This is a genomic window from Streptoalloteichus tenebrarius (assembly GCF_024171885.1).
GTDB lineage: Bacteria > Actinomycetota > Actinomycetes > Mycobacteriales > Pseudonocardiaceae > Streptoalloteichus > Streptoalloteichus tenebrarius.
Window position 1 is genome coordinate 260,965 of the sequence record NZ_JAMTCP010000003.1, and the last position, 57,671, is coordinate 318,635.

Annotated in this window: 48 protein-coding genes and 2 pseudogenes (2 of these 50 only partly in view); 36 read left to right on the forward strand and 14 right to left on the reverse strand. The window is 73.3% G+C overall.

The genetic code is table 11. The features are described 5' to 3' along the window. Together LX15_RS04860 and LX15_RS04865 are read right to left on the reverse strand one after the other, a co-directional pair. A protein-coding gene (locus tag LX15_RS04860) for an MFS transporter (RefSeq protein ID WP_253668256.1) crosses the window boundary here: on the reverse strand, positions 1-424 show its 5' portion. It extends 773 nt beyond the left edge of the window; 424 of the gene's 1,197 nt are visible here — the first part of the coding sequence; the start codon lies at positions 422-424; the stop codon falls past the left edge of the window. Further along, positions 421-1,341 (reverse strand): PAC2 family protein, encoded by a 921-nt coding sequence (locus tag LX15_RS04865; RefSeq protein WP_308213409.1) that lies wholly within the window; start codon positions 1,339-1,341, stop codon positions 421-423. The genes LX15_RS04860 and LX15_RS04865 overlap by 4 nt, the downstream gene beginning before the upstream one ends. A 125-nt stretch (positions 1,342-1,466) precedes the next feature. On the opposite strand from LX15_RS04865, the gene metH reads away from it, so the two are divergent. The 3 genes from metH (at position 1,467) to LX15_RS04880 (ending at position 6,867) form a co-directional block, all read left to right on the forward strand. Continuing rightward, positions 1,467-5,030, forward strand: coding sequence for a methionine synthase (gene metH, locus LX15_RS04870; RefSeq protein ID WP_253668257.1), 3,564 nt, complete (start codon positions 1,467-1,469; stop codon positions 5,028-5,030). A 74-nt stretch (positions 5,031-5,104) separates the two neighbouring features. After that, a complete protein-coding gene (locus tag LX15_RS04875; RefSeq protein WP_301304053.1) occupies positions 5,105-5,785 on the forward strand; it encodes an HAD family hydrolase in 681 nt (226 codons plus the stop codon). A 248-nt stretch (positions 5,786-6,033) separates the two neighbouring features. Next, positions 6,034-6,867, forward strand: a complete 834-nt coding sequence (locus tag LX15_RS04880) for a pentapeptide repeat-containing protein (RefSeq protein ID WP_253668258.1) — start codon at positions 6,034-6,036, stop codon at positions 6,865-6,867. A gap of 149 nt (positions 6,868-7,016) precedes the next feature. Here LX15_RS04880 and LX15_RS04885 read toward each other — a convergent pair whose 3' ends face one another. Then, complete coding sequence (locus LX15_RS04885) at positions 7,017-8,021, reverse strand: methyltransferase (RefSeq protein WP_253668259.1); 1,005 nt, start codon at positions 8,019-8,021, stop codon at positions 7,017-7,019. Positions 8,022-8,287: 266 nt separating this feature from the next. Between LX15_RS04885 and LX15_RS04890 the strand changes: the two genes are divergently transcribed. The 3 genes from LX15_RS04890 to LX15_RS32970 all read left to right on the forward strand — a co-directional run bounded on the left by LX15_RS04890 (position 8,288) and on the right by LX15_RS32970 (position 10,774). Further along, positions 8,288-8,551, forward strand: a complete 264-nt coding sequence (locus LX15_RS04890; RefSeq protein ID WP_253668260.1) for a phosphoribosyl-ATP diphosphatase — start codon at positions 8,288-8,290, stop codon at positions 8,549-8,551. A 61-nt stretch (positions 8,552-8,612) separates the two neighbouring features. Next, the gene (gene hisG, locus LX15_RS04895) at positions 8,613-9,458 is read left to right on the forward strand and encodes an ATP phosphoribosyltransferase (protein ID WP_253668261.1); all 846 of its coding nucleotides are present in this window, start codon (positions 8,613-8,615) and stop codon (positions 9,456-9,458) included. 308 nt (positions 9,459-9,766) lie between these two features. After that, on the forward strand, positions 9,767-10,774 hold the full coding sequence (locus tag LX15_RS32970; RefSeq protein ID WP_253668262.1) for a CPBP family intramembrane glutamic endopeptidase: 1,008 nt from the start codon (positions 9,767-9,769) through the stop codon (positions 10,772-10,774). Between the two features lie 98 nt (positions 10,775-10,872). On the opposite strand, the gene LX15_RS04905 is transcribed toward LX15_RS32970, so the two are convergent. Then, positions 10,873-11,796: a RecB family exonuclease gene (locus LX15_RS04905; RefSeq protein ID WP_253668263.1), complete on the reverse strand. Its 924-nt coding sequence runs from the start codon at positions 11,794-11,796 to the stop codon at positions 10,873-10,875. A gap of 449 nt (positions 11,797-12,245) precedes the next feature. On the opposite strand from LX15_RS04905, the gene LX15_RS04910 reads away from it, so the two are divergent. Both LX15_RS04910 and LX15_RS04915 read left to right on the forward strand, forming a co-directional pair. Then, on the forward strand, positions 12,246-13,379 hold the full coding sequence (locus tag LX15_RS04910) for a site-2 protease family protein (protein WP_253668264.1): 1,134 nt from the start codon (positions 12,246-12,248) through the stop codon (positions 13,377-13,379). A gap of 89 nt (positions 13,380-13,468) precedes the next feature. Further along, positions 13,469-14,296, forward strand: coding sequence for a tRNA (adenine-N1)-methyltransferase (locus LX15_RS04915; protein WP_253668265.1), 828 nt, complete (start codon positions 13,469-13,471; stop codon positions 14,294-14,296). A 94-nt stretch (positions 14,297-14,390) separates the two neighbouring features. Here the strand turns inward: LX15_RS04915 and LX15_RS04920 are convergent, their stop codons facing one another. The 3 genes from LX15_RS04920 to LX15_RS04930 form a co-directional block, all read right to left on the reverse strand. After that, positions 14,391-15,341, reverse strand: a complete 951-nt coding sequence (locus LX15_RS04920; protein WP_253668266.1) for a hypothetical protein — start codon at positions 15,339-15,341, stop codon at positions 14,391-14,393. Between the two features lie 212 nt (positions 15,342-15,553). After that, complete coding sequence (locus LX15_RS04925) at positions 15,554-16,207, reverse strand: Rv0361 family membrane protein (RefSeq protein ID WP_253668267.1); 654 nt, start codon at positions 16,205-16,207, stop codon at positions 15,554-15,556. A gap of 125 nt (positions 16,208-16,332) precedes the next feature. Beyond that, entirely contained in the window at positions 16,333-17,187 is an 855-nt protein-coding gene (locus tag LX15_RS04930) for an Rv0361 family membrane protein (RefSeq protein WP_253668268.1), read from the reverse strand. A gap of 241 nt (positions 17,188-17,428) precedes the next feature. Here LX15_RS04930 and arc point away from each other — a divergent pair, with 241 nt between their 5' ends. Together arc and LX15_RS04940 are read left to right on the forward strand one after the other, a co-directional pair. Then, positions 17,429-19,225, forward strand: a complete 1,797-nt coding sequence (arc, locus tag LX15_RS04935) for a proteasome ATPase (protein ID WP_253668269.1) — start codon at positions 17,429-17,431, stop codon at positions 19,223-19,225. 181 nt (positions 19,226-19,406) lie between these two features. Further along, on the forward strand, positions 19,407-20,099 hold the full coding sequence (locus LX15_RS04940) for a hypothetical protein (RefSeq protein ID WP_253668270.1): 693 nt from the start codon (positions 19,407-19,409) through the stop codon (positions 20,097-20,099). Between the two features lie 683 nt (positions 20,100-20,782). Here the strand turns inward: LX15_RS04940 and LX15_RS04945 are convergent. Next, entirely contained in the window at positions 20,783-21,307 is a 525-nt protein-coding gene (locus LX15_RS04945) for an NUDIX hydrolase (protein ID WP_253668271.1), read from the reverse strand. 247 nt (positions 21,308-21,554) lie between these two features. Between LX15_RS04945 and LX15_RS04950 the strand changes: the two genes are divergently transcribed. The 11 genes from LX15_RS04950 to LX15_RS05000 all read left to right on the forward strand — a co-directional run bounded on the left by LX15_RS04950 (position 21,555) and on the right by LX15_RS05000 (position 36,048). Beyond that, on the forward strand, positions 21,555-22,253 hold the full coding sequence (locus LX15_RS04950) for an ABC transporter ATP-binding protein (protein ID WP_372502318.1): 699 nt from the start codon (positions 21,555-21,557) through the stop codon (positions 22,251-22,253). A gap of 4 nt (positions 22,254-22,257) precedes the next feature. Further along, positions 22,258-24,795: an FtsX-like permease family protein gene (locus LX15_RS04955; protein WP_253668272.1), complete on the forward strand. Its 2,538-nt coding sequence runs from the start codon at positions 22,258-22,260 to the stop codon at positions 24,793-24,795. Positions 24,796-24,908: 113 nt separating this feature from the next. Continuing rightward, positions 24,909-27,446, forward strand: a complete 2,538-nt coding sequence (locus LX15_RS04960) for an FtsX-like permease family protein (RefSeq protein ID WP_253668273.1) — start codon at positions 24,909-24,911, stop codon at positions 27,444-27,446. A 115-nt stretch (positions 27,447-27,561) separates the two neighbouring features. Next, positions 27,562-30,093 (forward strand): FtsX-like permease family protein, encoded by a 2,532-nt coding sequence (locus tag LX15_RS04965; RefSeq protein WP_253668274.1) that lies wholly within the window; start codon positions 27,562-27,564, stop codon positions 30,091-30,093. A 158-nt stretch (positions 30,094-30,251) separates the two neighbouring features. Next, on the forward strand, positions 30,252-30,470 hold the full coding sequence (locus tag LX15_RS04970; protein WP_253668275.1) for a hypothetical protein: 219 nt from the start codon (positions 30,252-30,254) through the stop codon (positions 30,468-30,470). Between the two features lie 181 nt (positions 30,471-30,651). After that, positions 30,652-32,151 carry a depupylase/deamidase Dop gene (gene dop / locus LX15_RS04975; protein ID WP_253668276.1) on the forward strand — a complete coding sequence of 500 codons (1,500 nt, stop codon included), beginning with the start codon at positions 30,652-30,654 and terminating at the stop codon, positions 32,149-32,151. 111 nt (positions 32,152-32,262) lie between these two features. Continuing rightward, the gene (locus LX15_RS04980) at positions 32,263-32,457 is read left to right on the forward strand and encodes a ubiquitin-like protein Pup (RefSeq protein WP_073480617.1); all 195 of its coding nucleotides are present in this window, start codon (positions 32,263-32,265) and stop codon (positions 32,455-32,457) included. Between the two features lie 191 nt (positions 32,458-32,648). Further along, a complete protein-coding gene (prcB, locus tag LX15_RS04985; protein ID WP_253668277.1) occupies positions 32,649-33,497 on the forward strand; it encodes a proteasome subunit beta in 849 nt (282 codons plus the stop codon). 56 nt (positions 33,498-33,553) lie between these two features. Next, positions 33,554-34,432, forward strand: a complete 879-nt coding sequence (gene prcA, locus LX15_RS04990) for a proteasome subunit alpha (RefSeq protein WP_253668278.1) — start codon at positions 33,554-33,556, stop codon at positions 34,430-34,432. A 446-nt stretch (positions 34,433-34,878) separates the two neighbouring features. Further along, a complete protein-coding gene (locus LX15_RS04995) occupies positions 34,879-35,742 on the forward strand; it encodes an isocitrate lyase/PEP mutase family protein (RefSeq protein ID WP_253668279.1) in 864 nt (287 codons plus the stop codon). Between the two features lie 57 nt (positions 35,743-35,799). Then, on the forward strand, positions 35,800-36,048 hold the full coding sequence (locus LX15_RS05000) for a hypothetical protein (RefSeq protein ID WP_253668280.1): 249 nt from the start codon (positions 35,800-35,802) through the stop codon (positions 36,046-36,048). A gap of 121 nt (positions 36,049-36,169) precedes the next feature. On the opposite strand, the gene LX15_RS05005 is transcribed toward LX15_RS05000, so the two are convergent. After that, complete coding sequence (locus LX15_RS05005) at positions 36,170-37,663, reverse strand: bifunctional phosphatase PAP2/diacylglycerol kinase family protein (protein WP_253668281.1); 1,494 nt, start codon at positions 37,661-37,663, stop codon at positions 36,170-36,172. Between the two features lie 90 nt (positions 37,664-37,753). Between LX15_RS05005 and pafA the strand changes: the two genes are divergently transcribed. Then, on the forward strand, positions 37,754-39,112 hold the full coding sequence (gene pafA, locus LX15_RS05010) for a Pup--protein ligase (protein WP_253668282.1): 1,359 nt from the start codon (positions 37,754-37,756) through the stop codon (positions 39,110-39,112). 54 nt (positions 39,113-39,166) lie between these two features. Here the strand turns inward: pafA and LX15_RS05015 are convergent, their stop codons facing one another. After that, positions 39,167-40,030 (reverse strand): UbiA prenyltransferase family protein, encoded by an 864-nt coding sequence (locus LX15_RS05015; protein WP_253668283.1) that lies wholly within the window; start codon positions 40,028-40,030, stop codon positions 39,167-39,169. Continuing rightward, on the reverse strand, positions 40,015-40,539 hold the full coding sequence (locus LX15_RS05020; RefSeq protein ID WP_253668284.1) for an isoprenylcysteine carboxyl methyltransferase family protein: 525 nt from the start codon (positions 40,537-40,539) through the stop codon (positions 40,015-40,017). Before LX15_RS05020 ends, LX15_RS05015 begins: the two co-directional genes overlap by 16 nt. A gap of 392 nt (positions 40,540-40,931) precedes the next feature. On the opposite strand from LX15_RS05020, the gene LX15_RS05025 reads away from it, so the two are divergent. From LX15_RS05025 to LX15_RS05090, 14 genes and pseudogenes are all read left to right on the forward strand, one after another. Beyond that, entirely contained in the window at positions 40,932-41,933 is a 1,002-nt protein-coding gene (locus LX15_RS05025) for a helix-turn-helix transcriptional regulator (RefSeq protein ID WP_253668285.1), read from the forward strand. Continuing rightward, positions 41,930-42,904 carry a helix-turn-helix transcriptional regulator gene (locus LX15_RS05030; protein WP_253668286.1) on the forward strand — a complete coding sequence of 325 codons (975 nt, stop codon included), beginning with the start codon at positions 41,930-41,932 and terminating at the stop codon, positions 42,902-42,904. Before LX15_RS05025 ends, LX15_RS05030 begins: the two co-directional genes overlap by 4 nt. 368 nt (positions 42,905-43,272) lie before the next feature. After that, complete coding sequence (locus LX15_RS05035; protein ID WP_253668287.1) at positions 43,273-44,196, forward strand: alpha/beta fold hydrolase; 924 nt, start codon at positions 43,273-43,275, stop codon at positions 44,194-44,196. Between the two features lie 55 nt (positions 44,197-44,251). Continuing rightward, the gene (locus LX15_RS05040; RefSeq protein WP_253668288.1) at positions 44,252-44,485 is read left to right on the forward strand and encodes a bacteriophage holin; all 234 of its coding nucleotides are present in this window, start codon (positions 44,252-44,254) and stop codon (positions 44,483-44,485) included. 26 nt (positions 44,486-44,511) lie between these two features. Continuing rightward, entirely contained in the window at positions 44,512-44,793 is a 282-nt protein-coding gene (gene tatA, locus LX15_RS05045) for a Sec-independent protein translocase subunit TatA (RefSeq protein ID WP_253668289.1), read from the forward strand. Positions 44,794-44,894: 101 nt separating this feature from the next. Beyond that, positions 44,895-45,860, forward strand: coding sequence for a twin-arginine translocase subunit TatC (gene tatC, locus LX15_RS05050; protein WP_253668290.1), 966 nt, complete (start codon positions 44,895-44,897; stop codon positions 45,858-45,860). A 62-nt stretch (positions 45,861-45,922) separates the two neighbouring features. Then, the gene (locus LX15_RS05055; RefSeq protein ID WP_253668291.1) at positions 45,923-46,804 is read left to right on the forward strand and encodes a diacylglycerol/lipid kinase family protein; all 882 of its coding nucleotides are present in this window, start codon (positions 45,923-45,925) and stop codon (positions 46,802-46,804) included. Between the two features lie 61 nt (positions 46,805-46,865). Next, a complete protein-coding gene (locus LX15_RS05060) occupies positions 46,866-49,652 on the forward strand; it encodes a DEAD/DEAH box helicase (RefSeq protein WP_372502297.1) in 2,787 nt (928 codons plus the stop codon). Positions 49,653-49,794: 142 nt separating this feature from the next. Continuing rightward, on the forward strand, positions 49,795-50,565 hold the full coding sequence (locus tag LX15_RS05065; RefSeq protein ID WP_253668293.1) for a DUF4333 domain-containing protein: 771 nt from the start codon (positions 49,795-49,797) through the stop codon (positions 50,563-50,565). A 118-nt stretch (positions 50,566-50,683) separates the two neighbouring features. Beyond that, a complete protein-coding gene (locus LX15_RS05070; protein ID WP_253668294.1) occupies positions 50,684-51,889 on the forward strand; it encodes a GNAT family N-acetyltransferase in 1,206 nt (401 codons plus the stop codon). A gap of 127 nt (positions 51,890-52,016) precedes the next feature. Next, positions 52,017-52,690: pseudogene (locus tag LX15_RS05075) on the forward strand (transposase); the annotation flags it as partial. A gap of 169 nt (positions 52,691-52,859) precedes the next feature. Further along, entirely contained in the window at positions 52,860-54,425 is a 1,566-nt protein-coding gene (locus LX15_RS05080) for a flavin-containing monooxygenase (RefSeq protein ID WP_253668295.1), read from the forward strand. A 164-nt stretch (positions 54,426-54,589) separates the two neighbouring features. Continuing rightward, the gene (locus LX15_RS05085) at positions 54,590-55,006 is read left to right on the forward strand and encodes an organic hydroperoxide resistance protein (RefSeq protein ID WP_253668296.1); all 417 of its coding nucleotides are present in this window, start codon (positions 54,590-54,592) and stop codon (positions 55,004-55,006) included. A 30-nt stretch (positions 55,007-55,036) separates the two neighbouring features. Continuing rightward, on the forward strand, positions 55,037-55,642 hold the full coding sequence (locus LX15_RS05090) for a cysteine hydrolase family protein (protein WP_253668297.1): 606 nt from the start codon (positions 55,037-55,039) through the stop codon (positions 55,640-55,642). 168 nt (positions 55,643-55,810) lie between these two features. Here the strand turns inward: LX15_RS05090 and LX15_RS05095 are convergent, their stop codons facing one another. The 3 genes and pseudogenes from LX15_RS05095 to LX15_RS05105 form a co-directional block, all read right to left on the reverse strand. After that, a complete protein-coding gene (locus LX15_RS05095; RefSeq protein ID WP_253668298.1) occupies positions 55,811-57,067 on the reverse strand; it encodes a glycosyltransferase 87 family protein in 1,257 nt (418 codons plus the stop codon). A 199-nt stretch (positions 57,068-57,266) separates the two neighbouring features. Then, positions 57,267-57,431, reverse strand: a pseudogene (locus LX15_RS05100) (LuxR C-terminal-related transcriptional regulator); the annotation flags it as partial. Between the two features lie 24 nt (positions 57,432-57,455). Further along, positions 57,456-57,671, reverse strand: partial view of an NUDIX hydrolase gene (locus LX15_RS05105; protein ID WP_253668299.1) — the 3' portion only. 282 nt of this gene lie beyond the right edge of the window; the window shows 216 of its 498 coding nt (coding positions 283-498); its start codon lies off the right edge, out of view — the gene reads right to left on this strand; its stop codon occupies positions 57,456-57,458.

The window sequence follows — 57,671 nt, forward strand, 5'->3', positions numbered from 1 at the left end:
GGCCCAGCCGCTCGCGCGGGGTGATGCCGGCGAGGGCGGCCAGCAGCAGCGGCGTGGTGAACGCGTTGGCCGCGCCCTGCACCGCCCTGCCGGCCAGGAAGACGGTCGACGTCGTGGCCAGGGCGCACAGGAGCGAGGCCAGGACGTACACCACGTACGCCACGCGCACGGTGCGCCGCGCTCCCCAGCGCTCGCCGAGGGTGCCCGAGAAGAGCATGAGCACGGCGAACGGCACCATGTAGCTGGTCAGCGACAACGACGCCGTGCCGGGTGAGACGGAGAAGGCGGTCCCCAGCTCGGGCAGCATGGACGCGACCACGCCGCCGCCGAACGGCCCCAGGAAGCCCCCGGCGTACAGGCCGAGGACGGCCAGCCGGGCGCGCGTCGTGGTCGAGCCGTCCGCCACCGTCGGTGGCCGGGTCACCGCTGGGTGGGGCCGGCCGTCGGACCGGGGCCGCCGGGTCCCCGGCCGCCCCGCCGGCGCAGGTACCGCTCGAACTCGGCCGCGATCGCGTCGCCGCTGGCCTCGGTGAGGCGGATCTCGGCGTCCCCGCGCTCCTCCAACGCGCGCACGTAGTTGCGCACGTCCTCGTCCTCCTCGGCCATCTCGCTGACCGTGTGCTCCCACTCCTCGGCCTGCTCGGGCAGCGCGCCGAGCGGGACCTCCAGGTCGAGGACCTCCTCGACCCGGTGCAGCAGGGCCAGCGTGGCCTTGGGGGAGGGCGGGCTGGAGACGTAGTGCGGGACGGCGGCCCAGAACGAGATGGCCGGGACGCCGGCCTGCACGCAGGCGTCCTGGAAGACGCCCACGATGCCGGTCGGCCCCTCGTAGCGGGAGTGCTCCAGCCCGAACCGGGCTGCCGCGTCCGCGTCGAAGGCGGCGCCGGTGACCGGCACCGGGCGGGTGTGCGGCGTGTCGGCCAGCAACGCGCCGAGCACGACGACGGTGCTGACACCCAGTCGCTCGACGTGCTCCAGCAGCTCGCCGCAGAACTTCCGCCAGCGCATGTTCGGTTCGATACCGTGCACCAGCACGACGTCGAAGGCCGCGCCCGGCGGGCGGCAGACCGTCAGGCGCGTCGTGGGCCATTCCACGCGCCGGGTGACGCCGTCCACCATGCGGACGGTCGGTCGGGTGACCTGGAAGTCGTAGTAGTCGTCGGGGTCGATCTCCGCCAGCGGAGTGGCGTCCCAGGTGAGCTGGAGGTGCTCGACGGCGGTGCTGGCGGCGTCGCCGGCGTCGTTCCAACCCTCGAACGCCGCCACCATGACCGGGTTGGTGAGCCTCGGCTGGTCCGCCGGGGGGTCATCGGGTCCGGGGCGCAGGTCGGGATCGGTCACCGCGCAAGCCTACGACCCGCCGGCCGGGTCTGGCGCCCCACCGGCCGTTCGTGCGTCGTCCCATTGTCTGGACGGCGATCTTTCACCGGCGCGGCGCGTCCGGGGGATGCCCCTACTCTGGGTCCATGTCCGAGTGTCCCGGGTCGCCGCTGCTGGAAGCCCTCGCCGAACGCGTGGTCGTCGCTGACGGCGCGATGGGCACCATGTTGCAGTCCTGGCCGCTCACGCTGGACGACTTCGGCGGGCTGGAGGGCTGCAACGAGATCCTCAACGTCACCCGGCCCGACGTGGTGCGCGCGGTGCACCGCGGCTACCTGGAGGCCGGGGCGGACGCCGTCGAGACCAACACCTTCGGCGCCAACCTGGCGAACCTGGCCGAGTACGACATCGCCGACCGCATCCACGAGCTGGCCGAGGCCGGGGCGCGGCTGGCCAGGGAGGTCGTCGACGAGTTCAGCGAGCCCGGCCGCCGCCGGTTCGTGCTCGGCTCGGTCGGCCCCGGCACCAAGCTGCCCACGCTGGGCCACGTCCCCTTCGCCCGGTTGCGCGACGCCTACGTCGAACAGGTCAGGGGCCTGCTGGCCGGCGGGGTCGACGCGGTCATCATCGAGACCTGCCAGGACGTGCTCCAGGCCAAGGCCGCCGTCATCGCCGCGCACCGCGCCATGGCGGCCGAGGGCCGTCGGGTGCCGATCATCGCCCAGGTCACCGTCGAGACCACCGGCACGATGCTGCTCGGCACCGAGATCGGGGCCGCCCTGACCGCCCTGGAGCCGCTGGGCGTCGACCTGGTCGGCCTCAACTGCGCCACCGGCCCCGCCGAGATGAGCGAGCACCTGCGCCACCTGGCCAGGCACTCCCGGGTCCCGATCTCGGTGATGCCCAACGCCGGCCTGCCCGAGCTGGGCCCGGACGGCGCGGTGTACCCGCTCGGCCCCGAGGCGCTGGCCGAGGCGCTCGCCGGGTTCGTCACCGAGTTCGGCGCCCGGCTGGTCGGCGGCTGCTGCGGCACCACCGCCGAGCACGTGCGCCAGCTCGCCGCGGCCGTGCGCGAGCTGCCCGCGACCCCGCGCCAGCCCCACCCCGAGCCCGGCGTGTCCTCCCTCTACCAGGCGGTGCCGTTCCACCAGGACGCCAGCGTGCTGATGATCGGGGAGCGGACCAACGCCAACGGCTCGAAGGCGTTCCGCGAGGCCATGCTCGCCGGCCGGTTCGACGACTGCGTCGAGATCGCCCGCCAGCAGACCAGGGACGGCGCGCACGTCATCGACCTGTGCGTGGACTACGTCGGCCGGGACGGCGCCGCCGACATGGCCGAGCTGGCGGGGCGGCTGGCCACCGCCTCGACCCTGCCGATCATGCTCGACTCCACCGAGCCCGAGGTGCTGCGCGCCGGCCTGGAGCGGCTCGGCGGCCGCTGCGCCGTGAACTCGGTGAACTACGAGGACGGCGACGGCCCCGGCTCCCGCTTCCGCCGCACCATGGAGCTGGTCCGCGAGCACGGCGCCTCGGTCGTCGGCATGTGCATCGACGAGGAGGGCCAGGCCAGGACCGCCGAGTGGAAGGTCAGGGTCGCCACCCGGCTCATCGAGGACATCACGACCAACTGGGGCCTGCGGACCAGCGACATCATCATCGACTGCCTGACCTTCCCCATCTCCACCGGCCAGGAGGAGGTGCGCCGCGACGGCGTCGAGACGATCGAGGCGATCCGGGAGCTCAAGCGGCGCTTCCCCGAGGTGCACACCACCCTCGGCGTCTCCAACATCTCCTTCGGCCTGAACGCCGCCGCCCGGCAGGTGCTCAACTCCGTGTTCCTGCACGAGTGCGTCCGCGCCGGGCTGGACACGGCCATCGTGCACGCCAGCAAGATCCTGCCGATGGCCCGCATCCCCGACGAGCAGCGCGAGGTCGCGCTGGACCTGGTCTACGACCGGCGGCGCGAGGGCTACGACCCGCTCCAGCGGTTCATGCAGCTCTTCGAGGGCGTCACCGCCAAGGCGTCGAAGGCCTCGCGGGCCGAGGAGCTGGCCGCGCTGCCGCTGTTCGAGCGGCTGGAGCGGCGCATCGTCGACGGCGAGCGCAACGGCCTGGAGGCCGACCTCGACGCGGCGCTGGCCGAGCGGCCGGCGTTGGAGATCATCAACGACACGCTGCTCGGCGGCATGAAGACCGTCGGCGACCTGTTCGGCTCCGGCCAGATGCAGCTCCCGTTCGTGCTCCAGTCGGCGGAGGTGATGAAGGCGGCCGTCGCCTACCTGGAGCCGCACATGGACAAGGCGGACTCCGCCGGCAAGGGCCGGATCGTGCTCGCCACCGTCAAGGGCGACGTGCACGACATCGGCAAGAACCTGGTGGACATCATCCTGTCCAACAACGGCTACGAGGTCGTGAACCTGGGGATCAAGCAGCCGATCAGCGCGATCCTGGACGCCGCCGGCGAGCACGACGCCGACGCGATCGGCATGTCCGGCCTGCTGGTGAAGTCCACGGTCATCATGAAGGAGAACCTTGAGGAGATGAACTCCCGAGGGGTCGCCGACCGCTGGCCGGTGCTGCTCGGCGGGGCCGCCCTGACCCGCTCCTACGTGGAGAACGACCTCTCGGAGATCTACCAGGGCGACGTCCGCTACGCCAGGGACGCCTTCGAGGGCCTGCGCCTGATGGACGCGATCATGACCAGGAAGCGCGGCGGCTCGGTCGAGCTGGACGAGCGCGAGCTGGCCAAGATCGCCGAGCGCAAGGCGCGCCGGGAGCGCTCGCTGCGCATCGCCGAGGCCCGCAGGGCGCGGGGCGAGGAGGAGAGCCCGGCCGAGCCGGTCCCCGCCCGGTCCGACGTGGCCACGGACGTGCCCATCCCGCACCCGCCGTTCTGGGGGACGCGGGTGGTCAAGGGCATCCCGGTCGCCGACTACTCCACGCTGCTGGACGAGCGCGCGACGTTCATGGGCCAGTGGGGGCTGCGGGGTGCCAGGGGCGGCTCCGGCCCGACCTACGAGGAGCTGGTCGAGACCGAGGGCCGGCCCCGCCTGCGGTACTGGCTGGACCGGCTGGCGACCGAGGGCGTGCTCGCGCACGCCGCCGTGGTCTACGGGTACTTCCCGTGCGTGGCCGAGGGTGACTCGCTGGTGGTCCTCGACGCGCCCCGGCCGGACGCGGCGGAGCGGTGCCGGTTCACCTTCCCCCGGCAGCGGCGCGACCGCCGGCTGTGCCTGGCCGACTTCTTCCGGCCGCGTGATCTCGCTCTCGCCTCGGGCGAGGTCGACGTCGTCGCCTTCCACCTGGTCACCATGGGCCAGCCCATCGCCGACTTCGCCAACGAGCTGTTCGCCAGCGACGCCTACCGCGACTACCTGGAGGTTCACGGTCTGGGCGTGCAGCTCACCGAGGCGTTGGCCGAGTACTGGCACAAGCGGGTCAGGGAGGAGCTGCACTGGTCCTCCGGCCGCGCGGTGGCCGAGGAGGACCCCGAGGACGTCGAGGAGTTCTTCAAGCTCGGTTACCGTGGGGCCCGGTACTCGTTGGGCTACGGCGCCTGCCCGGACCTGGAGGACCGGGCGAAGGTCGTGGACCTGCTCCAGCCGGAGCGGATCGGGGTGAAGCTCTCCGAGGAGTTCCAGCTCCACCCCGAGCAGTCGACGGACGCGCTGATCGCCCACCACCCCGAGGCCAAGTACTTCAACACGTGATCGTGCCCGCCGGTGGCGGGCGCGCCGACGCCCCGCCACCGGGCAGGACACGAGGGGAGAACGCGGTGCCTGGACTGTCCACATCGGACGGACGCAGGCCGCCGGCCGCCGTGCTGTGGGACATGGACGGCACGCTGGTCGACTCCGAGAAGCTGTGGGACGTGCCGCTCTTCGAGTTGGCCGAGCGGCTGGGCGGCACGCTGTCGCAGGCCACCCGGGACGCGATGGTCGGCTCCAACATGACCGCCACCCTGGCCATGCTGTTCGCCGAGGTGGGGCGGGAACCCGACCAGGAGGCCATGGCCGAGGCGGCCGAGTGGATCACCTCGCGCACCGCCGAGCTGTTCCGGGCCGGCCTGCCGTGGCGGCCGGGCGCCTTCGAGGCGCTGCGCGCGGTGCGGTCCAGCGGGGTGCCGATGGCGTTGGTGACCTCCACGGAGCGCCGGCTGACCGAGGTGGCGTTGGACACCATCGGCCGCGAGTTCTTCGACGTCACCGTGTGCGGCGACGAGGTGGACGGCCGCAACAAGCCGTTGCCCGAGCCCTACCTGAAGGCCGCCCGCCTGCTCGGTGTGTCCCCGGTGGACTGTGTCGCGGTGGAGGACTCGCCGACCGGCACGGCGGCCGCCGTCGCCGCCGGGTGCACGGTGCTGGTGGTGCCGTGCGAGGTCCCGGTGGAGCCGGGTGAGCGGCGGGTGCTGCGGGACTCGCTCGTGGGTGTCGACCTCGACGAGCTGGCCGCCCTGCTGTCCTGAGCTGGTCGTTGCGGTTCCCGCCGGGGCACGTGATTCGTTCGTCCACTGAGTACGAGTCCACTGAGTACGAACGGTGGCGACGCGGTCGCCGTGTGCGTTGGGGTTGGGGTCGGCCAGCGTCTGGGCGTGAGCGAGGACACCGCGCACGCCTTGTCCACTCTGGACGCTGTCCCGACGTCGGGGAGAATGGGCGGTCTCGGAACGCCCGTGCCCAGGCGGCGTTCCCCTCAGCGAGGAGATCCCAGGCGTTGTCCGACAAGCGCGAAGCCCCCGCCCCCGCCGGCGGCCGTCCCGATCTCCAGGCGGACTGCTCCCGCTGCTTCGGGCTCTGCTGCGTCGCGCTGCCCTTCGCCGCGTCGTCGGACTTCGCCGTCGACAAGCCCGCCGGGACACCGTGCCGGAACCTGCTCGCGGACTTCCGCTGCGGCATCCACGACCACCTGCGCGACCGGGGGTTCCGGGGCTGCACCGTCTTCGACTGCTTCGGGGCGGGTCAGAAGGTCTCGCAGGTCACCTTCGGCGGGCGGAGCTGGCGCGACGAGCCGGGCACGGCCGGGCGGATGTTCTCGGTGTTCCCCGTCATGCGCCAGCTCCACGAGCTGCTCTGGTACCTCACCGAGTCGCTGGACCTGCCGGCGGCCCGCCCCCTCCGCGGCGACCTCCAGCGCGCGCTGGACACGGTCGAACGGCACACCAGGGGGAGCGCGGAGTCACTGCTCAAGCTGGACGTGCCCGCCCTCAGGGCCGAGGTCAACGAGGTGCTGCTGCGCGTCAGCGAGCTGGTGCGGGCGACGGTGCCCGGTCGGAGGAAGAACCACCGGGGCGCCGACCTGGTCGGGGCCAAACTGGCCGGGGTGAACCTGCGCGGCGCGAGCCTCCGCGGCGCCTACCTGATCGCCGCCGACCTGCGGCGGGCCGACCTCAGGTCCGCCGACCTGATCGGCGCGGACCTGAGGGACGCCGACCTGTCCGGCGCCGACCTCACCGGGAGCATCTTCCTCACCCAGGCGCAGGTCAACGCGGCCAAGGGGGACGCGAAGACCCGGCTTCCCCAGGGCCTGCGCCGACCCGCGCACTGGTGACGGCGGTCCCTGTCCGCCGGACCACCGGGTCGCCCCCCGGTGCCCTCGGACGCGTCGTGCGCCTCGGCCACCTCGGACGCTCAGACGCGTCGGGCGCTCAGACGCGTCGGGTGCCCGGACACGTCGGGTGCCCGGCCGCGTCGTGCGCCTCAGTCGACGGTGAACTCCAGCAGCGACCGGTACGGCGAGATCGTGTGGACCGAGCACAGGGTGAGGCCGGCGGCCGCGCCCAGCTCCGCCAGTTGCGGGGCGCTGCGCTCGCGCCCGCCGATGAACGTGAGCATCCGCAGGTCCATGGCGGTGCGGGGGAGCTGGTCGCCTCCGGCGTCGACGAGCCCCTCGACGAGGAGCACACGGCGGCCCGGCCCCGCCGCCTCGGCGCAGCGCCGCAGGATGGCGACGCTCCGCTCGTCGTCCCAGTCGTGGATGATCGACGACAGGACGTACACGTCCCCGCCGACCGGGAGGGCGTCGAAGAAGCTGCCCGGCGCGACCCGGCACCGGTCGGCGACGCCCGCCTCGGCGAACGCCCTGGCGGCGGCCTCGGCCGGGCCGGGGAGGTCGACCAGGGTCCCCCGCAGGGAGGGGTGCGCGGTGGCGAGCGCGACGAGCAGGGCTCCGTTGCCGCCCCCGACGTCCACGACGTGACCCACCCCGCCCCAGTCGTAGCCGGCCAGGATCGCGGCGGCCTCGGCGCGGATCTGCCCCGCCATGAGCGCGTCGAAGGACCCGGCCAGCCCCCGGTCGACCGCCAGGTCGTCCCAGAACCCCCGTCCGTACATCGCGGGGTAGGCCGGTCGTCCCGTCCGCACCACGTCGAGCAGCCGCACGAAGCTCAGGTCCGCGCGGCCGACCGCGCTGTCGACGTCCAGCCAGGCGCGCAGCCCCGCGCCGTCGCGCAGGCGTTCGCCCACCTCCGTCAGGGCGAACCCGCCGTCGGGTCGCTCGACGAGCAGTCCGGCCGTCACGAGGTGGCGCAGCAGCCGCCCCAGCGCGTCGGGGTGCGTCCGTGTCGCCTCGGCCAGCTCCGCCGCGGTGGTGCGGCCCTCGGCGATCCGGTCGGCCAGCCGCAGCGTGGCGGCCACCCTGATCGCCATGGGCGTGATCACGTCGGACAGCTCCAGCAGGCGCTCCCCGGGAGCGTCATCAGCCATCGGTGGCACGGTCCCATCAAATCAGGATCAGCTCGGCAAAGCATCAACTCCCAGTAGTCGGAATCCGTCGAACAGGTGGCAACTGAGAGTGAAAATCGGTAGTGTCGGGTGATATGTGCTTTAGGAGGCGTGGGTGGTGACTATCCGTAGTGTTCCGGCTCTTTTCCGGCCCGTGGCGTTCACCTGCTCGGAGCAGTGACGGTGCGGCCGTCCAGAGGGTGGGCCGGCTGGGGTCCGGGGCGGGCGGGATGGGAGGATTCCTGGCCGTGAAGACGTTCGACGAGTTGTTCGCCGAGCTCACCGAGCGGGCCCGCACCCGCCCCGCCGGCTCCGGCACCGTCGCCGCGCTCGACGCCGGCGTGCACGCCCAGGGCAAGAAGGTGCTCGAGGAGGCCGGCGAGGTGTGGCTGGCCGCCGAGCACGAGTCCGACGAGCAGCTCGCGGAGGAGATCTCCCAGCTCCTCTACCGGGTGCAGGTCCTCATGCTCGGCCGCGGCCTCACCCTGGACGACGTCTACCGCTACCTGTGAGCCCCGGCTCCCGTCCGTGAGCCCCGGTTCCGAACCATCCCCCGACCTGGAGCGAACTGCCATGCTGCGTGTCGCCGTGCCGAACAAGGGAACGCTGGCCCAACCGGCGTCCGAGATGCTCGTCGAGGCTGGCTACCGGCAGCGCCATGAGCAGCGCGACCTCACCGTGATCGACGACGTCAACGAGGTCGAGTTCTTCTTCCTGCGGCCCAAGGACATCGCGATCTACGTCGGCTCCGGCGAGCTGGACCTGGGCATCACCGGCCGCGACCTGTCGCTGGAGTCCGGGGCCCCGGTCGGCGAGCGGCTGGCCCTCGGCTTCGGCGGGTCGACCTTCCGCTACGCCGCGCCCGCCGGCCAGGACTGGAAGATCGGCGACCTGGAGGGCCGGAGGGTGGCCACCGCCTACCCGCGCCTGGTGCGCGGCGACCTGGCCCGGCACGGCGTGGACGCCGAGGTCATCCGGCTCGACGGCGCGGTGGAGATCTCCGTGCAGCTCGGCGTGGCCGACGCCATCGCCGACGTCGTGGGCTCCGGCCGCACCCTCCGCCAGCACGGGCTCGTCGCCTTCGGCGACCCGATCTGCCGGTCCCAGGCCGTGCTGATCGAGCGCGAGGGCGCGCCGGACTCGCCGGAGAAGGCGCAGATCACCGCCCGGCTCCAGGGCGTGGTGTTCGCCCAGCAGTACCTGATGCTCGACTACGACTGCCCCCGTCGGCTGCTCGACGCCGCCGTCGAGCTGACGCCGGGCCTGGAGTCGCCGACGGTGGCCCCGCTGGCCGACCCGGACTGGGTCGCCGTGCGGTCGATGGTGCTGCGCAAGGAGGCCAACGCCGTGATGGACCGGCTCGCGGCGCTGGGCGCCAAGGCCGTCCTCGCCTCCGACATCCGGTCCTGCCGCCTCTGACCGCCCACCGGAGGGCGTGATCGTCTCTCGGGCCCCGCGTCGTGTCGCCTCGGCGACGCCGCGCGGGGCCCTCGGCATTCGGCGGGCCGCTCGGCGCCGGAGGCTGGAGGTCGGGCGGGCGGAGGTCCGGCGGGCGGCGGCTGGACGGGCCGAGGCTGGACGGGCCGAGGCTGGACGGGCCGAGGCTGGACGGGCGGCGGCTGGACGGGCCGAGGACTGCTGGGGCAGCGGGGCTTCTGGGATTGCTGGGGCTGCTGGTGCTCCTGGGACTCCTGCGGGAATCCGGGCGACGCGTGATACTCCGTTCGGTGACCGACCCCCACGGGCAACCATTCCGCCCGGCGACGCCCTCCCCGGCCGTCGGGGGCGTCACCGGAGATGGCGAACACGCCCGCCCCGCGCCGGGCGCGGGCTACGACCAGATGGCCCGGACCTCGCTCCACCGCTGGTGGCGGCCGCTCGTCGGCACACTGCTGATCGCGGTCGGCTGGATCACCGCGATGGTCGTCGTCATCGTGCTCGCGTCGGTCGTCGCCGCCCTCGCGGGGGTTCCGGTCCTGTTCGAGGCCGGCCACTGGTTCGGCGACCCGATCTGGGACACGGCCGTGGGCCTGCTGTCGATCGCGTCGGTCATCCCCGTCGTGTTCCTCGCAGCGGTGCTCGCGCAACGACGGCGGCCGGGAACGCTGTCGTCGGTGGTCGGGCGCGTGCGCTGGGGCTGGTTGATCCGCTGCGTGCTTGTCGCCGCGCCCGTGATGGTCGTCTCGCTGCTGCTGGTCGTGCTGCTCGCCACGCTCGTCGAGGGAGAACAGGCCGAGCAGGCCGCGGTGCGGTGGCCGGGGTGGCCGCGGTTCGCGGTGAGCGCGGCCGTGCTCGTCGTCGTGGTCCCGTTGCAGGCCGCCGGCGAGGAGTACCTGGCGCGGGGGTGGTTCATCCAGGCGTTCGGCGCGTGGTTCCGCACACCGTGGCCGGGCATCCTCGCCGGTGGCGTCGTCTTCGTGGCGCTGCACTCGGTCAGCCAGGTGTGGGGCGCGGCCGACCTCATGCTCTACGCCGTCGTGCTGGGCTGGCTCGCCGTCAGGACCGGCGGGCTGGAGGCCGGGATCGCCCTGCACGCCATGGGCAACCTCATGGTGTTCCTGCTCGCGGCCGCCGTCGGACAGCTCGGCCTCGACGGCTCGGCCGGCGACGCGCCCTGGTACCTCTTCGTCAGCAACCTCGTGATGCTGCCGCTCTACGCGTGGCTGGTCAGCACGTTGCACCGGGCGACAGGGCAGGCGCGGGTCGTTCCCGGACGTGACGAATCCGGACGCTGAGCCCGCCCGTCGGGCCTCCTCACGGGCTGGAACGGGCCTGGCCGGGCTGGCCTTTCGTCACGCTGGTTCTCGTCAGCCACTCCCCGGGGTCGGCGGCTTCAGTCCGCGCGGTCCAGCACGGTCTCCACCCCCAGACCCAACGGGTCCGGCCAGCCCGGGTACTCCGGCGGCGTGCCCCCGAAGGCCGGGCAGAACGCCTTGTGGTCGCACCAGTCGCACAACCGGCTCGGGTTGGGGCGGAAGTCACCGGTGCGGCCGGCGCGCAGGATCGCGTCCCACATCGCCTCCAGCGTGCGCTCGAACCGGCGCAGCTCGCCCTCGTCCGGCGTGTAGGCCAGCGACTGGCGGTCCGCCAGGTACATCAGGCGGAGCTGACGCGGCACCACGCCCCGCGTCCGCCACAGCACCAGGGCGTAGAACTTCATCTGGAACAGCGCCTTGGCCTCGCCGATCTCCCTCGGCGCGGTTCCCGTCTTGTAGTCCACCACCCTGATCTCGCCGGTGGGGGCCACGTCGAGCCGGTCGATGTAACCGCGCAGCAGCACGCCCGAGGCCAGCTCGGCCTCCACCAGCAGCTCGCACGCCTCGGGCTCCAGCCGCCGGGGGTCCTCCAGCCCGAAGTAGTGGTCGAGCAGCCGGGTGGCCGAGGCCAGCCACTCCCTCAGCTCGGTGTCGGCGTCCTCGGCGTCGTCGAACAGCCCGGACAGCTCGGGGCGGCTGGCCAGCAGCTCCTGCCACGCCGGTTCGAGCAGGGCCCTCGCCTCGTCCGGCACCCGGCGCACCGCCGGCAGGGCGAAGAGCTTCTCCAGCACGGCGTGCACGACGGTGCCCCGGATCTGCGCGCGGGTGGGCTTCTCCGGCAGGCGGTCCACGGCGCGGAAGCGGTAGAGCAGCGGGCACTGCTTGAAGTCACTGGCCCGGGAGGGGGAGAGGGCCGGCCGGCGCGTCCGCCGCGGTCCCTCGTCGTCGACGCCGTTCCCGCTGTCCGTCGACGACAGGATCTCCCCGACCACATCAGCCATGCTCGGCACCCTAGGGCACCGTGGCGACACTCCTGGCCGCCCCGGGGCCGGAGTGTGGTGCTCAGGACACCGGCGACCTGGCGGGGGAGGGGTTCGTGCGTGGTGTTCGCGGTGGTCCCCACCTGGTGTTCCTCCCGAACGGGTGAGCGGTGCCGCTCTTTCGTGAGTGAGGGCACGGCTGTCGCTGTCAACTGGTTTTGCCTGGGCTACGGGGGCGACGCCCCGAGTTATCCACAGGCCGTCGAGTTATCCACAGCTCGGCGTCATCGCCTGGTGACGGGGCGTGGTGGGCGGATAGGCTGGAGCGGGGCTCGCCCCCCAGGGCGGGTGGGGGCTGTCCACTGGGGTGGTTGGTGGAAGGCCGGTGAGGCGGGAGGAACCCCGCCGAGGGGTGGAGGCCCCGGTGTCGTGTCACGGCCATCCCACACCGGTCGTCCTACGCTTTCGGGGTGCCCACCGCCAGCCGATCGCCGCAGCCGACTCAGCCGGTCGGCGGACTGGTGCTGTGCCGGGTCTCCGGGGTTCCCGTCCTGCTCGCGCCGTCCTGGTGGCTCGGCGCGGCCGTGATCGTCCTGCTGTACGTCCCGTTCGTGGAGCGGCTGCTGCCCGGCGTCGGGTTCGGGACCGCCGTCTTCCTCGCCGTGGCGTTCGCGCTGCTCCTCGGGGTCTCGGTGCTGTTGCACGAGCTGGGGCACTGCCTGGTGGCGCTGCGGCTCGGCCTTCCCGTGCACCGCGTGCGCCTCTACCTGCTCGGCGGGCTGACCGAGATCGCCAGAACCCCCACCCGGCCCCGGCACGAGGGCGTGGTCGCGGCGGCCGGCCCCGCCGTCTCCGTGGTGCTCGCCGCCCTGCCGCTGGGCCTGTTCTTCCTGATCGAGCCGGGCCTCAGCCCGCTGCGCCTGCTCGTGCTCCAGACCGCCGTCGCCAACGGCCTGGTCGCCGTGTCCAACCTGCTGCCCGGCCTGCCCCTGGACGGCGGTCGGGTGCTGCGCGCCGCCGTGTGGGCGCTGACCGGCCGGCGCGGCGCGGGCACCAGGGCCGGGGTCGTCGGCGCGGGGCTGGTGGCCGCCGCCCTGGTCGCCTGGGCCGCCATGGGCCTGGCCGAGGGCGTGGAGGACCAGTGGCTCCGGCTGGGCGTGTGCGCCCTCATGGCCTGGTTCGTCGTCGTCGGCGCCGGAGCCGAGCTGGCGGCGGAGCAACGCCGCCGCTGGCCGGACGGATTGCTGCTGTCCGAGCTGGTCCGGCCCGTGCTGCAACTGCCGGCCGAGAGCCCCGTGGCCGACGCGCTGGCCGCCTCGGCCGGCCGGGGCGTGGTGCTCGTGCGGGCCGACGGGGTCGCCGCCGGCCTGCTCGACCAGCACGCCGCCGCCGAGCTGGCGGCCGTCACGCCGCTGGCCCCGGCCGAGCGCGCCGCCGAACCCATCCGGCCCGAGACGGTGCTGCTGGACTCCGAGCCCGGCGAGGAGGTCGCCGACCGCGTGGGCAGCACCCCGGCCTTCCAGTTCCTCGTGGTCGACGCCGAGGGCCGACCGGCGGGCGTGCTGCGCAGGGAGGACCTGCGCGCCGCGCTCAACCGCCGCTGACCCGGCCCCCGGGATTTCCTCCCCGCCCCGCTCGTCTGCGACGATGACCCGCTGGTCCGACCAATGGTGAACGTGGAGGTTCGACGCGCGTGAGCACTGCCAGCGGCCCCTTCCGGGTGGGCGACCGGGTGCAGTTGACCGACCCGAAGGGCCGGCGCTACACCGTCGTCCTCGAACCCGGTGGCCAGTACCACACCCACCGCGGCGTGCTCGCCCACGACGAGCTGATCGGCCGGCCGGAGGGGTCGGTGGTGACCTCCGCCGGCGGCACCCAGTTCCTGGCGCTGCGCCCGCTGCTGGCCGACTACGTGCTGTCCATGCCCCGGGGCGCGCAGGTCATCTACCCCAAGGACGCCGCCCAGATCGTGATGTGGGGCGACATCTTCCCCGGCGCCCGCGTGCTGGAGGCCGGCGCCGGCTCCGGCGCCCTGACCTGCTCGTTGCTGCGGGCGGTCGGTGAGACCGGCAGCGTCACCTCCTACGAGGTGCGCGAGGACCACGCCGAGCACGCCGTGCGCAACGTGGAGCGCTTCTTCGGGGAGCGGCCGGCGAACTGGAGCCTCACGGTCGGGGACGTCACCCAGCACAGCGGTGAGGTCGACCGTGTCGTGCTGGACATGCTCGCGCCGTGGGACGTGCTGGACACCGTGTCCCAGGCGCTGGTCCCCGGCGGTGTGCTCGTGGTCTACGTGGCCACGACCACGCAGTTGTCCAAGGTCACCGAGGCGCTGCGGGAGCAGCAGTGCTGGACCGAGCCGCAGGCGTGGGAGACCCTGCTGCGCCCGTGGCACGTCGTGGGGCTGGCGGTGCGACCCGAGCACCGCATGGTCGCGCACACCGCGTTCCTGTTGACGGCGCGCCGGCTCGCCGAGGGCGTGGTGCCGCCCAAGCCGCAGCGCCGCCCCAGCCGGGGCTGAACGACCCCGACACCCGGCGACACCACGAGAGGCGACACGACGAGAACCGCCCGGCCACCAGGAGTGGCCGGGCGGTTCGTGTGCGGGTCGCGGGTCACTTCTGGCAGATGACCCAGCGCCCCGCCTCCTTGGCGATCGGGGCGGGCAGCTCCCCGCTCTGGTTCTTGCCCGACTCGATCTTCAGGGTGAACGAGCCGGTGTCGCCGGAGGTCACGAGGTTGGTCGCGATGACCTTCGCCGTCGGGTCGGCCTCGCCCTTCTGACCGAAGGTGCCCTTCTCCCTGGCCTCCGCGAGGACCTTGGCGCAGACCAACGGGCGGATATCCTCCTCGGACCAGTTCTGACCCCGGTTGAGCGCGGTCTGGAACAACACGGCGAACTTGTTCGCGAGCTCCTGGGCGGCTGGGTCGGGGGAACCGGAACCGGGCCGATCCTTGGGCGTGCTGGGCGTGGCCGACCTGCTCTTCCCCGTGCTCGGCTCCGACGCCGACGTCGACGTGGGGGAGGAGCTGGTGGTCTTGCCGGAGCCGCCCGAAGCGCTGGGCTCGTCCTTCTTGCCCGTGAGCAGCACGACGGCGGTGACCCCGCCACCGACCAACACCAGCACCGCGAGGACGATGCCGATCACCAGGCCGGTCCGCTTCTTCTTCGGCGGCGGCGTGCCGCCGCCCCCGGGGAAGCCGGGAGCGCCGAAGGGTTGCTGCCCGAACTGACCCGGCTGCCCGAAGGAGCCTGGCTGGCCCTGCTGGCCTGGCTGGCCGAACGAGCCCGGCTGGCCGTACTGACCCGGCTGCCCGAACTGGTCCGGTTGGCCCGGCTGCTGGCCGGGGAAGGCGCCGGGCTGGCCGTACTGGCCCTGCTGTGAGTAGGGGTCCGGCTGCCCGAAGCCGCCCTGGGGCTGGCCCGGCTGCTGGCCCCAGCCACCCGGCTGGGTCTGCCCGGGTTGGGGCTGTGGGAAACCGCCGGACTGCGGTCCGGTGGGCTGCTGCGGCCAGCCGCCCTGCTGTTGCGGGTCGTACGGCCCCGGCTGCGACGGATAGGTCACGGTGCTGCTCCGGGTTCAGGTCTGGGAGATCGCGCGCGGACCCGACCAACCTAAAGGGTGAAGCGGTGCGCCGGGCTCGTTTCCCGCCGACACACTGCGGAAATGAGACCGCACCCGACCATCGGCCGATGATCGGGTGCGGTGTGTCCCTGTGCGGTGACCCTGGGTGTCAGAGCCCGGCGCGAGACGATGGCCCGGGGAAGGGGGCGGGGTCAGTCGCAGACCCGCCAGTCGCCGTCCTCCTTGACCATCGTCATGGTGTCCTCCGTGGACCTCGACTCCTCGCCCGAGGTCATCTCGACCCTGACGCGCGCCGTCGCCCTGTCCCCGTCCTCGGTGAGGTCGAGGAGCGTGAGCTTGATCCTGAGGTCCGCGACTTTCCTGAGCTCCTTCTCCTGCTCCTCGCGGAGGTCGGGAGGGAGCTCCCCGACGGTCTCGAGGTTCCTGCGCGCCTTCGCCTGCTTCTCTCCGACACCCTTGATCTCGCCGCGCTTCGCCACGCACGTGAGCTGGGCGGCGGCCTCGAAGTCCCTGCTCCCCACCGCATCGGCGTAGGAGTCGAAGACACCGCGCGGTGAGGAGTCGCGGGTGAGGAGGAGGACCAGCGCGACGACGGCGCCGATCACGAGGACGCCGCCGCCGGCCAGGACCCACGGCAGGGCCTTCTTCTTCCTGGACTCGGGCGCGCCCGGCATGCCGAAGGGCTGCTCAAGCTGCCCGACCTCACCCGGCTGACCCGGGAGGGGGCCGGGCTGCCCGAACGGGTCGGACTGGGGGAAACCGCCGGACTGCGGTCCGCTGGGCCGCTGCGGCCAGCCGCCCTGCTGTCGCGGGTCGTGCGGTCCTGCCTGGGACGGGTGGGACATGGCTACTCCGGGTCGCTGGCAGATCGTGTGTGCCCGACTACTACAGGTGCGCCAGGGTTCCCCCCGTGCTGACCCTGGGTGTCAGAGCCGACGCGAGACGATGCTCCCGGGAAAGGGGGGCGGGGTCAGTCGCAGACCCGCCAGTCGCCGTCCTCCTTGACCAACTTCATGTCGTCCTCCTCGCTCTTCGTCTCGCCGGCCATCGTCTTCTCGCGCTTGACCCGGGCCGTCGCCTTGTCCCCGTCCTCCTTGACGTCGAGGACGGTGAACTTGTACGTGGCGTTGAGCTCCTTGCTGAAGTGCTCCTCGGCCTGCTTCCTAGCCTCCGCCGGGAGCTTCTTCATGTTCTCCTCGTACTCCTTGCGCGCCTTCTCCCGCTTCTCGGCGCTCTTCTTGATGGTGTCGCGATTGGCGGTGCAGACGTACTGGGCGGCGGCGTCGTAGTCCTTGTTCTCGGCCGCCTTCAGGAAGGACTCCGCGGTGCTCCGCGCGGACGAGCCGCCGGTGAGGAGGAGGACCAGCGTGACAACGGCGCCGATCACGACGACGCCACCGCCGGCCAGGACCCACGGCAGGGCCTTCTTCTTCTTGGGCTCAGGAGCGCCCGGCATGCCGAAGGGCTGCTGACCGAACGCGCCCGGCTGGCCCGGGAAACCCGGCTGACCGGGGAAGGCGCCCGGCTGGCCGAACTGGCCCTGCTGGGCGGACGGGTCGAACGGACCCGGCTGGCCGAACTGCCCGGTCTGGCCGGGCTGCTGGCCGGGGAACGCGCCCGGCTGCCCGAACTGGCCGGGCTGGGCCGACGGATCGAACTGGCCGGGCTGACCCGGTTGGCCGAACCCACCCGGCGGGGTGCCGTAGGGCTGCCCGGGCTGGGCGGACTGCTGACCCCAGCCGCCGGGCTGGGGCTGGCCGGGCTGTTGCGGCCACTCGCCCGGTTGCTGGCCGTACGGCCCTGGCTGCTGCGGGGGGACGGACATCACGATCTCCTTGAGGCTCCACGGAGCTGGTTGTGACACTGCCCGGACCGGGGCCGGCAGCGCCGAGGGCTAGGACGCACCGTAGTGGGTAGCCGGTTCCACAGGACACCGAGATGGAGTAGTTCGTCCCGCCAAGTGAGCGGTTTAGGGTAAGCGCTCGTTTGCTCGGCATGGACGAACCCGCTCTAGTCGGTGATCGCCGGTACCGTGGGTGTACGTAGCACGGGAGGAGGGTGCCGACATGCAGCACGACCGTCCCGGCAGCCGACCCGATGAGGGCGGCGAGCTGAACACTGGTGCCAGCGCCGCTGAGTTGACCGCGCAGATCCGTTTCCTGGAAGACGAGGTGGCGCTGCTGCGCCGCAAGCTCACCGAGTCCCCCCGCCACGTCCGGTTGCTGGAGCAGCGCCTGGCCGAGGCATCCAACCGCGTCAGTCAACTCACGGAGCGCAACGCCAAACTGGTCGAGACGTTGAAGGACGCGCGGAGCCAGCTCATGGCCCTGCGCGAGGAGGTCGACCGCCTCGCCCAGCCACCGAGTGGTTACGGCGTGTTCCTGGCGACGCACGACGACGGCAGCGTCGACGTGTTCACCGCGGGGCGACGGATGCGGGTGGCCGTGTCGCCCGCCGTGGACAACGAGTCGATGCGCCTGGGCCAGACGGTGCGGCTCAACGAGGCGTTGACCGTGGTCGAGGCCGGCTCCTTCGAGCGGACCGGAGAGGTCTGCACCCTGCGCGAGCTGCTCACGGAGAGTGGCGAGGACACCGCCAGTCGGGCGCTCGTCGTCGGCCACGCCGACGAGGAGCGCGTCGTCCTGTTGGCGCACTCCCTGCTGGACTCCCCGCTCAAGCCGGGAGACTCCCTGCTGGTCGACAGCAAGGCCGGGTACGCGTACGAGCGGGTGCCCAAGGCCGAGGTCGAGGACCTCGTGCTGGAGGAGGTCCCCGACGTCGACTACGTCGACATCGGCGGCCTGTCCCGGCAGATCGAGCAGATCAGGGACGCCGTCGAGCTGCCGTTCCTGCACGCCGAGCTGTTCCGCGAGTACCAGCTCCGCCCGCCCAAGGGCGTGCTGCTGTACGGCCCGCCCGGCTGCGGCAAGACGCTCATCGCGAAGGCGGTGGCGAACTCGCTGGCCAAGCAGGTGGCCGCCGCCCGGGGGGACGACGACGGCCAGGCCAAGTCCTACTTCCTCAACATCAAGGGCCCCGAGCTGCTGAACAAGTTCGTCGGGGAGACCGAGCGGCACATCCGCCTGATCTTCCAGCGGGCCAGGGAGAAGGCCTCCGAGGGCACCCCGGTGATCGTGTTCTTCGACGAGATGGACTCGATCTTCCGCACCAGGGGCAGCGGGGTCTCCTCGGACGTCGAGACCACGATCGTGCCCCAGCTCCTCAGCGAGATCGACGGCGTCGAGGGGCTGGAGAACGTCATCGTCATCGGCGCGTCCAACCGCGAGGACATGATCGACCCGGCGATCCTGCGGCCCGGCCGGCTGGACGTGAAGATCAAGATCGAGCGGCCGGACGCCGAGGCGGCCAAGGACATCTTCTCCAAGTACCTGACCACCGACCTGCCGATCCACGCCGACGACCTCGCGGAGTTCGGCGGCGACAAGCAGGCGTGCGTCGAGGCGATGATCCAGCACACGGTCGAGCGGATGTACGCCGAGACGGAGGAGAACCGGTTCCTGGAGGTCACCTACGCCAACGGTGACAAGGAGGTCCTGTACTTCCGGGACTTCAACTCCGGCGCGATGATCCAGAACATCGTGGACAGGGCGAAGAAGGCGGCGATCAAGTCGGTGCTGGAGACCGGGCAGCCCGGCCTGCGCGTGCAGCACCTGCTCGACGCCATCGTGGACGAGTTCGCCGAGAACGAGGACCTGCCCAACACGACCAACCCGGACGACTGGGCGCGGATCTCGGGCAAGAAGGGCGAGCGGATCGTCTACATCCGCACCCTGGTCACCGGCAAGAACCAGGAGGCGGGGCGGGCGATCGACACCGCCACCAACACCGGTCAGTACCTGTAGCGCGCCTTCGCGCTCCCCGGCGACCCTCGCCCCTTCCGGGCGGGGGTCGCCGCCTGTTCGGGGCCTCGGTTCCACTGGGGCGATGCTGTCCGACCCCGGCACCGCACGGGTGGGGGACGCGCGTTCGAGGCTGATCGTTACCCTGCCGACGGTCGGTGTGCGGTGGTCGGAGGTGTTCTGCTTGCGCGGGCGAGGGCTTCTGCTGGTGTTGGGCGTGATGTTGGTGAGCGGCTGCTCCGGGCGGCCCAACGACCTCTCCGACGGCAGCTACTACGCCGACGCCCAACCGGCGGCGCAGGGCTCGTCCGTCGCCGCGCCGCCGTCGTCGTCCGCCCCGGCCACCGGGTCGTCCACCTCGGGGACGCCGTCCTCGGCCGCCCCGTCCCGTTCGGAGCAGCAGCAGGACGGCCAGCGGGTCGCCAGGGCGCTGTTGACCGAGTCCGTGCTCGGCCCGGAGGGCTTCAAGGTCGTCACCCCCGCCCGGCCCGCCGACCCGCGTGCGTTGCCCGCGTGCGTGTCGGACGTGGACCTGGGGCGCGCGCTGCGGTCGGGCCGGCAGGCCGACTGGCAGGGGGTGCGGACCGCCGTGCCGTTGGTCCAGTACGTGGGCGCCGCCGACAAGGGCTCGGCCGCCGACCTGGTGCGGCGGGCGAGGCGGGTGACGGGGTGCGCGACCGAGGTGCCGCTCGCGGCGGGCGCCGGAGTTGACGCGCAGGTCGCCTGGTGCGAGAAGGGACGGCCTGCCTGCCGGGTGCTGGTGGCCAAGGGGTCGCTGCTCACGGACCTGGAGGTCGCGGCCAGCACGGAGGCGCGTTCACGCGAACTGCTCACGCAGCTCGCCCCCAAGGCGGTCGAGGCCCTGAACGCGCGCTGAGGTCGGGCGCGTTTCTGTCGACCGGGTCCTGCCGACCGGGTCTTGTGGATCGGCTGCCTGACGTCAGGGGCGGGTTGACCGGGTGGGGACAAGTGGCTCGGCAAGAACCGGCAGTCTCCCGGTCACGGGCCGAATGGCAACCCTCCAGGAAACACCAAACGCCAGTTCGGCGCCAGTTCGACGTCCCAGTTATCCACAGGCCCGGGGGAATGCGGCCCAACGACCTGATTTCCGGGTGAATTTCCCTGTCCTGTTCCTGCCGTTATCCACAGGTCGTTCTTTGCTGGGAGCGGGCGGGGAGCGGAGCCGATAGGCTGGAGCGGGGCTCGCCCCCCAGGGCGGGTGGGGGCTGTCCTCGGGTGATGGGCTGGTCGTGGTGGGCGGCGTGAGCCTGGTGAGGAACGCCTGAGGGAAGAGCCAGAGGCTGCCGGCGGTGGGCTCGGAAACGCATCTCATGATTGGTCAGGTGCGGTGTGCGAACCCAGCCAAGTCGCCAGTGAGGCCCTCATGGGTTGAGAGGGTTGTCCGGTGATGGTGCCCGCACGAGGCGTTCTGGTGGCGCCCTGATTCCCGTGCGGTTCGGGACTTCGTTGCTCGGTCAACTCGTCGCCACGAACAAGGCGGCACCTCCCCGGAGTTCCCAGGGCCCAGTCCCGCCACGCCGCCGTCCGGTGGCTTCGGAGCTACTGGCCGTGGCCGGTCTGGCGCCGGTCCCATGCGTGGAACAGGGCGCGGCCGTCGGGGGTGAACGGCCAGGTCGGGTCCGCCAGGCGGGTGCGGAGGTCATCCAGCGACATCCACCCGCCCTCCGCGACCTCCTCCGGTTGGTGGATCACCGGGCCGTCCCAGCGGGCCTCGTACGTGAACGCGTGGTAGCGGATGGTGCCGTCCACGAACGGGAGCCGGAACAGCGGCGTGAGCGGGACGTCGCGCACCCCGAGTTCCTCGGCCAGTTCCCGGCGCGCGCACGCCGCCGGCTCCTCTCCGGCGAGGAGGACGCCGCCGGCCCAGCAGTCGTGCATGCCCGGGTAGACGTCCTTGTCCTCGGTGCGTCGGTGCACGTAGACCCGGCGGCCGTCGCCTGACCGGAGGAGCACCGAGGCCGCCGCGTGCCAGCGGCCCTCCGCGCGCATCCTCGCCCGGGGCAGTGCCCCGACCGGGTTCCCCTCGGCGTCGTAGATCGCCACCTGTTCCTCGGCTGCGCTCACCCGTCCGATGGTCGCACGACGAGCGCGACACTCGGGGGTCCTGCGACTCCGGGTTGATCTCCTGTCAGTCCTGGGGCGGATGACGGGTCGCGACCACCGGCGGACGCCCGAACGGGTGGGCGATTCCTAGGGTCGCAACCGACAGTCCTACGTTGACCAGGAGGCTGGGTTGAGCACCGAGCAGGGGCTGGACGCGCGACGGGCGACCGGCGCGCACGCGGCTCGCGTCGCCGCGCGGACCGTCGAGCTGAGGAAGGTGTACGGGCGGGGCGAGGCCGCCGTGCACGCGCTCGCCGGGGTCACGCTGGACATCCACGCCGGCCGGTTCACCGCGATCATGGGGCCGTCCGGCTCCGGCAAGTCCACCCTCATGCACTGCCTCGCCGGTCTGGACGCGGCCACCTCGGGCAGGGTCCTGCTGGGCGACACCGACCTCACCGCGCTCGGCGACCGCCAGCTCACCACGGTGCGGCGTGACCGGGTCGGGTTCGTCTTCCAGGCGTTCAACCTGTTGCCGCAGCTCACCGCGCTGGAGAACATCCTGCTGCCGTTGGAGCTGGCCGGCCGGCGCCCCGACCAGCCGTGGCTGGACCAGATCGTCGACGTGCTCGGCCTCGGCCAGCGGTTGCGGCACCGCCCGTCCGAGCTGTCCGGCGGCCAGCAGCAGCGCGTCGCCGTGGCCCGCGCGCTGGTCACGCGGCCCGACGTCGTCTTCGCCGACGAGCCCACCGGCAACCTCGACTCCCGCTCCGGCAACGAGCTGCTCGGGTTCCTGCGGCGCTCGGTGCACGACTACGGCCAGACGATCGTGATGGTCACCCACGACCCGGTGGCCGCCTCCTACGCCGACCGGGTCGTGCTGCTCGCCGACGGCGCGCTGGCGGGCGAGATCTTCCGGCCGACGCCGGACGCGGTGCTGGACGCGCTCCGCCGCCTGGGAGTGTGACGAGGTGGCGCTGCTGCGCACCGTGCTGGCGGAGGTCCGGCACCGGCCGGCCCGCCTGCTGCTGACCGGGTTGGCGGTGGTCGTCGCCACCGTCTTCGCCGCGGGTTCGCTGATCTTCACGTCCACGCTGCGGGTGGCGCTGACCGACGGGCTCACCACGGTCCCCGCCGCGGCCGCCACGGTCGTCAGCCCGCCCAGGAACGGCCCGCCGGACGAGTACGGCGTGCCCGCGGCGACCGCGGACGCCCTCACCGAGGTGGACGGGGTCGCCGAGGTCGTTCCCGTCCGGGTCGGCCAGGTGGTCGTGGCCCGGCCCGGTCACACGGCCGAGAACGGGTTCTGGCGGCTGGCCAGCGACCCCTTCTCCGGCCCGCTGACCAGCCACCGGGTGACCCTCGGCGCCGCTCCCCAGCGGTCCGACCAGGTCGCGGTCACCCAGGAGGCGGCGGAGCGGGTCGGGCTCGGAGTGGGCGACAGGGTGCTGCTGCGGCCCGCCGAGCCCCGGAAGGGGCAGCCCCAGCCCCCGCCCCGTGAGTTCACCGTGACCGGGGTCGTCCGCGCCCCCTTCCAGCAGGGCGCCGACACCGTGGTGGCCACCCCGGACACCGCCCGTGACCTGCTCGGCGGGGGCTGGACGAGCGTGCTGGTCGCGGCCCGGCCGGGCGTCGACGCCGGCACGGTCACCGCCCACGTCCGCGGGGCGCTCGACGGCTCCGGCACGGCGGAGAGCGGCCCCGCCCTCCGCCAGGCGGAGCTGAAGGAGCGCGTCCGGGACATCGACGCGCTCTTCGCGGCGCTCTCGGTCTTCGCCGGTCTGGCGATGGTGGCCGCCGCGCTCGTCGTGACCTCCACGTTCCGGATCGTGGTCGCCCAACGGCGCCGCGCCACCGCGCTCCTGCGCTGCGTCGGAGCCAGCCGCGGCCAGGTCGTCCGGTCGTTGCTCGCCGAGGCCGCGCTGTCCGGCCTGGTCTCGGGCGCGCTCGGCGTCGGCCTGGCGGTGCTGCTCGGGCACGGGCTGCTCGCCGTCGTCCGCGGCCGTGTCGACCAACCCCTGCCCGCGCTCCAGGTCTCGCCCGTCGGCATGGCGGTGTGCGTCGGCATCGCCGTCGTGGTGACGATGGCGGCCGCCCTCGCCCCGGCGATCACCGGCTCCCGCGTGCCCCCGGTCGCCGCGCTCGGCGCCGCCCGCATCTCCGACGCCAACACCGGGTCGACCGGCCCGCGGTGGGGCCTGGCCGGGTTGCTCGCCCTCGCCTCGGCCGCCGTGGCCGTGCTCGCCCTCAACGTCCTCCACGGGGCCACCCTGACGTTGGCCACGGTGGCGCTGTCCGGGCTGCTGGCCTTCGCCGCCCTGCTCGCGGCGGGGCCGATGGTGCTGTCGTGGCTGGCGCGCGCCCTCGCCCGGCCGATCCGGGCGCTGGGCGGGGTGCCGGGCCGGGTGGCGGTCGGCAACGTGACGCGCGCGCCCCGGCGCACCGCGGCCACCACCGCGGTGCTCACCCTCGGCGTCACGTTGGTCTCGGCGGTCCTCGTCGGGATCAGCTCCCTGAGCGCCAACAGCGAGGCCCGGGTGGCGGGAAGCCTGCCCGCCCAGTTGGTCGTGCGGGAGGCCGCCACCGGCTCGGACACCGGCCTGCCCCGCGACCTGGGGCGGACGTTGGCCGACCTCCCGGAGACCGGGCCGGTGGCTGAGGTGTCCGACACGCAGGCGGAGGTGGGCCCGATGCGGAGCGCGTGGGTGTCGGGCGTCGACACCGCCCGGTTCCCCGGTCTCGCCGACGGCGTCGTCTCCGAGGGCTCGGTCCGGGACATGGGGCCCGGCAGGGCCGGCCTGTTCGACGGGATCGCCCAGAGGCTGGGCAAGCACGTGGGCGACCAGATCACCGTGCGGCGCGAGGGCCGCGAGGTCACGGTGACCGTCGCGGCGATCTACCGGAACGCCAGCTTTCTGGGGCTGATCAGCCTGCACCCGTCCGACCTGGCCAGGGTCGCTCCCGGCTCGCCGGTGCGGACCGTGCTGGTCGACCCGGCTCCCGGCACCGACCTCACCGCGCTGCGCCGCGCCGTCGACACGGCCCTGGCCGGCAACGCCGACGTCACCGTGGAGGTCCCCGGTACGGGGAGGGCCGAATGGGAACGGACCCTGCGCACGCTGATGCTGATCGCGCTCGGCCTGGTCGGGATGACCGTGTTGGTCGCCGTGGTCGGCGTCGGCGTCACCCTGTCGCTGTCGGTCGTCGAGCGCACCCAGGAGTCCGGGCTGCTCAGGGCGCTGGGGCTGCCCCGGAGCGGGCTGCGGGCGGTCCTCGCGTGGGAGGCGACCGTCTTCGGCGCGTGCGCGGCCGCGCTCGGTCTTGGTTTCGGGGTGCTGTTCGGCGTGCTCGGGGTGCGGGCGCTGCGGGAGTTCGAGCTAGTCAGCATCCCGTACCTCCAACTCGCGGTCGTCGCCGTCGGCCTGGTGCTGCTCGCCTTGGTGGCGGCCGTCGTCCCCGCGCAGCGCGCCGCGAAGGCGAGTCCCCTCCAGGCGCTGGCCGTCGACTGAGCCGCGGTCGCGTCAGCACGTGGCGCACGAACGAACACGTGGCGCACGAACGAACACGTCGCGGACGAACGAACACGTCGCGCACGAACGAACAAGTAAGGACGAACGAAGCCGTGAACCTGATCACCCTGTTGCGGGTGGTGTTGGGCGAGGTGCGTCGGCGCCCTGGCCGCGCCCTGTTGCCCGGCGTGGCCCTCGTGGTGGGGGTCGCCTGCCTGACCGCCTCCCTCCTGCTCGGTGACGCGATGCGCGGCGCCTCGAAGGAGGGCAGGCCCCGCATCCCGGCGGCTGTCGGGCTCGTCGTGGAGCCCGCGGATGTGATGGCCGACGTGTCGGAGGCGTTCGGGGCCCTGGAGTCGAAGCTCGCGGCGGTCCCCGGCGTCCGCCGGGTGGTGCCGGTGCGGGAGGCCGGGGTCGACCTGCTGCTCGACGAGGGACGGTCCAGCGCCCGACAGGCCGTGCTGGACGTCGAGGTCGCCGACGACGCGTTGCGTCGGATTCCGATCGCGGAGGGGCGGTCTCCGGCGGCGGACGGCGAGGTCGCCGTGGACCGGGTGATGGCTCACTACCGCGGGTTGCGACCGGGCTCGACGTTGCCGGTCGCGGACGCGCAGGGGCGGCCGACCGAGGTCGTGGTCAGCGGGATCACCCTGCGGGGCTCGGGCGAGGAGCGCCGACTCGTGGGCGGCCCGGCCCTGGCCGCCCGGATCGCTCCGAAGACCACGACGTCCGAGCTGGACCTCGTGCTCGCACCCGGCGCTGACGTGGCGGCCGTGAGCGCGGCGGTCAGCGGGGTGGTCGGCTCCGCCTTCCAGGTGGTGTCGCCTGAGGAGGCCAGGCCCAGCATCGAGAGCGGCGGCGTGGACCCCTTCCTGTTGTTCAGCATTCTCGCCTTGGCGACGGCGGTGTTCGTGGCGGCGGCGACGTTCCGGGCTGTGTATCTGCAACGGCAGCGGCAGACGGCGTTGTTGCGGTGCCTGGGTTCCGATCGTGGTCCGTTGGTGGTGGCCAACCTGGTCGAGGCCGTTCTGACGGGCGCGTTCTCCGGGGTGGTCGGCGCGCTTCTCGGCGGACCCGCCGCGTGGGCGCTCGCTCAGGTGCTCGACGCGACGAAGGTCTCTGCCCTGCTCGGCGCCGTTCAGTTGGACCCGCCACTGCTGCCGACCTCGTCGGCCTTCGTCGCTGGCGTTGTCACAGCCGCGGTGTTGAGTGTGGTGGCGGCGGTTCGTCCCGCGTTGGGGGCGTCGTTGGTGCCGCCGCTGGTCGCGCTGCGGACGGCGGAGGAGGCTCCGCCGGAGCGGGCGCTGAGCCGGGGCCGCCACGTCCTGGGTTGGACGGCCGCTGGCGTCGCCGTGCTGTGCGCTGTCGTGTCGCTGCTCGGCAGGGGGAGCATGGCGGGGCCGATGGCGGCGTTGTTCTCGGCGATCGCGGCGGTGGTGGCGCTGTTCATGGCGTTCGGGCCGGTCACGGTGCCGTGGATCAGCCGCCTCTTCGGGGCCGCCGCGGGTCGCCTCGGCGGGACGACCTGGCGGTTGGCGGCCCTGGAGGTGCGTCGGGTGCCGCACCGGGCGGCGGCGGTGGCGTTGCCGCTCGTGCTGGCCAGTGCCCTCGTGACCTTCGGTCTCACCACGATGGGTGGTTTCGCCGCCGTCTCCGAGGAGGGAGCGCGGCAGCCCCGCGCGGACGCTGTCGTGCAGGACTCGGGCAGCCGTCCGCTGTCGGCCGAGGCCGTGCGGGCCGCCGCGCAGGGGGAGGGCGTCGCTGCCACCGTGGCGTTGCACGTGACTACGGGAACGGTGCCGGATCGACAGGGCGACGGCCAGAAGTCGAGCCGTGGTGGCGGTGCGGAACAGATCAGCATCGCGGGCGCGGACCCCGCTGCGGCGAAGGACGTCCTGGCACGCGTCGGCATCTCCGGCGAGAATCTCTCCCGGTTCGGGGAGGGCGCGGCGATGACCAATCCCGCGATCGCCTCCCAGCTCGGCCTCCAGCCGGGCCAGGAGTTCACCGTCGACGGTCTGCCCGGCGGCCCACGCAAGCTGCGGTTCGCCGGCACCTACTCCTATTCGCTCATGCAGCCCGCGGTGCTGCTCGCCGATCCGGGTGTCGCCGCCCCCGACACGGTGTTGGTGGCGTTGCGGCCGGGCGCGGACCAGGCCGCCTACCAGGCCAGCGTTCGCCGCGCGCTGACCGCGCAGCCCACCGTGCTGGTCGAGACCAAGGCCGGCAGGGCGGCCCAGGACCGCACGCAGTTCGAGGTCGTGTCCACGTTGTTCGCCGTGTTGCTCGGGTTGTCGGTCGCGGTGGCCGTCACCGGCATCGGCACCGCGCTCACGATCTCGGTGCAGGAACGCCGCAAGGAACTCGCTCTGCGGCGCGCGCTGGGTGTGCACCGGCGCGCGATGCGGCACGGGCTGGTGGCCGAGGCGGTGATCCTCGCGCTGGTCGGCCTGGTCGGGGGCGGTGTGCTCGGCGCCGGCTACTCGTGGCTGGTGTTGTTCGGGTTCTCGGAGACAGCCATGCCCTCCGCGCCGGTGTGGACGCTCGGCATCGGGGCCGTGGCCGTGGTCGTGCTGGCCGCGCTCTCCGCGCTCGGGCCGGCCCGCACGGCGGGGCGCATCGCCCCGGCCGCCGGCCTGGCCAGCGGCTGAGGACCCGGGAACGACGACCGGCACGGGGACGGATCTCGCGGGACGGACCCGCGGGACGACGACAGCGGGTCGGCTTCCACCGACCATCGAACCGACACGTGAGGACGAACGAGTCGTGAACCTGTTCACCCTGTTGCGGGTGGTGTTGGGCGAGGTGCGTCGGCGCCCCGGCCGCGCCCTGTTGCCCGGCGTGGCCCTCGTGGTGGGGGTCGCCTGCCTGACCGCCTCCCTCGCTCTGGGCGACGCGATGCGGCGTGCGACCAGTGACGGTCAGGCCCGCGTCCCCGCCGCCGTCGGGCTCGTCGTCGAGCCCGACCGCGGGGCCGACACGTCGGGCGCTGCCGGCACTCCGCCCACCCTCGACCCGTTGGAGCCGAAGCTGGCCGCCGTTCCTGGCGTGGCGCGGGTGGTGCCCGCCAGGAAGGGCGAGGTGGACCTGCTGGTGGGCCCCGACGGCCGCGCGGTGGACGACCGGGCCGCGCTGGACGTCGAGGTCGCCGACGCCGCGTTGCGTCGGGTTCCGATCGCGGAGGGGCGGTCTCCGGCGGCGGACGGCGAGGTCGCCGTCGACAGGGTCACCGCTCACTACCGAGGGCTGCGGCCGGGCTCGACGTTGCCGGTCGCGGACGCGCAGGGACGGCGGACCGAGGTCGTGGTCAGCGGGATCACCGTGCGCGGCGGTGTCGGCCGGACCCAGCTCGTGGGCGGGCCGGCCCTGGCCGCCCGACTGTCCCCGAAGGTCACCACGACGGAACTCGGCCTGGTCCTCGCGCCCGGCGCGGACCCGGTGGCGGTGCGCGCCGCCGCGACGTCGGTGGTCGGCGCGGGTGTGAACGTGGTTCCCGCCGAGCAGGCGTGGTCCAACGACGCTCCGCAGAACCTCACCGGGCTGCTGTTGTTCAGCGTGCTCGCCCTGGCGACGGCGGTGTTCGTGGCCGCGGCGACCTTCCGGGCTGTGTATCTGCAACGGCAGCGTCAGACGGCGTTGCTGCGGTGCCTGGGCTCTGATCGTGGTCCGTTGGTGGTGGCCAACCTGGTCGAGGCCGTGCTGACGGGCGCGTTCTCCGGGCTGGTCGGGGCTCTGCTGGGTGGGCCGACCGCGTGGCTCCTCGCCAGGGTTCTCGATGCTTCCGGCGCGTCGGCCCTGTTGGGCGCCGTGGAGCTGAGCCCGTCGCTGATGCCCTCGGGTTCCTCGATCCTGCTGGGTGTCGCCGTGGCCGCGGTGTTGAGTGTGGTGGCGGCGCTTCGTCCCGCCTTGGGGGCGTCGTTGGTGCCGCCGCTGGTCGCGCTGCGGACGGCGGAGGAGGCTCCGCCGGAGCGGGCGCTGAGCCGGGGCCGCCACGTCCTCGGCTGGACGGCCGCCGGCGTCGCCCTGGTCCTCGCCGCGCTCACCCTGGTGAACAGGGGCAGCAGCATGGCGCCGTTCGCGGCGTTGTTCTCGGCGATCGCGGCGGTGGTGGCGCTGTTCATGGCGTTCGGGCCGGTCACGGTGCCGTGGATCAGCCGGGTCTTCGGGTCGGCCGCCGCGCGGCTCGGCGGGACGACCTGGCGGTTGGCGGCCCTGGAGGTGCGTCGGGTGCCGCACCGGGCGGCGGCGGTGGCGTTGCCGCTGGTCCTGGCGAGCGCCCTGGTGACGTTCGGCCTCACCACCATGGGCGGATTCGCCGCCTCGGGCGCGGAGGAGGCGCGGCAACCCCGCGCGGACGTCGTGGTCCAGGACGTGGGGGAGCGGTCGCTGTCGGCCGAGGCCGTGCGGGCCGCCGCGCAGGGGGAGGGCGTCGCCTCCACCATGACGCTGCACCGGACCACCGGCACGGTGCCCTCGGGCCAGTCGCAGTCGCCGACTCAGGTGGCGGTGGCCGCCGCCGACCCGGTCGCGACCAGGGACGTACTGACGCGCCTCGGTCTGCCGAACGACGTGGTCGCCCGGTTCGGGGATGGCGCCGCCCTGACCAACCCCGCGATCGCCTCCCAGCTCGGGCTCCAGCCGGGCCAGGAGTTCACCGTCGACGGTCTGCCCGGCGGCCCGCGCAAGCTGCGGTTCGCCGGCACGTATCCGTACTCACTCATGCGACCGACGGTGCTGCTGGCCGGAACCGACGTCGGCACGCCCGACACGGTGTTGGTGGCGTTGCGGCCGGGTGCCGACCAGGCCGCCTACCAGGCCAGCGTGCGCCGCGCGCTGACCGCGCAGCCCACGGTGCTCGTCGAGACCAAGAAGGACCTGACCACCCGGGGAGCGGAGAAGAACGAGATCCTCTCCTCGCTGTTCGCCGTGTTGCTCGGGTTGTCGGTCGCGGTGGCCGTCACGGGTATCGGGACGGCGCTCACGATCTCGGTGCAGGAACGCCGCAAGGAGCTGGCGTTGCGGCGCGCGCTGGGCGTGCACCGACGGGGGATGCGTCTCGGCCTGGTGGCCGAGGCGGTGATCCTCGCGCTGGTCGGCGTGCTCGGCGGTGGCCTGCTCGGCGTGGCCTACTCCTGGCTCCTGCTCTACGGGTCGGGCATCGACGCCACGCCCACCTCACCGCTGTGGACGTTGGGGATCGGGGCCGTGGCCGTGGTCGTGCTGGCCGCGCTCTCCGCGCTCGGGCCGGCCCGCACGGCGGGGCGCATCGCCCCGGCCGCCGGCCTGGCCAGCGGCTGATCACACCCCTCGGGAGCGTCCCGGCGGGCCGTCCGCGTGGCGGGGCGGGACGCTCCCGAGGAACCCCGTCCGGTCCCACCCCGCCCCCGACCGCCGTGCTGAGGAGAGCACGACATGGCAGACCCGGCCGGGGCGTGATGGAGCCGGAAGGCGACCGCGTGAGCAGGACCGACAAGACCCGGCCCTGGTGGGTGCGCATGGTCGACGAGCCCATGGTGACCTGCCTGCCCGTGCCCGACCACCGCTTCGGGGCGTGCACTCCGCCGGACGAGATCACCGCCGACACCGCGTCCCTGAGCCACCGTGGGGACGGGTGCTACTGGGGGTGCCACCCCCTACTACCTGTTCGGCTGCGGCAGCAGCGACGGCTGCCGTGAGTGCACCGGCCACCACTTCCGTCGCCAAAAGCGCCGCCACAGCCGCCACCAGGCACGACGAGCGCCGCGCGCGGGCGGTCGCGTGGTCGCGTGGCCCACGAACCGACGATGTCCGCCCACGCCACCCGGATACCCCATGCGTCGGCGGTGCGGAGGGCCCTCGGCACCGTAGGCTGAGCCCATGCGGCGGATCATGGGGACAGAGGTCGAGTACGGCATCGCCGTGCCGGGCGACGCGACCGCGAACCCGGTGCTGACCTCCACGCAGGTGGTGCTGGCCTACGCCGCGGCCGCCGAGGTGCCCAGGGCCCGGCGGGCGCGGTGGGACTACGAGGTGGAGTCGCCGCTGCGGGACGCCAGGGGGTTCGACCTGGGCGCCCCCGGCGTGCCGCCGACCGACCCCGAGGTGGAGGACCTCGGCGCGGCCAACGTCATCCTCACCAACGGCGCCCGGCTCTACGTGGACCACGCCCACCCCGAGTACTCCACCCCCGAGGTCACCAACGCCAGGGACGTGGTGATCTGGGACAAGGCGGGGGAGCGGGTGATGGAGGAGGCCGCGCTCAAGGCGGCCACGGTCCCCGGCCAGCCCCTGATGCAGCTCTACAAGAACAACGTCGACGGCAAGGGCGCGAGCTACGGCGCGCACGAGAACTACCTGATGTCCAGGAGCACGCCGTTCACCGCGGTCATCTCCGGGCTCACCCCGTTCTTCGTCTCCCGCCAGGTCGTCTGCGGCGCCGGCAGGGTCGGCCTCGGCCCGACCGGCGAGGAGCCCGGCTTCCAGCTCTCCCAGCGCTCCGACTACATCGAGGTCGAGGTCGGCCTGGAGACCACGCTCAAGCGGGGCATCATCAACACCCGCGACGAGCCGCACGCCGACGCCGACAAGTACCGGCGGCTGCACGTGATCATCGGCGACGCCAACCTCGCCGAGTACTCGACCTACCTCAAGGTCGGCACCACGTCGCTGGTCCTCGACATGATCGAGTCCGGCCGGCGGTTCGACGACCTGCGGCTGGCCGACCCGGTGCGCGCGGTGCACGCCATCAGCCACGACCCGACCCTGCGGACCACGGTCGAGCTGGCCGACGGCCGCCGGTTCACCGGGCTGGACATCCAGCGCGCCTACCACGAGCGCGCCGCGGAGCACGTGGAGCGGCACGGCGCGGAACGCGTGGCCGTCGACGTGCTGCGCACGTGGGACGAGGTGCTCGGCGCGCTCGGCCGCGACCCGATGGACTGCGCCGACCGGCTCGACTGGCCGGCGAAGCTGCGCCTGCTGGAGGGCTACCGGGCCAGGGACGGGCTGGGCTGGGCCTCGCCCCGGCTGCACCTGGTCGACCTCCAGTACTCGGACGTGCGGCTGGACAAGGGCCTGTACAACCGGCTCGTGGCCAGGGGCTCCATGCGCCGGCTGGTCAGCGAGGAGGAGGTGCGCGCGGCCATCACCGCGCCGCCGGAGGACACCAGGGCGTACTTCAGGGGCCGCTGCCTGGAGCGGTACCCGGCCTCGGTGGCCGCGGCCTCGTGGGACTCGGTGATCTTCGACCTGGGGAGGGAGTCGCTCGTGCGCATCCCCACCCTGGAGCCGTTGCGGGGCACGAAGGCGCACGTCGGCCACCTGCTGGAGGCGGCGGCCACCGCCGAGGAGCTGGTCGAGTCGCTCACGCGCGGGTAACCCCGATCCAGGGCCGGCGGCGCGGGCGCGGCGAAGCGCCCGGGTGGCCGGCGACGTTTGTCCGAGCGGGTGGGTAATGTTCTTGCCAGGCCCACCGAACCGGGAGGCGAGATGTCGCAGGAAAAGGTGCAGCGGCACGGCGGTGGCGACGGCGACGAGGAGACGACGGGCGCCGCGCCGGCCGGCCAGGAGCGCCGGGAGAAGCTCGGCGAGGACGTCGACGCCATCCTGGACGAGATCGACGACGTCCTGGAGGAGAACGCCGAGGACTTCGTACGCGCCTACGTGCAGAAGGGCGGCGAGTAGCCGACGGGACCCGGCGGGGCCGCCGAACGGGCGACCCCGCCGCCGTCCTGCCGCCCAACCCGCCAGTCAGCCCGCCACGCTCCCCCGTCCGTCACCCGCTGGGTGACGGACCGGGTCCCGGCCGGACCGAGGTCCGGTCGGGACCGATCCCCGACCCCTACCCCCGACGCGAGCAGGAGACGATCCAGCCGATGGAACCCACGTCGGCCCGGTCCCACCCGGGCGCGGCCCTGCCGGCGGCCTACTTCACCCTGGGCACCTCCTCGTTCACCGACTTCCTCAAGGTGGCGGCCCCCGACCTCCTCCCGGGTCGGCGCGCGCTCCCCGAGGGCGCTCGGGTCGAGGTGCCGCACGGGACCACCATCGTCGCCCTGACCTTCGACGGCGGCGTGCTCATCGCCGGCGACCGGCGCGCCACCATGGGCAACATGATCGCCCAGCGCGACATCGAGAAGGTCTTCGTCACCGACGAGTACTCCGCGGTGGGCATCGCGGGCACCGCCGGCATCGCCACCGAGATGGTCCGGCTGTTCGCGGTCGAGCTCCAGCACTACGAGAAGATCGAGGGCGTCCCGCTGTCGCTGGACGGCAAGGCCAACCGCCTGGCCACCATGCTCAGGGGCAACCTTGAGGGCGCGATGATGGGCCTGGCCGTGCTGCCCCTGTTCGTGGGCTACGACCCGGAGGCCGCCGACCCGCGCCGGGCCGGCCGCATCATCTCCTACGACGTCGCCGGCGGCCGGTACGAGGAGGCCGCCGGCTACCACGCCGTCGGCTCCGGCTCGCTGTTCGCCAAGTCCGCGCTGAAGAAGCGGCACGACCCGAACGCCGACGCCGACGCGGCCGTGCGGACCGCGGTCGAGGCGCTCTACGACGCGGCCGACGACGACACGGCCACCGGCGGCCCCGACCTCATGCGCCGCATCTTCCCCGTGGTGGTCACCATCACCGCCGAGGGCGCCGTCCGCCTGCCCGACGAGCAGACCGGGGCGGTCGCCGAGGCCGTCGTGGCCGACCGCCGCGAGAACCCGGGCGGCTGACCCCTCGCCCGACCAGTGCTGACACCCACCGGTTCGCGACCCCAGGAGCACACGCCGTGACGCTGCCGTTCTACGCCTCGCCCGAGCAGTTGATGCGGGACAAGTCGGAGTACGCCCGCAAGGGAATCGCCCGTGGGCGCAGCGTCGTCGTGCTGGCCTATGCGGGCGGCGTGCTGTTCGTCGCGGAGAACCACTCGACGACGCTGCACAAGGTCTCCGAGATCTACGACCGGATCGGCTTCGCCGCCGTGGGCCGGTACAGCGAGTTCGAGAACCTGCGGCAGGCCGGCATCCGGTTCGCCGACATCCGGGGCTACAGCTACGACCGCAGGGACGTCACCGGCCGGCAGATCGCCAACACCTACGCCCAGGCGCTCGGCGTGATCTTCACCGAGCAGCCCAAGCCGTACGAGGTGGAGCTGTGCATCGCCGAGGTGGGGGAGACCGCCGCCGAGGACCAGCTCTACCGGGTGACCTACGACGGGTCGGTCGGGGACGAGCCCGACTTCGTGGTGATGGGCGGGCAGGCGGAGACCATCACCACCGCGCTGCGCCAGGCGTACCAGCCGGACATGGACCTCGCGGCGGCCATCGCCACGGCCGTGAAGGCGCTGCGGGCCGGGAACAGCGGCAACGGCGGCGAGCAGCGGGAGCTGGGCGTCGAGCAGCTCGAGGTGGCGGTGCTCGACCGCGCCCGCCCGCGCCGCGCGTTCCGCCGCATCCGGGGCGCCGCGTTGAAGTCCCTGCTCTCCGGTGGGGACGGGGGCGACGGCGCCGCGGACAAGGAGGGCGCTGACAGCGCTGACAAGGCGGGCGAGGCCGGCGGGAAGGCCGCCAAGGCCGGGGGCGCGGACGAGTCCGGCGAGACGGCGTCGTCGGCGTCTCCGGAGTCGTCGGACAAGCCGGCCGAGGACGGCGGCAGCACCGGGAGCTGAGTCAGCCCCTCCCTTCCGTTCGAACAACGAGGTCGCCGCGCGCCCGGTCTTCCCGGGCGCGCGGCGACGTCGTTTCCCGGCCTTGTCGGCGGCCACGGTGGCGGGTCGGGGCGGCCGCCGACACCTCTCTCGCGCTTCACCACCCGGTGGTGACACAAGCCCTACCCGTTCGTGGGAGAAGCCCCGTTTTCGTCACCGAACGTGTTCGAATGTCACCCCTTGTTGTCCACCGTCGGGCCTTGGCAAGATCCGCGGGGGACCCATACCGTGGTGTCCGGTATGGCGGGTATGTCCGTTTCTCTCGCCGAGGGAGCGGGAGCGACGGCCGGGGACCGCAGGGCGCCATCATCGCCCGCGGCCCCGGAACCGGCACACGGCACCGCACCGGCAGCGGGGACGCGACCTACCCGGCGTACGCACCGGAACCCAGTCCGTCAGGAGGAGTTGTGCGTCCCGGAAACGAGCTCCGCGCCCACGTCCACTCGCCCCGGATCACCCCGCTCATCGGGGTCTTCGACATGTTCTCCGCCTCGGTCGCGGCCCAACACTACGACGGGCTCTTCGTGTCCGGCTTCGGGTTCGCCGCGTCCCACTACGGCCTGCCCGACATCGGCTTCATCGCCTGGCCGGACATCGTGCACTTCGTCCAGCGGCTGCGGGCGGCCTTCCCCACCCACCACCTGCTGGTCGACATCGACGACGGCTACGGCGACCCCGAGATCGCCGCCCACGTCGTCACCCAGCTCGAACACGTGGGCGCCTCCGGCGTCATCCTGGAGGACCAGCAACGGCCGCGGCGGTGCGGCCACGTGGACGGCAAGCAGGTCCTGCCCCTGGAGGAGTACCTGGCCAAGCTCGACCGGGTGTTGCGCACCCGCACCGACCTCGTCGTGGTGGCCCGCACCGACGCGACCGAGGAGCCGGAGATCCTGCGCAGGGCCGCCGCGCTGGCCGAGACCGACGCCGACGTCGTCCTCGTCGACGGCGTGCGCAGCGTGGACTGGATCCGGAAGGTGCGGGCGGTGATCGGCGACAAGCCCCTGCTGTTCAACCAGATCGCCGGCGGGCGCTCGCCCCGGCTGTCGCTGCCCGAGCTGGAGCGGCTGGGGGTCGACGTCGCCATCTACAGCACGCCCTGCCTGTTCGCCGCGCAGAGCGCGATGGACGCCGCCCTGGCGGACCTGAAGGCCAGCGACGGCCGGCTGCCCGAGGTGACCAACGGCGTGGTGGGCGTCGCGGCCTCGCTGGAGCTGCTCCACCGCAACCTGCGTCCGCGTCAGCCGGTCCACGCCGAGGCCGTGCTGGCCTGAGTCCGGCGACGGAAGACACCCGAGAAAACCGAGAAACCGAAGGAGAAGAAGGCGACGATGCGTCGCACCATCAGGGCCGCCCTCGCCGCGGGAGCCGCGCTCGCCCTGCCCGCCGTCGCGCTCGGCGCGGAGACGGGTTCGGACGAGCCGCGAGCCCTGGCCGCCCCCGGCCTGGTCACCGTCAACAACTCGGTCAACAACACCATCACCAACGTCGACAACGACAGCCTTGTGGAGATCGACCGGATGCTGAACCTGGACCAGGGTTCCGGCAACGCGGGTGGTGATCTCGAACGACCCCGGTGACGGTCGGCGCGGCCGGCGGCGCGCGCGGGTGGCTCGGAGACCGCCTCGCGGGGGCACATCCCGGCCGGCGTCGTCGAAAAGTCCAGGGACGCCCGAGGAGCAGCGGACGTCCCGGGGTGGCTCAGGGCGCCGTGTCGGGCCGGTAGACCCGCAGGACCCGGTCCCTGGCGACGAACCGGAACCGGTTGCCCTCCGCGTGGACCTCGCCGTCGCAGGCCAGCGCCACCGGCGGGCCGAGCACCTCGATCTCCACGCTCGTCAGCTCCCGCTGGACGTAGGTGCGGGAGCGGGACAACGCGCCGGTCAGCGCCGCGAGCGCGAACCGGAGGCGGGAGAGGCGGGTGTCGGCCCGCACGTAGCGGAGGTCGATCCGCCCGCCGTCGAGCCGGGGGCGCCAGGTCGGGGCGAAGCCCTTGGGCTGGTAACCGCCGTTGCCCACGAACACCAGCCAGACCCGGGTCGGCTTGCCGTCGATCCGGACGGACAACGGCTTCGCCTCGGCCAGGACCCGCACCAGCGCCCACGCGCCGGCCGGCCACTTGCCCCACCGGTCAGCCCAGCGCTCCCGCAGGCGCACCAGGGTCGGGTACCCGCCCAGGCTCGCGGTGTTGACGAACCAGCGGGGAGGGGCGTCGTCGACCACGGCGGCGCCGAGGTCCACCCGCACGGCGGACCCCTCGGCGACGGCCTCGGCGGCCGCCGCGACGTCCGGCACGCCGAGGTCGCGCGCGAAGTGGTTGAGCGTGCCGGCGGGGACCACGACCAGCGGCAGTTCGCGCTGGGCGGCGACGGCGGCCGCCGCGGCGACCGTCCCGTCCCCACCGGCCACGGCCAGGGCGCGCACCGACCGCCAGTCGCCGCGCAGCGCCTCGTCGAGGGCGGCCGGCAGGTCCGCCTCGCCGGAGCCGTCCAGCCGGACCAGCTTCGCGGCCGGCCACACCCGCTCCAGCTCGGCGCTCGGGTCGTGGTCGGCGTCGCCGGCGGCGGGGTTGACCAGCACGACCAGGCCGTCCCCGTCGGCCAGCGCCGCCACCCGCTCCGCGGAGCGGGCGCGGCTGGGCGCGGTCGGCCGCACGGGCCACCAGCGCCGGGTGGCCAGCGCGACCGCCGAACCGAGCACCGCGCCCCCGAGCACGTCGCTGGGCCAGTGGACCCCGGTGTGCACGCGGGAGTAGGCGACGGCCGCGGCCAGCGGCGCGACGACCGCGCCCGCAGCGGGGCTCTCCATGGCCACCGCCGTGGCGAAGGCGGCCGCGGAGGCCGCGTGGCCGGACGGGAAGGACGAGGACCGGGGCCGGTCGACCAGCCGGCGGTGCTCCGGCACCAGGTCGTCCAGGGGCCGGCGGCGCGGCAGCAGCGGCTTGGCGACGGCGTTGGTGGCGAGGCTGGCGCCGGCCAGCGCCGCGACCCCGCGCAGCGCGGCCCGCCGTGTCACCCCTTCGCGTGATGCGAGCACGGCGGCGACGCCGAACCACAGCAGACCGTGGTTGGCCGCCACGGTGACGGCGCCCAACGCGGGGTCGGCCGGGGTCCTCGGCAGCGACGCGCTGCGTCGGACCAGCTCGGCATCGACCTCGCCCACCCGCCGGACCACGCGGCGCACCCACTCCAGCACGCCGCGACGCTAACCGGCCGCGCCCCTCACCAGCGAACCCACCCCGTTCGGCGGCGGGTGGCGGCGGGCCGATGCGCCTAGTGTGGACACATGCAGCGGCGGATCTTCGGCATCGAGACCGAGTTCGGGGTGACCTGCACCTTCCACGGGCAGCGTCGGCTCTCCCCCGACGAGGTCGCGCGGTACCTGTTCCGACGCGTGGTCTCCTGGGGCCGCTCGTCCAACGTCTTCCTGCGCAACGGCTCACGCCTGTACCTCGACGTGGGCTCGCACCCCGAGTACGCGACCGCCGAGTGCGACGACCTGACGCAGCTCGTCACGCACGACAAGGCCGGCGAGCGGATCCTGGAGGACCTGCTGGTCGACGCCGAGCGGCGGCTGGCCGACGAGGGGATCGGCGGGGACATCTTCCTGTTCAAGAACAACACCGACTCGGCGGGCAACTCCTACGGCTGCCACGAGAACTACCTGGTGGCGCGGGCGGGGGAGTTCTCCCGGATCGCCGACGTGTTGCTGCCGTTCCTGGTGACCCGCCAGCTCATCTGCGGGGCCGGCAAGGTGCTCCAGACCCCGCGCGGCGCGGTGTACTGCCTGTCGCAGCGGGCCGAGCACATCTGGGAGGGCGTCTCCAGCGCCACCACCCGGTCCCGCCCGATCATCAACACCAGGGACGAGCCGCACGCCGACGCGGAGCGGTACCGGCGGCTGCACGTGATCGTGGGCGACTCGAACATGTCCGAGGTGACCACGCTGCTCAAGGTCGGCACGGCCAACCTGGTGCTGGAGATGGTCGAGCAGGGCGTGCAGTTCAGGGACTTCACCCTGGACAACCCGATCAGGGCGATCCGGGAGATCAGCCACGACCTGACCGGCCGGCGGCTGGTGCGGCTGGCGGGGGGCAGGGAGGCCTCGGCGCTGGACGTCCAGCGCGAGTACTACGGCAGGGCCGTCGACCACGTGGCGCAGCGCGGGCCGGACCCGGTCGCCCAGCGGGTGATCGAGCTGTGGGGCCGCACGCTGGACGCGATCGAGGCCCAGGACCTGGCCAAGATCGACCGGGAGATCGACTGGGCGATCAAGCACCGGCTGGTGGAGCGGTACCGGGCCAAGCACGACCTGGACCTGTCCAGCCCGAGGGTGGCCCAGCTCGACCTGGCCTACCACGACATCCGCAGGGGCAGGGGCCTGTACGACCTGCTGCTGCGCAAGGGCCTGGTGGAGCGGGTCACCGACGACGGGGAGATCGAGGCGGCCAAGGACACCCCGCCCCAGACGACCAGGGCCAAGCTGCGGGGCGACTTCATCGCCGCCGCGCAGGCCGCCGGCCGGGACTTCACGGTGGACTGGGTGCACCTCAAGCTCAACGACCAGGCGCAGCGCACCGTGCTGTGCAAGGACCCGTTCCGGTCGGTCGACGAGCGGGTGGAGCGCCTGATCGCCTCGCTGTGACGCGCTCGCCCGGGTGACGCCCCCCGCATGACGCCCCCGCGTGGCGCCGGCTCCTCAGTGGAGCGGGCCGGCGCCGCGCGTCGCGGTCCCGATCGCGGTCACGCCGACGCTGTGGGCCACGCCGACCAGCAGCAGCGCCACGTCGAGCAGGACGACGATCCGCACCGCGCCGGCCAGGACCCGGCGCTCCGGGCTGACCAGTCCCCACACGAGCACCGCCGTGGTCACGGCGACGATCCCGAGGGCGGGCGGCGTGGGGACGCCCGGCCCGAGCGCGAGCGCCGCCGAGGCAACCACCAGCAGCACGGCCGCGCCGGCCCTGGTCGCGGTGGCGCCCAACCGGTGGGGGAGCCCGCGCACGCCCGTCGGAACGCTCCCGCGCAGGTCGTGCAGCACCGTGGCGAAGTGGACGCCGGAGCCGAGCGCCGCGCCAGCCACGATGAGCCACACTGGGGGCGGCCGCACACCGGGCGTTCCCGCGAGCACGACCACCGGGAGCAGGCCGAACGCGACCACGTAGGGGAGCACGGACACCGCCGTGGCCTTCAGGCCGAGGGCGTACCCCCACCCGGCGGTCAGGACCAGGATCTGGAGGACGCCGGCCACCGGGCCGGACAACGCCGACAACGGCACGCAGACCAGCGCGGCCATCACCGCGCACGCGCCCACCAGTTCCCGGGTGGCCGCGTCGGGCGCGGACGACTCGTCCGCGGGCCCGGACGTGCGGTCCCAGCCCGCGTCCAGGTAGTCGCTGAGCCACCCGATCGACAGGAAGGTGGCGAGCTGGGTGAGGCCGACGGCGACCAGCCCACCCGGTCCCCGGCCCACGGCCGCGCCGAGCGCGACGGTCGCCACCGTGACCGCCAGGGTCGATCCGGGGTGGGCGGCGCGCAGCAGCGCCGCTAGGCCGTGGCCCATGCGTGCGCCTCCTGCTCGGTGCGGATCCGCACGGCCAGGGTCAGCAGGTACAGGGCGCTGAACAGCGACGCGGTCAACCACGCCGAGTGGGTCATCGGCAGCGCCACGCCCTCCACCAGCACGGCCAGATAGTGGGGGTGGCGGAACCACCGGTACGGGCCGCTGGTGACCAGGGGGACGCCGGGCAGGACCACGATCCGGGCCGTCCACCGGGGGCCGAGCGCGGTGATGCACCACCGGCGCAGCGCCTGCGCGGCGACGGTCAGCGCCGCCATGGGCCAGGCCAGCGCGGGCAGGAACGGGCGCTGCGCGGCCCACGGCTCGACCAGGCAGCCGACCAGGAGGCCGCCGTGGAGCAGGAGCACGGCGGGGTAGTGCCGCACGCCGAACTCGACCCCGCCCCGGGAGCGGGCCCAGTCGAGCTGCCGGCGGCTGCGTTTGAGCTCGTCCCACCGTTCGGCGGTCACGAGCAGGACCAGTCCCAGGTACACGAGGGTCGACGCCGGCATGGCCACACCTACCTGACGAGCGTGGGGGGATCGGGGTGGTGCGTCGCGTCGGCCGGCACCGGGCGCTTCGGCGCCGCCCCGTCGCCGGCTGGCGCGCCGCGGGGGCGCGCGACGGGCACGGCGCTGCGGGACATCTCGCTCCGACGGGTGGGTGCGGGCAGACGGCAGTGGAGCCATCGGCACGCCGCCCGCGCCGCTCCATCACCCACACTGATGATCACTCGGTGGTTGCCGGTGTGGCAATCGTGGCTTCAGTGCCCAGTGAAGGGGACCGTGTTCCCGGGAGCGTGAGACCCGGCTCACCTGAGGGAACGCGATCACACCGCGGCCGGGCCGCGGCGAGGGGGAGGACGCGTGGACGTCCCCCCATCCGGTGGGGCTAGGGTTCCCGCGTGTCCACCGCCCGTGCCGAACGTCTGGTCAACCTGGTGCTGTGTCTGCTGTCCACACGGCAGTACCTGACCGCCGAGCGGATCCGCGGCATCGTCCCCGGCTACGCGGACGCGCCCAGCGACGAGGCGTTCTTCCGGATGTTCGAACGGGACAAGGCGGAGCTGCGCGACCTCGGCATCCCGCTGGAGGTCGGCAGGAACTCCGTGTTCGACCCCGCCGACGGCTACCGCATCGCCCGCAGGGACTACGAGCTGGGCGACGTCGACCTGGAGCCGGACGAGGCCGCCGCCGTGGCCCTCGCCGTGCGGCTGTGGGACTCCCCCGAGCTGACCGGCGCGGCGCACGGCGCGTTGCTGAAGCTGCGCGCCGCCGGTGTGGACGTCGACGAGACCGCCCCCGCCGCCGTCGAGCCGAAGGTCAGGGCCACCGAGCCGGCCTTCGCGCCGCTGCTGGCCGCCGTGCGGGACGGCAGGGCGGTGACCTTCGACTACCGCCGCAAGATGGGGCCTGACGTGCTGCGCCGCGAGGTCGAGCCGTGGGGCGTGGTCTCCTGGCGGGGCCGCTGGTACCTGGTGGGCCACGACCGGGGGCGGGACGCCACGCGGTGCTTCCGGCTGTCCCGGATCGTCGGCGAGGTGCGCTGCGTCGGCCCCGAGGGGGCCGTGCGCCGCCCGGCCGACGTGGACCTGCTGCGGTTCGTCGCCGGCTCCTCCGACGAGCCCGCGCCGCCCACCACCGTGCGGCTGTGGGTCGCCGAGGGCAGGGCGCACGGGCTGCGCCGTCGCGGCCGGCCGCTCAGGCGGGTCGAGCTGGACGGCGAGCCCGGCGACGTGATGGAGGTCGACCTGCACTTCTCGGAGTCGGCCGACAAGTGGATCGCCGGGTACGGGCCGGACGTGGTCGTGCTGGAGCCGGACACGCTGCGCAGGGCGGTCACGGAGCTGCTGGAGGGCGCCGCCGGCCGGCGGGAGGCGGGCGTGCGGGAGGAGAGCCGGTCGTGAGTGGTTCGACGGAGCGGTTGCCACGGCTGCTGGCCCTGGTCCCCTACCTGCTGGCCCGGCCGGGAATCCCGATCGAGGAGGCCGCCGCCGACTTCGGCGTGACCCCGAAGCAGCTTCGGCGCGACCTGGAGCTGCTGTGGATGTGCGGCCTGCCCGGCTACGGGCCCGGCGACCTCATCGACCTGTCGTTCGAGGGCGACACGGTCACGGTCACCTACGACGCCGGGATGCGCCGCCCCCTGCGGCTCACCGCGGCCGAGGCGACCGCCCTGCTGGTCGCGTTGCGGGCGTTGGCCGACACCCCCGGCGTGGTCGACACGGCGGCGGTGCAGCGCGCGTTGGCCAAGGTCGAGGCGGCCGTGGGCCAGGCCCAGCCGGCCGGGGTCGTGGTCGGGGGGCTGGCGGTGCGGGAGCGGTCGGTCTCGCCGGAGACCCGCGCGACCGTCACCGCCGCGGCCCAGACCAAGAAGGCGCTGTGGCTGCGCTACTACACGGCCTCGCGCGACGAGATCACCGAGCGCATCGTGGACCCGATGCGGGTGCTGCTGGTGGAGGGCCGCAGCTACCTGGAGGCGTGGTGCCGCTCCGTGGAGCGGGTGCGGCTGTTCCGGCTGGACCGCGTCGACGCCGTGCGGGTGCTGGACGAGCCGGCGAGCCCGCCGCCGCACGCCCGGCCGAAGGACGTCTCCGCCGGCCTGTTCGGCCCGGAGCCCGGACAGGGCGTCGCGGTGCTGGAGCTGTCGGCGGACGCGCGGTGGGTCGCCGAGTACTACCAGGTGGACGACCTGGTGGAGCTGGGCGAGGGCCGGGCGAGGGTGTGGATGCGGTACTCCGACCCGTCGTGGATGGTGCGGTTGCTGCTGGGCCTCGGCGACCACGCCCGCGTGGTCGAGCCGGAGTCCCTGGCCCGTCAGGTCGCGGAGCGCGCGGAGGCCGCGCTCGCGCGTCTGTCCCGCCACCCCTCCCTCTAGACCTGGGTCGTCCTCCGGTCACGCCACGAGACGCCCAGCCGCGCTCCGGCCGTGCTCCGTGATTCCGTCGGGGTTCTGTGGCGTCCTTCCGAGCCCTGTTGGCCCGCTGTCCGGCTTCTGTCGTCGATCGAGTCGGGTTGACCACGTGCGCCCTGACGGGAGCCACGGCACTGTCAACATCTGCCTGGACGGGCAACATCTGCCTGGACGGGCAACATCTGGCCGGAGGGCAACAACTGGCTGGACGGGCAACATCTGGCCGGAGGTCAACATTCGGCTGGATGGGCGGTCTTCGGCCGGGCGGGCGACATTCGTCGGACGGGGGACCGGCGCGTGTCGCCCCGGCCGGCGTGACGGAGTGAGGGGACATGGCGGCGGAGAAGGTGGAGGGCGTTCGCGCCGACGCCGGGCGACGGCCCACGTTCGTGTTCGTCCACGGTTCCGGCAGCAACGCGTTCCTGTGGACGTCGGTGATCCGTGAGCTGGCGCTGCTGGGGCACCGCGCGCTCGCCGTCGACCTGCCCGGCCACGGGTTCGACGCCGCGTTCCCGCTGGCCTACCAGGCGCCGCAGGACCTCGACGCGCTGGTCTCGGAGCCCTCGGCGATGGCGGCGGTCCGGTTGGAGGACAACGTCGAGCACGTCGTGGGGCTGCTGCGCCGGGTGGCCGAGCACGGCCCGGTGGTGCTGGTCGGGCACAGCCTCGGCGGGGCCACGATCACCCGGGTGGCCAGTGAGGCCCCCGAGCTGGTCGACCGCCTGGTGTACGTCGCGGGGTGGTGCTGTGTGCGGCTGCGCAGCGTGGCCGACTACCTCCAGACGCCGGAGTTCCAGCGCAGCCTGCTGCTCAGGGTCAGGGGCCTGCCCGGGGTGGACCGGCGGGGCGCGGGGCGGACCAACTGGCGGTCGGCGGACCCGGCCTTCCTCGCCGACGCGCACGCCGCGATGATGGGCGACGCCAGCGAGGAGGAGTTCCGCGCGGTGCTCAACACCCTGCAACCCGACGAGTCGCTGCGCGTGTTCCTCGCCGACTCCCGGCCGGAGCCCGCCACCTGGGGCGCGGTGCCCCGGACCTACGTGCGGCTCACCCTGGACCGGACGATGACCCCGGAGTTGCAGGACCTGCTAATCAGGGAGGCCGACGCGCTGACCCCGGACAACCCGTTCGAGGTGCGGGACCTGGCCACGAGCCACCTCGGTTTCGTCCGACAGCCCTCGGCCATGGCGAAGATCCTCGACTCCCTGGACTGGGGGCCGGCGGACCTCGACCGGGAGCCGGGGGACCGCGCGTGAGGGGCGGGACCGGAGGCGTCACCTGCCGTCCACCTTCGTTCGTTACGGTGTGGGCGTGCCCTACCTGGTGAGCCTGCTGCTGGTCGTGCTGGGACTGGTCGTCCTGGCCGCGCTCGTCGTCCCGGTGCTGCGGTCGCTGCGGCGGTTCGCCGTGGCGAGCAGGGCGTTGCGGGCCACGACAGGGGACGGGGTCGGGCTGCTCCGGGCACGGGCGGCAGCCCTCAGGGTGGCCGTGGCCGAGCGGCGCGCCGGGGATCTCGACGAGCCATCCACCCCGCGTACCATCTGACCGGGGGAGACAGGAGGACCACGATCATGCCAAGCCTCGGTGGCTGGGAGCTGCTCATTCTGGTCGGTGTGCTGGTGCTGTTGTTCGGCGCGAAGAAGCTGCCGGACACCGCGCGCGCCGTCGGCCGCTCGATGCGCATCTTCAAGGCGGAGACCAAGGGGATGCGGCAGGACGACGAGCAGGCGCGGACCGAGACGGCCCCGCCCGCGCAGCCGGCGCCGCCGCAGCAGCTACCGCCGGCCCAGCCGGCCCCGCAGGCGTCCTCCTCCGCCGAGCGCGCGCAGCCGCGTAACGACGTCAACCACTGAGAGGGGCGGTCCGCACCGTGGGGAGCAACCCGCTCCGCCGCGACGGGTCGTCGCGCCGAGGGAGGCGCCGTTGGGGTCGTCGTCACAACCCCGACGGCACCATGACGCTCATCGAGCACCTCTACGAACTGCGCTACCGGCTCACGGTGTCGTTCGCGGCCCTGGCGGTGGCGACGCTGATCGGGTTCTGGTGGTTCGAGAGCGCGCCGATCGACACCTCGTTCCTCCGGATCCCGAGCCTGGGCGAGTTGCTCAAGGACCCGTACTGCTCGGTGCCGAAGCCGCCGAGGGTCGACGTCGGCGGTGACAGCGGCGGCTGTCAGCTCCTCGGCACCGCGCCGCTGGACGCGTTCATGCTGCGGCTGAAGGTCGCGATGAGCGCGGGCGCGGTCCTGTCGAGCCCGTTCTGGCTCTACCAGCTCTGGTCCTTCATCACCCCCGGGCTCTACGCGAAGGAGCGCAAGTTCGCGCTGACCTTCGTCGGGTTCGCGACCGCGCTGTTCGCCACCGGCGCGGTGCTGGCGTACTACGTGGTGGCCGAGGGCCTGAAGTTCCTGCTCGGCTTCGGCGGGGACACGGTGGGCATCATGCTCACCGGCGAGAAGTACTTCGGCTTCATGCTCGGCATGTTGCTGGTGTTCGGTGTGAGCTTCGAGCTGCCGTTGCTGGTGGTCATGCTCAACCGGCTCGGCGTGCTGACCTACGACAAGCTCAAGCGGTGGCGGCGCGGGCTGATCTTCGGTCTGTTCGTGTTCGCGGCCGTGGCCACGCCGGGCCAGGACCCGTTCTCGATGTTGGCGCTGGCGTTGGCGCTGACCGCGTTGTTCGAGTTGTCGGTGCAGGTCGCGCGGCTGCACGACCGGCGGAAGGCCCGGCAGCGTCTGGCGGAGGGCTGGGACGGGCTGTCCGACGACGAGGCCTCGCCGCTGCACCACGAGCCGGAGCCGGTCGACCCGCCGGAGCCGGTCGTCGGGTCGGAGCCGTCGCGGCCGGCGACCGGGTCGCCGCCGCCGGAGGTCGGTGACGGCCGGCGGAGCGCCTACACCGCCTACGACGACGTCACCTGAGGTTGGCGTGGGGATGGTGCGCCCTGGCGCGGCTACCCGCCGGTAGGACAAGATGCCGCTCCGTGCGCACCGTCCTCCTCGTCAACCCCGTCGCGGCCAACGGCGCCGCCGCCCGCGTCGCCGGCAGCGTCGCCCACCGCCTGCGCGAGGCCGCCACCGACCTCGCGGTGAAGGTCGCCGGGACCGCCGACGCCACCACCGGCCTCGCCCTGCGGGCCGTCGCCGACGGGGCGGACGTGGTCGCCGTCCTCGGCGGGGACGGCTCGGCCCACGCGGCGTTGCAGGCCTGCGCCGGCACCGGCACGGCGCTGGCCGTGATCCCGGCGGGCACCGGCAACGACCTCGCCGCCGCCCTCGACCTGCCGTCCGACCCGCTGGCCGCCGCCGAGGTCGTCGCCTCCGCGTTGCGGGAGCGGCGGCGCCGGCGGATGGACCTCGGCCGGATCTCCGGCGGCGGGTGGTTCGCCACCGTGCTGTGCGCGGGGTTCGACGCGGCGGTCAACGAGCGGGCGAACGCGATGCGGTGGCCGAGGGGGCCGCGCCGCTACGACCTGGCGATCCTGCTGGAGCTGGCCCGGCTCGGCCCGCGCCCGCTGGTGGTGGACAGCGCCGAGGGCCGGCTGGAGCTGGAGGCCACGCTCGTCGCCGTGGGCAACACCGACCGGTACGGCGGCGGCATCCCGATCTGTCCCGACGCCGATCCCACGGACGGGTGGTTTGACCTAACCGTGGTGGGACGGGCCAGCCGGGCGGCGCTGGTGCGGATCCTGCCGAGGCTGCGGGACGGCCACCACGTCGACCATCCGGCCGTGACGACCCTGCGTGCCCGCTCGGTGCACCTCGGTGGGCAGAACGGGTGGGTCGCCTACGCCGACGGCGAGCGGCAGGCCCGGCTTCCGTTGACGGTCCGTTGTGAACCGGGGGCGTTGTCCGTCGTCGTGTGAGTGACGACCGGCGCGGACGTATTTCGCGCGCCACGGGCCCCGGATGTGGAAACCTGAACGGGTGGCAAGTCCGTCCCGACCGTCGGAGCTGTCCCCGGCCGAGGCGTACGTCGCCTCCCGGCGACGCGCGACCCAGCCGAGGTTGACCGAGTTCACCGCCGGTCTGTCCTTCGAACTCGACCCGTTCCAGCGCTCCGCGTGCGAGGCGCTGGAGAACGGGCACGGCGTGCTGGTGTGCGCGCCGACCGGGGCGGGCAAGACCGTCGTCGGCGAGTTCGCCGTGCACCTGGCCCTGTCCGAGGGTCGCAAGTGCTTCTACACGACGCCCATCAAGGCACTGTCCAACCAGAAGCACGCCGACCTGGCCGCGCGGTACGGCTCCTCCGCCGTGGGCCTGCTCACCGGTGACACCTCGGTCAACGGCGACGCCCCGATCGTCGTGATGACGACCGAGGTCCTGCGGAACATGCTCTACGCGGGCTCCTCGGCGCTGCACGGCCTCGGCTACGTGGTGATGGACGAGGTGCACTACCTCGCCGACCGCTTCCGGGGCGCGGTGTGGGAGGAGGTCATCCTCCACCTTCCCGAGCACGTGCGGCTGGTCAGCCTGTCCGCCACGGTCAGCAACGCCGAGGAGTTCGGCGAGTGGCTGGTCGAGGTGCGCGGCGACACCGCCGTGGTGGTCGACGAGCACCGGCCGGTCCCGCTGTGGCAGCACATGCTGGTGGGCAGCCGGATGATGGACCTCTTCGGCGGGGAGACCGTCGACCCGCGCACCGGCAGGGCGGAGCTGCGGATCAACCCGAACCTGGTCCGGCACACCCACGACCTGGAGCGGTACCTGCCCGCGATCAGCCTGCGCGGGCCGCGCAACGGGCGCAGGGGCGGCGGGCAGGGCGGCCCGAGGTACCGGCCGCCGTCGCGGGTGGACGTGGTCCGCAGGCTGGACGACGCCGGCCTGCTGCCGGCGATCGTGTTCATCTTCAGCAGGGCCGGCTGCGAGGCGGCCGTCACCCAGTGCGTGCGCGCGGGGCTGCGGCTGACCACGCCGGACGAGGTGGACCTCATCCGGCGGATCATCGACGAGCACACGGCGGGCCTGCCCGAGGGCGACCTGATGGTGCTGGGCTACTGGGAGTGGCGGGAGGCGCTGGAGCGCGGCGTCGCCAGCCACCACGCGGGCCTGCTGCCGGCGTTCAAGGAGACGGTCGAGGAGCTGTTCGTGCGCGGCCTGGTCAAGGCCGTGTTCGCCACCGAGACGCTGGCGCTGGGCATCAACATGCCCGCCCGCACGGTCGTGCTGGAGAAGCTGGTCAAGTACAACGGCGAGGCCCACGTCGACCTCACCCCCGGCGAGTACACGCAGCTCACTGGGCGTGCCGGCCGTCGGGGCATCGACGTCGAGGGCCACGCGGTGGTGCTGTGGCAGCCGGGGATGGACCCGAAGGCCGTGGCCGGCCTGGCCTCGACCCGCACCTACCCGCTGCGCTCGTCGTTCCGGCCCGGCTACAACATGGCGGTCAACCTGGTCGAGCAGCTCGGCGCGAAGGCCGCCAGGGAGATGCTGGAGCAGTCGTTCGCCCAGTTCCAGGCCGACCGGTCGGTGGTGGGGCTGTCCCGGCGGGTCGAGCGCAACCGGGAGGCGCTGGCCGGCTACGCCGAGGCGATGACCTGCCACCTCGGGGACTTCGGCGAGTACGCCGAGCTGCGCCGCAGGATCTCCGCCAGGGAGAAGGCGCTCGCCAGGCAGAACAACGCCACCCGACGCGCCGAGGCGGCCGCGTCGCTGGAGCGGCTGCGGCGCGGGGACGTCATCGCGGTGCCCTCGGGCCGGCGGTCCGGCCTCGCGGTCGTGATCGACCCGGGTCTGGACCCGATGGGCGAGCCCCGGCCGCTGGTGGTGACCGAGGACCGGTGGTCGGGGCGGCTGTCCGTGGCCGACTTCCCCACGCCGGTCGAGGCGTTGGGCAGGGTGAAGCTGCCCAGGAACGTCGACGTGCGCTCGCCGAAGTCCCGGCGGGACCTGGCGTCGACGCTGCGCAACACCGGGATCGAGCCGCCCAGCGGCCGACGTCGGCGCGGCGGCCCCGACGACGACCCGGAGCTGGCGGCCCTGCGGCGGGCGCTGCGCGCGCACCCCTGCCACGGGTGCGACAGGCGGGAGGAACACGCGCGGTGGGCGGAGCGCCACCAGCGGCTGGCCGCCGAGACCGAGCAGCTCCAGCGCAGGGTCGCGGCGACGACGCACTCGCTGGCCAGGGCGTTCGACCGGATCAGGGGGCTGTTGCGGGAGCGCGGCTACCTGGCGGTCGGCGACGACGGCGAGCACGTGACCGACGACGGCCGGCGGCTGGCCCGGATCTACAGCGAGTGCGACCTGCTGGCCGCCGAGTGCCTGCGGCGGAGGGTGTGGGACGGGTTGGAGCCCGCTGAGCTGGCGGCGGTCGTGTCCACGCTGGTCTACGAGTCGCGGCGGGACAGCCCGTCGGCGCCTCGGCTGCCCGCGGGCGCGGTCAGCGGGGCGTGGGACGCCACGCTGCGGCTGTGGGCCGAGCTGGAGGACGACGAGCGGCGGCACCGGCTCGACCGGACCAGGGAACCCGATCCGGGTTTCGCCTGGCCGGTGTACCGCTGGGCGCGCGGCGAGTCACTGGAGCGGGTGTTGGTCGCCAGCGAGACCGCAGGTCAGGAGTTGTCGGCCGGGGACTTCGTGCGGTGGTGCCGGCAGGTGCTCGACCTGCTGGACCAACTGCGGGACGTGGTCGGCCGCGCCCACCCCCTGGGGAGGTCGGCCGCCCGTGCGGCGGACGCCGTGCGCCGGGGCGTGGTCGCGATGGGTACGGTTTGAGGCGTCCGGTCGGCCCCGTCCGGACGGCTGTCCGCCGCCTCCCCTGGGGCGCCCGGGCCGACCTGTGGTTTGATCGCCAGCGGGGCGCCCGACGGGCGCCCGCGGTTGACCGCTGACTTGGACCCTGACCGCGGAGGCAACGATGACCAGCCCCTACGGCCCGTCCGGAGGGAACGACCCGCAGCAGTGGGGCCAGCAGCCCTACGGTTCCGGGCCCAACCCGGGCACCCCGTCCGGGGGCTTCCCCGCGCAGGGACAGCCGGGCGGCTTCGGCCAGCCCGCCGGGTACGGGCAGGGCCAGTACGGCGTGGACCCCGCGCAGGCCCAGCAGGGCCAGGCGCCGTTCGGGCAGCCGGCGCCGGGCCAGGCCGCGCCGGGCCAGCCCGTTCCCGGCCAGCCGGCGCCCGGCCAGCCGGCGTTCGGCGGGGTGGACCCGAACCAGGCCGCCGGCCAGTACCCGGGCTACGGCCAGCAGCAGCCGGGGCAGCCGTTCACCGGCTCCTACGGCCAGCCGGCGTACGGCCAGCAGCCGCAGCCGGGCTTCCAGGGTGGGTTCGGCCAGTACGGGGGGATGACCCCGCCGGACGCGCCGAAGAAGAAGTCCGCGTTGCCGTGGATCCTCACCGGCGCGGTCGTCCTGGTCGTGGCGGTCGTGCTGGTGCTCGGGTTCGTGTGGCCGGGCTTCTTCCTGAAGAGGGTCTTCGACCACGCCGCCGTGCAGGACGGCGTGAAGAAGATCCTGACCAGCGACTACAAGCTGGCCAAGGTGGAGGGCGTGACCTGCCCCGCCGACCAGCCGGTGAAGACCGGCGAGACCTTCGACTGCCAGGTGAAGGTGGACGGCAAGAGCAAGAAGGTCCCCATCACCGTGAGGTCCGACAACGGCGAGTACGAGGTCGGCCTGCCCAAGTAGCCGGCCTGAGGGGTCGTGGGTGACGCCCGGTGACCACGTCGCGCGACGTGGTCACCGGGCGTGCTGACCGGCGCAAAATCTGTCGCCTGTTCGACGGAAGGACCGGCAGGATCGGTCGATGACCGATCACGACGTTCGCGTCCTGGACGCCCACGAGCACCGCGCCGCCGTCAACCTCGTCCGCCACGCGCTCCACTTCCCGCCCGTGCCCGAGGACGACTGGCCCCAGGTCGCGCCGACCTACAGCGAGGGGCGCGTGTGGGGCGCCCACGCGGGCGACGAGCTGGTGGGGACGGCGGCGAGCTGGGCGAGCCGGCTCGCGGTCCCCGGTGGCCGGGAGCTCCCGCTGGCCGCGGTCATCCGGGTCGGGGTCCGGCCCGACCACACCCGACGGGGTGTGCTGAGCGCCCTCATGCGCCACCAGCTCGCCGAGTTCCGGGAGCGGGGCGAGGTGCTCGCCGCGCTGCACGCGAGCGAGCCGGTGATCTACGGCCGCTACGGCTACGGCCCGGCGACCAGGGCGCGGACCGTCTCGGTGCGGGCCGGGCGGGACGCGATCCACCCGGAGGCGCTGTCCGGCCGGGTGAGCGTGGTGGCCCCCGAGGACGCCTCGGACCGCGTGCGGGCGGTCTATGACCGGGTCGGCCTCGTCCGGCCCGGCATGGTGGCGCGGACCGACGAGTGGTGGACCGCCCTGTACGTGCGCGCGCTGGCGACCGGGGCCAACCTGCGCACCGCCGTCCACGTCGGCGCCGACGGCGAGGACGGCTTCGTGACGTGGAAGCCGCTGCCGTGTGACAACCCGACCAGGGGCGTGGTGCTCCAGGTCGAGGACCTGCACGCCGCCACCCCGGCCGCGGCGGCGGCCCTGTGGGCCTTCGTGTTGGGCATCGACCTGGTCAAGTCCGTGCGGGCGGAGGGTCGGCCGGTCGACGAGCCGTTGGAGTGGCTGCTGACCAATCCGCGCCTGCTCTCCACCGAGGCGGTCGACGACGACCTGTGGGTCCGCCTGGTCGACGTGCCGGCGGCGCTGGACGCGCGGAGCTGGGGCGAGGCCGAGCCGGTCGTGGTCGAGGTCGCCGACCGGGTGCTGCCGGACAACGCCGGTCGGTACCGGGTCGCGCCGGACGGGGTTCGGCGCACGGACGCCCCCGCCGACCTGGAGCTGGACGTGGCGGAGCTGGGCGCGCTCTACCTGGGGGACGTGCCTCCCTCCGTGCTGGCCTCCGCCGGGCGGATCGCGGTGCGGGACGCCGCCGCGCTGGCCAGGGCGGACCGGCTGTTCGCGGTCGGCGGCAGCCCCTGGTGCGGGTCGTTCTTCTGATTCCCACCCCGCTGGTTCTGTCGGCTCCTGTTCCGGTCGGGTCTCCTGTTCCGGTCGCCGCCGTCAGCCGTTGCCCTCCTGGTGGCTCCTGATCAAGGAGTTGTGGCCGCCAGGTCCGGCATGACTGTGCGGCGGGCCGGCCGGCATCCGCAGGACGGGCCGACGCAAGCTCACCGCGGTCGCCGCCGCACACGCGCCGCGCAGGGGCGACAAGCTGGTCACCGCGATCTTGGCCGCCCTGGCCGAGCAGACCGTCACCGTCCCCGGCGCTGTGGCGGCCAACACGGTGCTGCCCAGGCTGGCCGACAGTCTCACGAGCGTGCTCCAGCAACGCGACCAGGTCGCCGCCGAGGTGGGAGGGATCCTCGACGCGCACGCTCTCGCCGGGGTCCTGACCTCGATGCCCGGCATCGGGGTCAGGACCCCGGCCGGCATCCTCCTCGACGTGGGCGACGCCGCCGGCTTCAAGTCCTCCGCGCACCTGGCCGCCCGCGCCGGGATCGCCCCGGTCACCCGCCGCTCGGGTTCCTCCATCAGGGGTGAACACCCCGCCGGCACCGGCAACCGCACGCTCACACCCGTGTTCTTCCTGGCCGCGTTCGCGGGCCCGCACGCCCCACTAGAAGGGCCTACTACCAGCGGAAACGTGACGCAGGGAAGAATCACAACGCTGTGTTGATCTGCCTGGCCCGCCGCCGCCGCGACGTCCTGTTCGCCGTGCTCCGCGACAGGACCTACCACCGACACCCCCACCCCGGCTTCCGCCCCCCACCCCGGCTTCCGCCCCTCACCACGGCGTGACAACCCCATCGGGACATCCCCTTTCGGGTGGCCGGCGGGGACCGTCATCCTGTGATCTGGGTCACTGATTCGTTGCCTTGACCGGATTCCGAGCGTTGGTGTTACCGTCGGTAACACATAGCCCGCGGGGTGGCGACGCCCCGGGTCGGCGCTGGGGCGAGGAGGCGGGATGGCGACACACGCGCGGCGGCCGGACCACCAGGTCGTGATCATCGGCAGCGGGTTCGCCGGGCTCGGGATGGCGATCCGGCTCAGCCAGGCGGGCTGCCACGACTTCGTCGTCCTGGAGAAGGCCGACGAGGTCGGCGGGACCTGGCGGGACAACACCTATCCCGGGTGCGCGTGCGACGTGCAGTCCCACATGTACTCGTTCTCCTTCGAGCCCAACCCGTCGTGGTCGCGGATGTTCGCCGAGCAGCCGGAGATCTGGGCCTACCTGCGGCGCTGCGTGGACAAGTACAGCCTGCGCCCGCACATCCGGTTCCGCTCCGAGGTCACCGGGTGCGCGTTCGACGAGGCCGAGGGTCTGTGGCGGGTGTCGGTGGCCGACGGGCGGGTCCTCACGGCGCGGGTGGTGGTGGCCGGCCTCGGGCCGCTGCACGTGCCCGCCCTGCCGAACGTCCCCGGTCTGGACCGCTTCCAGGGCACGACCTTCCACTCCTCGCGGTGGGACCACGACTACGACCTCGCCGGCAAGCGGGTCGCCGTGATCGGGACGGGCGCCAGCGCGATCCAGTTCGTGCCGAGGATCGCCCAGCAGGTCGGCCAGCTCCACCTGTTCCAGCGCACCCCGCCGTGGATCATGCCGAAGCCGGACCGGGTGATGAGCCCGCTGGAGCGGCGGGTGTTCCAGCGGCTGCCGTTCGTGCAGCGGCTCTACCGCGACGCGATCTACTGGCAACTGGAGAGCCGCATCCTCGGCTTCAACGTCGACAAGCGCCTGGTGCGGGCGGCCGAGGCGCTGTCGCGGCGGCACATCGCGCGCCAGATCCCCGACGACCCCGAGCTGCGCGCCGCCGTGACGCCGACCTACACCCTCGGCTGCAAGCGCGTGCTGATCTCCGACGACTACTACCCGGCGCTGACCAGGCCGAACGTCGAGCTGGTCACCAGCGGCATCCGCGAGGTCCGCGAGCGCTCGGTGGTCACGGCCGACGGGGTCGAGCGCGAGGTCGACGCGATCATCTACGGCACCGGGTTCCGGGTGGGCGACGTCAGCTCGCTGAACATCGTCGGCCTCGGCGGCGTCGAGCTGAACGACCTGTGGCGCAGGGAGGGGATGCAGGCCCACCTCGGCGTGGCGATCGCCGGGTTCCCCAACCTGTTCATGCTGGTCGGGCCGAACAGTGGGCTCGGGCACAACTCGATCGTCTTCATGATCGAGGCGCAGGCGCGGTACGTGCTGGAGTGCCTGCGGCTGCTGGACGAGCGGCGCGCGCGCTGGATGGCGGTGCGGCCGGCGGTCCAGCGGGAGTTCAACCAGCGGGTCCAGCGCCGGCTCGGCCGGTCGGTGTGGCAGTCGGGGTGCGAGAGCTGGTACCTCGACGACCAGGGCGTGAACCGCACGCTGTGGCCGGGCTTCACCTTCACCTACTGGCTGCGGACGCGGCGGGTGCGCGAGGCCGACTACGACCTCGTCACCCGGGCCTCCGCCACCCCGCTCGACCCGGTGTTCGGCGGGCGGTCCGCCGCCGTCGGCGACGGGGCGGAGCTGGTGGGCGCCGGCCGGTCGTAGTGCCCGACGGCCCTCCTCTCCCTGTCCGGTGCGCCGGCGCCTCCCACGGCGTCGGCGCGCTGGTGTGACGTCGTTGTCCCTCCCGTTAGGTTGTGCGCAATTAAATTGCGTACTACTTTCGTTGCTGTGCCCGGGAGTCGGGCGCCCCGACGGAGGGAGAGACAGTGGACGTCCTGTACACGGCCGAGGTGACCGCGAGCGGCGACGGGCGCGCGGGACACGTGCGCTCCGCCGACGGCGTGATCGACGCCCAGCTCAGCGTGCCGAAGGGCCTCGGCGGCCCCGGCGGCGCCGCCACCAACCCCGAGCAGCTCTTCGCCGCCGGCTACGCCGCCTGTTTCCACGGCGCGCTCAAGGCGGTCGCCCGCCAGGCCAAGGCCAGCGTGGACGGGTCCACCGTCACGGCCAACGTCTCCATCGGCAAGGACGCCGACGGCTTCGGCCTTGCGGTCGAGCTGGTCGTCGCGCTGCCCGGCCACGACCGCGCCGTCGCCGAGGACCTCGTCGCCAAGGCGCACCAGATGTGCCCGTACTCCAGGGCGACGCGCGGCAACGTCGAGGTCACGCTCACCGTTCGCTGACTCGCGGTCACAGGCGGCAGAATCGCGGCCATGATGATCAACGCGCGACGGGCGGCCGTGCTCGCCCTGCACTGGCAGGTCAACGTGATCAGGCCGGAGGGGTTCTTCGGCGGGCTGATGGCCGAGTCGGTGGCGCGCAGCGGTGTCGTGGAGCGCGCCGTGCGTCTCCACGACGCCGCACTGGCCGCCGGAGTGCCCCTGGTGTTCGTCCGCTTCACCGTGCCCGTCGACGAGGGCGGCCTCGTGCGCAACACCGCGTTCATGCACGCCGTCGCGGACGCCCAGGAGGTGTTCCGCCCCGACGCGCCGGGGTCGCAGGTGATCCCCGAGATGGCCGGGCAGGCCGAGGCGGGGCGGGTGTTCGACAACCAGAAGCTGTCCGGCCTCGCCGGCGTCGACCTCGCCGACTGGCTGGCCGACCAGGGCGTCGACACCCTGTTTCTGACCGGCGTGGCCACCAACCTCGTCGTGGAGCAGACCGCGCGACAGGCGACGGACCTCGGCTTCGCGACGCATGTCGTGCGGGACTGCGTGGCGGCGGCCAGCCAGGCGACGCACAACGCGTCGCTGGCCAACCTCGAACTGGTCACCGCCGGCTGCCTCACCTCGGCGGAGGTCCTGTCCCGGCTCCGGTGAGCCGCCGTCGGCGTCGTCCGGGTGTGGTCGACGCCGTTGACGGGACGCCACCGGCGCGCTGACCGGGTTCGCGGGTCGCGAGCCCGGTCAGCGCGCCGGTGCCTCTCGTTCCGGCTGCCGGCCGTGATGGCGCGTGGAATCCTCTCGGGCTTCGTCCACTGTGGACGTTCAGGGTCGGTCGCGGGTTGTTGACCGATCGCTCGTGGACGAGGTGGCCGCGCGGGAGCGCGACGCGGACTCGTCCGCGATCGCTGGCTCGGCATCGGTCAGTGTGTCGGCGACGGGCGCGGCGGCGCGGGTGCGGAAGAGATGGACCGTGACGATCGTGCCCGTCCCGAGTGCGGCGAGGACGTAGGCGTTGCTCAGCGCCGCCCGGACAGTGATCCGGGCGGGCTCCCACATGTCGTCAGCCGGGGACACGAGGAACGTCCAGCCGGAGAAGGCGACGGCGACCGCTCCGAGTGTGAGCGTCCGCGAGGCCTTGCGGGACCCCACGAGGAGGCGACATCCGAGCGGGACCACCCACACCCAGTGGTGGCTCCAGGACACGGGACTCACCAGCAGGCCGCAGAACGCCGTGACCACCACCGCGCCGAGCCGATCGCCGCGTTGGTCGAGCAGTCGCGCGAGCAGGGCCGCGACAACGACGCAGACCAGGATGGCCACCAGCAGAACGGCCGTCGCCCGCGGTCCGTCGCCGAGCAGGCGCAGCGCGACGCCAGACAGGCACTGGTTGCCGATCCAACTCCTGGACTCGGCGTCGTGGGCGTGGAAGATCTGGTCGGTCCAGTAACGGAGCGCGGCGTCGGGCAGGGCGACGAAGCCCGCCGCCGTGAGGAGGGCGAAGGCCGCCAGCGCCCGGCCGGCGTCGGCCCAGCGCCTGGTCAGTCCGAAGTGGACGATGAAGAGGAGCGGGGTCAGCTTGATCGCCGCCGCCAGCCCGGTGAGCACGCCGGCGGACCGAGCGCCGCGCATCGCCAGCACGTCGACCAGCACCAGTGCCATCAGAACCATGTTGACCTGGCCGAAACCGATCGTCCGCCACACCGGTTCCAGGCCGAGGGCCAGCACGAGCGCCACCGGGGCCGCGCAGCGCCACCGGCCGTTCGCCGGCCGCGCCAGGCAGAGCCGCAGGACGACGCCCAGCGCCACGGTGGTCAGCACCGCCATCACGCCCCACGCGAACGGAACGGGCAGCGCCGCCAGGGGAAGGAACAGCAGGGCGGCCACCGGGGGATAGGTGAACGGAAGGTCCGGAGCCCAGCCTGGCAGCGCGGTCAGGTGACCGTAGAGCGGTTGGTCGTGCCACACCGCGAGCGCGCCGGCCCGGTAGACCGCGCTGTCGATCCCGAGCGGCCACCCCTTCACCCACCACACCACGGTGATCACGGCGAACGCGGACGCGACCAATGCGGTCAGGACCAACAGGGCTGGTGGAGAAGGAGACGAGAGGGACCCCGGCGCTGTCGACACTGCCGACGATGCCGGTGCTGTCGGTGGAGACGACGTCCTCGCCCCTTCGGCGGTGCGGACCATGCGGCTGACGGTAGGAAGCCGCGCGCCCGAGATCGTCACTCCCGCGTGCCGTTCTCGGCGGAACCGCCGTATCGAATCAGTAGGTGTGCTACCCCGGTACTACTCGCCCGGCACTACTCGCCGGGGTGACCAGGCCGGCCTCGTAGGCCAGGGCGACGGCCTGCGCCCGGCCGTGCGGCCCCAGCTTGGTCAGCACCCGGCTCACGTGCGTCTTCGCCGTCTGCTCAGTGATCACGAGGGCACGCGCGATCTCGCTGGGTGTTCTGGGTGTTCTAGATCAGGGCTGGGGGTGGGGTGCCGGGCCGGTGAGCACCCGTCGGGCGATCTCGGCGTCGAGCGGGCTCATGTCGTCGGGCACGGGCGAACGCGGGTCCCACCAGAGGAACGCCGACACCTCGTCGTTGGTGACGAGCGCGGGCGGCCTGGGCAGCGCGGTGCGGAAGATCGCCGCGCGCTCCCGTCGAGGGGGTCGGGCGAGGGCGAACTCGACCAG

Coding starts and splice junctions, on each gene's coding strand:
- LX15_RS05035 (WP_253668287.1), top strand. CDS start 43,273: ATGGCGGCGGAGAAGGTGGAGGGCGTTCGCGCCGACGCCGGGCGACGG.
- LX15_RS04885 (WP_253668259.1), bottom strand. CDS start 8,021: ATGGCTGATGACGCTCCCGGGGAGCGCCTGCTGGAGCTGTCCGACGTG.
- LX15_RS05065 (WP_253668293.1), top strand. CDS start 49,795: ATGACCAGCCCCTACGGCCCGTCCGGAGGGAACGACCCGCAGCAGTGG.
- prcB (WP_253668277.1), top strand. CDS start 32,649: ATGGAACCCACGTCGGCCCGGTCCCACCCGGGCGCGGCCCTGCCGGCG.
- pafA (WP_253668282.1), top strand. CDS start 37,754: ATGCAGCGGCGGATCTTCGGCATCGAGACCGAGTTCGGGGTGACCTGC.
- dop (WP_253668276.1), top strand. CDS start 30,652: ATGCGGCGGATCATGGGGACAGAGGTCGAGTACGGCATCGCCGTGCCG.
- LX15_RS04930 (WP_253668268.1), bottom strand. CDS start 17,187: ATGTCCGTCCCCCCGCAGCAGCCAGGGCCGTACGGCCAGCAACCGGGC.
- LX15_RS05080 (WP_253668295.1), top strand. CDS start 52,860: ATGGCGACACACGCGCGGCGGCCGGACCACCAGGTCGTGATCATCGGC.
- LX15_RS05090 (WP_253668297.1), top strand. CDS start 55,037: ATGATGATCAACGCGCGACGGGCGGCCGTGCTCGCCCTGCACTGGCAG.
- LX15_RS04980 (WP_073480617.1), top strand. CDS start 32,263: ATGTCGCAGGAAAAGGTGCAGCGGCACGGCGGTGGCGACGGCGACGAG.
- LX15_RS05020 (WP_253668284.1), bottom strand. CDS start 40,539: ATGCCGGCGTCGACCCTCGTGTACCTGGGACTGGTCCTGCTCGTGACC.
- LX15_RS04905 (WP_253668263.1), bottom strand. CDS start 11,796: ATGGCTGATGTGGTCGGGGAGATCCTGTCGTCGACGGACAGCGGGAAC.
- tatC (WP_253668290.1), top strand. CDS start 44,895: ATGACGCTCATCGAGCACCTCTACGAACTGCGCTACCGGCTCACGGTG.
- tatA (WP_253668289.1), top strand. CDS start 44,512: ATGCCAAGCCTCGGTGGCTGGGAGCTGCTCATTCTGGTCGGTGTGCTG.
- arc (WP_253668269.1), top strand. CDS start 17,429: ATGCAGCACGACCGTCCCGGCAGCCGACCCGATGAGGGCGGCGAGCTG.
- hisG (WP_253668261.1), top strand. CDS start 8,613: ATGCTGCGTGTCGCCGTGCCGAACAAGGGAACGCTGGCCCAACCGGCG.
- LX15_RS05000 (WP_253668280.1), top strand. CDS start 35,800: ATGCGTCGCACCATCAGGGCCGCCCTCGCCGCGGGAGCCGCGCTCGCC.
- LX15_RS04925 (WP_253668267.1), bottom strand. CDS start 16,207: ATGTCCCACCCGTCCCAGGCAGGACCGCACGACCCGCGACAGCAGGGC.
- metH (WP_253668257.1), top strand. CDS start 1,467: ATGTCCGAGTGTCCCGGGTCGCCGCTGCTGGAAGCCCTCGCCGAACGC.
- LX15_RS05070 (WP_253668294.1), top strand. CDS start 50,684: ATGACCGATCACGACGTTCGCGTCCTGGACGCCCACGAGCACCGCGCC.
- LX15_RS05015 (WP_253668283.1), bottom strand. CDS start 40,030: ATGGGCCACGGCCTAGCGGCGCTGCTGCGCGCCGCCCACCCCGGATCG.